This window comes from Variovorax sp. RTB1 (assembly GCF_035018765.1).
GTDB lineage: Bacteria > Pseudomonadota > Gammaproteobacteria > Burkholderiales > Burkholderiaceae_C > Variovorax.
In genome coordinates this window covers 1-42,584 of record NZ_JASJXG010000042.1, presented here as the reverse complement: position 1 = coordinate 42,584, position 42,584 = coordinate 1, and the positions used below count along the sequence as shown (strand labels likewise).

38 protein-coding genes and 1 pseudogene are annotated in these 42,584 nt (G+C 63.3%); 22 read left to right on the top strand and 17 right to left on the bottom strand.

The window, feature by feature from the left end; all coding sequences use genetic code 11:
* From QN397_RS20880 to QN397_RS20860, 5 genes are all read left to right on the top strand, one after another.
* The coding region (locus tag QN397_RS20880) for a hypothetical protein (protein ID WP_323501827.1) at window positions 1-685 on the top strand (685 nt) is incomplete at its 5' end.
* A 177-nt stretch (window positions 686-862) separates the two neighbouring features.
* The gene (locus QN397_RS20875; RefSeq protein ID WP_323496099.1) at window positions 863-2,131 is read left to right on the top strand and encodes an ABC transporter substrate-binding protein; all 1,269 of its coding nucleotides are present in this window, start codon (window positions 863-865) and stop codon (window positions 2,129-2,131) included.
* Between the two features lie 145 nt (window positions 2,132-2,276).
* Complete coding sequence (locus QN397_RS20870; RefSeq protein WP_323496100.1) at window positions 2,277-3,158, top strand: branched-chain amino acid ABC transporter permease; 882 nt, start codon at window positions 2,277-2,279, stop codon at window positions 3,156-3,158.
* Window positions 3,155-4,081, top strand: coding sequence for a branched-chain amino acid ABC transporter permease (locus tag QN397_RS20865; protein WP_409053809.1), 927 nt, complete (start codon window positions 3,155-3,157; stop codon window positions 4,079-4,081). The genes QN397_RS20870 and QN397_RS20865 overlap by 4 nt, the downstream gene beginning before the upstream one ends.
* The gene (locus QN397_RS20860) at window positions 4,078-5,568 is read left to right on the top strand and encodes an ATP-binding cassette domain-containing protein (protein WP_323501826.1); all 1,491 of its coding nucleotides are present in this window, start codon (window positions 4,078-4,080) and stop codon (window positions 5,566-5,568) included. Before QN397_RS20865 ends, QN397_RS20860 begins: the two co-directional genes overlap by 4 nt.
* A gap of 24 nt (window positions 5,569-5,592) precedes the next feature.
* Here the strand turns inward: QN397_RS20860 and QN397_RS20855 are convergent, their stop codons facing one another.
* From QN397_RS20855 to QN397_RS20830, 6 genes are all read right to left on the bottom strand, one after another.
* Complete coding sequence (locus QN397_RS20855) at window positions 5,593-6,651, bottom strand: tartrate dehydrogenase (RefSeq protein ID WP_323501825.1); 1,059 nt, start codon at window positions 6,649-6,651, stop codon at window positions 5,593-5,595.
* A 25-nt stretch (window positions 6,652-6,676) separates the two neighbouring features.
* Complete coding sequence (locus QN397_RS20850) at window positions 6,677-7,567, bottom strand: NAD(P)-dependent oxidoreductase (RefSeq protein ID WP_323496104.1); 891 nt, start codon at window positions 7,565-7,567, stop codon at window positions 6,677-6,679.
* A gap of 60 nt (window positions 7,568-7,627) precedes the next feature.
* Window positions 7,628-8,287, bottom strand: coding sequence for an aspartate/glutamate racemase family protein (locus QN397_RS20845; protein WP_323501824.1), 660 nt, complete (start codon window positions 8,285-8,287; stop codon window positions 7,628-7,630).
* A 34-nt stretch (window positions 8,288-8,321) separates the two neighbouring features.
* Window positions 8,322-9,827 carry a sugar ABC transporter ATP-binding protein gene (locus QN397_RS20840; RefSeq protein ID WP_323501823.1) on the bottom strand — a complete coding sequence of 502 codons (1,506 nt, stop codon included), beginning with the start codon at window positions 9,825-9,827 and terminating at the stop codon, window positions 8,322-8,324.
* Window positions 9,828-9,876: 49 nt separating this feature from the next.
* On the bottom strand, window positions 9,877-10,824 hold the full coding sequence (locus QN397_RS20835; protein ID WP_323496279.1) for a sugar-binding protein: 948 nt from the start codon (window positions 10,822-10,824) through the stop codon (window positions 9,877-9,879).
* 80 nt (window positions 10,825-10,904) lie between these two features.
* Window positions 10,905-11,819 carry an ABC transporter permease gene (locus QN397_RS20830; protein ID WP_323496107.1) on the bottom strand — a complete coding sequence of 305 codons (915 nt, stop codon included), beginning with the start codon at window positions 11,817-11,819 and terminating at the stop codon, window positions 10,905-10,907.
* Window positions 11,820-12,072: 253 nt separating this feature from the next.
* Here QN397_RS20830 and QN397_RS20825 point away from each other — a divergent pair, with 253 nt between their 5' ends.
* Window positions 12,073-12,984 (top strand): LysR family transcriptional regulator, encoded by a 912-nt coding sequence (locus QN397_RS20825; RefSeq protein ID WP_323496108.1) that lies wholly within the window; start codon window positions 12,073-12,075, stop codon window positions 12,982-12,984.
* A 39-nt stretch (window positions 12,985-13,023) separates the two neighbouring features.
* A complete protein-coding gene (locus tag QN397_RS20820) occupies window positions 13,024-13,878 on the top strand; it encodes an SDR family NAD(P)-dependent oxidoreductase (RefSeq protein ID WP_416352349.1) in 855 nt (284 codons plus the stop codon).
* A gap of 121 nt (window positions 13,879-13,999) precedes the next feature.
* On the opposite strand, the gene QN397_RS20815 is transcribed toward QN397_RS20820, so the two are convergent.
* The 9 genes from QN397_RS20815 to QN397_RS20775 are packed head-to-tail and all read right to left on the bottom strand — an operon-like array spanning window position 14,000 to window position 25,680.
* Window positions 14,000-16,105 (bottom strand): molybdopterin oxidoreductase family protein, encoded by a 2,106-nt coding sequence (locus QN397_RS20815; RefSeq protein WP_323501821.1) that lies wholly within the window; start codon window positions 16,103-16,105, stop codon window positions 14,000-14,002.
* Window positions 16,102-17,232 (bottom strand): iron-containing alcohol dehydrogenase, encoded by a 1,131-nt coding sequence (locus QN397_RS20810; protein WP_323501820.1) that lies wholly within the window; start codon window positions 17,230-17,232, stop codon window positions 16,102-16,104. Before QN397_RS20810 ends, QN397_RS20815 begins: the two co-directional genes overlap by 4 nt.
* A gap of 12 nt (window positions 17,233-17,244) precedes the next feature.
* Window positions 17,245-18,486, bottom strand: coding sequence for a Zn-dependent hydrolase (locus tag QN397_RS20805; RefSeq protein ID WP_323501819.1), 1,242 nt, complete (start codon window positions 18,484-18,486; stop codon window positions 17,245-17,247).
* 30 nt (window positions 18,487-18,516) lie between these two features.
* Window positions 18,517-20,202 (bottom strand): ABC transporter ATP-binding protein, encoded by a 1,686-nt coding sequence (locus QN397_RS20800; protein ID WP_323501818.1) that lies wholly within the window; start codon window positions 20,200-20,202, stop codon window positions 18,517-18,519.
* Entirely contained in the window at window positions 20,199-21,041 is an 843-nt protein-coding gene (locus QN397_RS20795) for an ABC transporter permease (RefSeq protein WP_323501817.1), read from the bottom strand. Before QN397_RS20795 ends, QN397_RS20800 begins: the two co-directional genes overlap by 4 nt.
* Window positions 21,038-22,015, bottom strand: coding sequence for an ABC transporter permease (locus QN397_RS20790; protein WP_323501816.1), 978 nt, complete (start codon window positions 22,013-22,015; stop codon window positions 21,038-21,040). The genes QN397_RS20795 and QN397_RS20790 overlap by 4 nt, the downstream gene beginning before the upstream one ends.
* Before the next feature lie 19 nt (window positions 22,016-22,034).
* Window positions 22,035-23,627 (bottom strand): ABC transporter substrate-binding protein, encoded by a 1,593-nt coding sequence (locus QN397_RS20785; RefSeq protein ID WP_187051435.1) that lies wholly within the window; start codon window positions 23,625-23,627, stop codon window positions 22,035-22,037.
* A complete protein-coding gene (locus QN397_RS20780; RefSeq protein ID WP_323501815.1) occupies window positions 23,624-24,640 on the bottom strand; it encodes a fatty acid desaturase in 1,017 nt (338 codons plus the stop codon). Before QN397_RS20780 ends, QN397_RS20785 begins: the two co-directional genes overlap by 4 nt.
* The gene (locus QN397_RS20775; protein ID WP_323501814.1) at window positions 24,637-25,680 is read right to left on the bottom strand and encodes an alpha/beta fold hydrolase; all 1,044 of its coding nucleotides are present in this window, start codon (window positions 25,678-25,680) and stop codon (window positions 24,637-24,639) included. The genes QN397_RS20780 and QN397_RS20775 overlap by 4 nt, the downstream gene beginning before the upstream one ends.
* A 237-nt stretch (window positions 25,681-25,917) precedes the next feature.
* Here QN397_RS20775 and QN397_RS20770 point away from each other — a divergent pair, with 237 nt between their 5' ends.
* Window positions 25,918-26,514, top strand: coding sequence for a TetR/AcrR family transcriptional regulator (locus QN397_RS20770; protein ID WP_323501813.1), 597 nt, complete (start codon window positions 25,918-25,920; stop codon window positions 26,512-26,514).
* A 12-nt stretch (window positions 26,515-26,526) separates the two neighbouring features.
* On the opposite strand, the gene QN397_RS20765 is transcribed toward QN397_RS20770, so the two are convergent.
* Window positions 26,527-27,915 carry an aspartate aminotransferase family protein gene (locus QN397_RS20765; protein ID WP_323501812.1) on the bottom strand — a complete coding sequence of 463 codons (1,389 nt, stop codon included), beginning with the start codon at window positions 27,913-27,915 and terminating at the stop codon, window positions 26,527-26,529.
* A gap of 105 nt (window positions 27,916-28,020) precedes the next feature.
* On the opposite strand from QN397_RS20765, the gene QN397_RS20760 reads away from it, so the two are divergent.
* The 14 genes and pseudogenes from QN397_RS20760 (at window position 28,021) to arsH (ending at window position 42,233) form a co-directional block, all read left to right on the top strand.
* Window positions 28,021-29,016 (top strand): LysR family transcriptional regulator, encoded by a 996-nt coding sequence (locus QN397_RS20760; RefSeq protein ID WP_323501811.1) that lies wholly within the window; start codon window positions 28,021-28,023, stop codon window positions 29,014-29,016.
* A complete protein-coding gene (locus QN397_RS20755; protein ID WP_323501810.1) occupies window positions 28,961-29,671 on the top strand; it encodes a hypothetical protein in 711 nt (236 codons plus the stop codon). Before QN397_RS20760 ends, QN397_RS20755 begins: the two co-directional genes overlap by 56 nt.
* Before the next feature lie 24 nt (window positions 29,672-29,695).
* Complete coding sequence (locus QN397_RS20750; protein WP_323501809.1) at window positions 29,696-30,286, top strand: hypothetical protein; 591 nt, start codon at window positions 29,696-29,698, stop codon at window positions 30,284-30,286.
* 274 nt (window positions 30,287-30,560) lie between these two features.
* On the top strand, window positions 30,561-32,543 hold the full coding sequence (locus tag QN397_RS20745; protein WP_323501808.1) for a hypothetical protein: 1,983 nt from the start codon (window positions 30,561-30,563) through the stop codon (window positions 32,541-32,543).
* Window positions 32,544-32,594: 51 nt separating this feature from the next.
* A pseudogene (locus tag QN397_RS20740) lies at window positions 32,595-32,759 on the top strand (IS5/IS1182 family transposase); the annotation flags it as partial.
* 2 nt (window positions 32,760-32,761) lie between these two features.
* On the top strand, window positions 32,762-33,196 hold the full coding sequence (locus QN397_RS20735) for a GNAT family N-acetyltransferase (protein ID WP_323501807.1): 435 nt from the start codon (window positions 32,762-32,764) through the stop codon (window positions 33,194-33,196).
* 355 nt (window positions 33,197-33,551) lie between these two features.
* Window positions 33,552-35,228: a ShlB/FhaC/HecB family hemolysin secretion/activation protein gene (locus QN397_RS20730; protein WP_323501806.1), complete on the top strand. Its 1,677-nt coding sequence runs from the start codon at window positions 33,552-33,554 to the stop codon at window positions 35,226-35,228.
* Window positions 35,229-35,243: 15 nt separating this feature from the next.
* On the top strand, window positions 35,244-38,504 hold the full coding sequence (locus QN397_RS20725; RefSeq protein WP_323501805.1) for a filamentous hemagglutinin N-terminal domain-containing protein: 3,261 nt from the start codon (window positions 35,244-35,246) through the stop codon (window positions 38,502-38,504).
* Window positions 38,505-38,588: 84 nt separating this feature from the next.
* A complete protein-coding gene (locus QN397_RS20720; RefSeq protein WP_323501804.1) occupies window positions 38,589-39,014 on the top strand; it encodes a hypothetical protein in 426 nt (141 codons plus the stop codon).
* A complete protein-coding gene (locus tag QN397_RS20715) occupies window positions 39,011-39,400 on the top strand; it encodes a hypothetical protein (RefSeq protein WP_323496132.1) in 390 nt (129 codons plus the stop codon). The genes QN397_RS20720 and QN397_RS20715 overlap by 4 nt, the downstream gene beginning before the upstream one ends.
* Window positions 39,401-39,470: 70 nt before the next feature.
* Window positions 39,471-39,794, top strand: a complete 324-nt coding sequence (locus QN397_RS20710) for a metalloregulator ArsR/SmtB family transcription factor (RefSeq protein ID WP_323501803.1) — start codon at window positions 39,471-39,473, stop codon at window positions 39,792-39,794.
* Window positions 39,788-41,068, top strand: coding sequence for an arsenic transporter (locus tag QN397_RS20705; RefSeq protein ID WP_323501802.1), 1,281 nt, complete (start codon window positions 39,788-39,790; stop codon window positions 41,066-41,068). The genes QN397_RS20710 and QN397_RS20705 overlap by 7 nt, the downstream gene beginning before the upstream one ends.
* 30 nt (window positions 41,069-41,098) lie before the next feature.
* The gene (gene arsC / locus QN397_RS20700; RefSeq protein ID WP_323501828.1) at window positions 41,099-41,530 is read left to right on the top strand and encodes an arsenate reductase (glutaredoxin); all 432 of its coding nucleotides are present in this window, start codon (window positions 41,099-41,101) and stop codon (window positions 41,528-41,530) included.
* Window positions 41,514-42,233 carry an arsenical resistance protein ArsH gene (arsH, locus tag QN397_RS20695; protein ID WP_323501801.1) on the top strand — a complete coding sequence of 240 codons (720 nt, stop codon included), beginning with the start codon at window positions 41,514-41,516 and terminating at the stop codon, window positions 42,231-42,233. The genes arsC and arsH overlap by 17 nt, the downstream gene beginning before the upstream one ends.
* Window positions 42,234-42,372: 139 nt before the next feature.
* On the opposite strand, the gene QN397_RS20690 is transcribed toward arsH, so the two are convergent.
* A partial coding sequence (locus QN397_RS20690; protein ID WP_323501800.1) for a hypothetical protein occupies window positions 42,373-42,584 on the bottom strand: 212 nt, incomplete at its 5' end.

Below are 42,584 nucleotides of genomic sequence, written 5' to 3'. Positions count from 1 at the left end.
CCGCAACGACGCACGACGCAAGCCGCAGGAAATGCTGGCTTTCATCGGCGTGTATCCCGGCATGGTGGCGCTGGACCTGAGCGCCGCCGGGGGCTACACGACCGAACTCATCGCGCGCGCAACGGGCCCGACCGGCCGTGTCTACGGACAGAGCCCGCCGCGTCCGCCGAGCAGTCGGCCCGCACAACCGGAAGGCGCTACCGGGCCCATGCCAGCAGCCGTTGCAGGCGCCGCGCCGCGGCCATCACCGATGGCGCTGGCCGAACGCGCAAAGAACCCGAATGCGTCCAACATCGTGGCGGTCGTCCGGCCGTTCGATGACCCCGTGCCACCGGAACTCGCATCGAACGGACTGGACCTGGTCACGCTGATGTTCAACTACCACGACTTCGGTCATATGGGCGTCGACCGCGCGGCGGTCAACCGCGCCGTCTTCGCTGCCCTGAAACCCGGCGGCGTCTACGTCATCGCCGACCACGCGGGGCGGCCGGGTACGGGCATTTCAGAAGCGGGCACGCTGCATCGCATCGAGGAGAGCTTCCTGCGCAACGAGGTCGAGCAGGCCGGATTCAGGTTGGCCGCCGAGGGCAACTTCATGCGCAATCCAGCCGACGCACGCGACAGCAACACGCCACCGCCGCCGCAATCCAAGGACGAGTTCGTGCTCAAGTTCGTCAAGCCCTGAAAGGTGCAGAGCCAAGGCGCCACAACGTCTCCTTTCAGAACCCTGTTCCAGGACGTTTCTGCGAGGCGCTAAGGCGACCCGCTCTAAGGGAAAGTCCTTGAGACCGTATGCGGGTAGCGTTGAACAATGGACCCGTTGACCTCGCCAACATCCAAAACAACATCGAAGGCACTTGACATGGCACGACGTACTGCTTTGCTTTATTCACGCGCATTGCGCAACCGCTGGCTTCCGGTCGCGCTCACGCTGTGCGCAACCGGCGGCGCCTCGACGCTGGCGGTGGCGGCCGACACCATCAAGATCGGCGTGATCGCCGAGGCGCAGGCCATTGCCGGCGCGTCCATCCCGCAGGCAGCGCAACTGGCCGCCGACGAGATCAACGCCAAAGGTGGCATCGACGGGCGAAAGATCGAACTCGTCACTTACGACGACCACAGTTCCTCCGCCGATGCGGTGCGTGCGTTCCAGCGCGCGGTGAGCGAAGACAAGGTGGTGGCCGTGATCGGCAGCTACATCAGCGAAGTGGTGCTGGCGCTCGAGCCCTGGGCGGCGCGCCTGAAGACGCCCTTCATCACGCCAGGCGCCGCCTCCAACGAGATCAGCCTGAGCGTGCACAAGGACTACGAGAAGAACAAGTACACCTTCCACGGCTACCTGACCTCGGATGCGCTGGCCAACTCGGTCTGCGATGCCGCCAAGGACGTGCTGGTCGATGGCATGCACATGAAGACGGCAGTGATCATGAGCGAAGACGCAGCGTGGACCAAGCCGCTCGATGTCGCCTACGAGGCCTGTCTGCCGAAGGTCGGGCTGAAGGTGCTCGACCACATCCGCTTCTCCCCGGACACCACCGACTTCACGCCGATCTTCAACAAGATCGAAGGCGTCAAACCGGACGTCATCATCACTGGCATCTCGCATGTGGGGGTTCAGCCGACGGTGCAATGGAAAACGCAGGAGGTGCCGATTCCGATGTTCGGGATCACCTCGCAGGCCTCCAGCAGCACGTTCTGGAACGATACCAACGGGGCGGCCGCGGGCGTTGTTTTGCAGGCGGTGTCGGCACCTGACGCACCGATGACGCCGAAGACGATTCCCTTCGCCGATGCCTTCAAGAAGCGCTTCGGCAACTTCCCTTCGTACGCCGGATACACCTCTTACGACGAGGTCTACTTCATTGCCGATGCCATTCATCGCGCCGGCTCGACCGATGCAGACAAGTTGGTCGCGGCACTCGAAAAAACCGATTGGGAGGGCACGATTGGTCGCGTCCAGTTCTACGGTCAGGCCGATACATTCACCCACTCCATCAAGTACGGCAAGGGCCTGATCACCGGACTGATGTCGCAATGGCAGGACGGCAAGCAGGTCACGGTGTGGCCGAAAGAGCTCGCGAAGGGCAAGCTCAAGTTCCCCGCTTTCGTCAAGCTGAACGCCAGCAACTAGCCGAGGCGATCCCGCCGCCGATGCCGATGCCCGTGCCGGTGCAAAGGCGGGCGGTTCGCAAGCTGGGCGTCACGCGCCTGATTGCACGGTTCGCTATTTTTTCCGCTCATTACCCAGACCAGCCGGTCACGGCGGTCCACGCTCCATGACTGCCCTTCAAATTCTGATAGATGGCTTTGCCATCAGTGCGCTCTATGCCCTAGGCGCGACCGGCTTCACCCTGATCTTCGGTGTCTCCGGCGTACTTAACCTGTCGCACGGCGCGATCATGGTGTCGGCGGCGGTGGCCGCATGGGCGGCCGGGAACGTGCTTCACCTCGACAGCTATGCGGGCGCGCTGGTCGGTCTGGCCACAGCGCTGCTGGCGGCTTTGGCGACCTACTTCCTAATCGTCAAGCCGATCCAGCGCTCCAAGCGGATTGCGACCGAAGAGAAAGAGATCTTCATCCTCACCGCCACCTTGCTGTGGGGAATCATGCTGCAGGAGCTGGTGGCGTATTTCTTCACCAACAACGCCAAGACCGTGATGCCGATCGTCGAAGGCGTGATCTCGATCCTGGGCGTGAGAACACCGAAGAACGAGATCTTCACCGCCATCGTCTGCTGGGGCGTGATCGGCATGCTCTGGCTCTTCGTCAACCGCACGAAGATGGGCAAGGTGGTGCTGGCGGCTTCGATGAATCCACGCGGTGTGACACTGCTGGGCCATGAACTGACGCAGGTGTACATCGTGGTCTGGGCCATCTACGGCCTGCTCGCGGGGATTGCCGGCGTGCTGCTCGGCATGTTCCTCGGCGTCAGCTCGTACAGCGTCGGGCCGCTCACCGCGAGCGCCTTTTCGATCGTGGTGTTGGGCGGCCTGGGCAGCGTGTCCGGCTCGCTCATCGCCGCCTACGTGGTCGGCTATCTCGAAACCATGACGGCCTACCTGATCTCGCCGGCTTACCGCACGGTGCCGGCGCTGCTGCTGCTGATCGTCGTGATGTACATCAAGCCGCAAGGTCTGCTAGGGCGGCGTGCGTCATGAGAGCGCTCGTGACATCGCGCTTCTTCTGGATCACGCTCGGGATCCTGGTGGTCGCCGCCACGTTGCCATGGTACGTGTCGGCCTACATCCTCGGCTTGCTGACGGTCGCCTACTATTTCGGCGTCTTCGCGATGAGCTGGGACCTGCTGTTCGGGTTTGCCGGCGAGGTCAATTTCGGCCCGACCTTTTTGATCGGCGTCGGTGCGTACACGGCCGGCATCCTCAACCACCAGTACGGCCTGTCGGTGTATCTCTGCATCGCTTGCGGTGCCGCCGCTTCCGTGCTGGCTGGCTTCGTGCTGGCGTTGCCGGCGCTGCGTTTGCGCGGGCCCTACTTCGGACTCACGACGCTGGTGGCGGTGCTGATCTTGCAGAACTTCGTGGTCGTCTTTGCCGACCTGACCGGTGGCGAGATCGGCCTCACGATCCCGGACGTGCTGACCATCGACGCCGGTGCCAACTACTGGATCGCGCTGGGCTTCATGGCCGTCAGCGGCGCCATCCTGTATGGGCTGGCGCAATCACCCGTCGGCCTGATCCTGCAGGCCAGCGGCCAAGACCCGGTGCAGGCCGGTGCGTTGGGCTTCAACATCGTCAAGCACAAGCTCGCCGCGTTCATCGTCAGCGCCTTTTTCTCCGGGCTGGCGGGCGCCTTGCTGGTGTTCTACATGGGCACGGCCTCGGTCAGCACGGTGGTCGACGTGGCTGTCGGTGTCCAGGTGATCGTGGCCGCGGTGCTGGGCGGACGCCGCACCGTGCTCGGTGCGGCGCTGGGTGCGGTGTTCCTGATCGTGGCCGGCGAGTTCCTCCGGCCGGCCGGCGAGTTGGCGACCTTCATCGTCTCGGCCGTCGCGCTGTTGGCCATCCTTTTCTTCCCGAACGGCTTCCTGGGTTCCGTGCTGTCGCGAGGCACCCGATCGTGACACGCACTGTGACCGCAGCGGCGCCGCAACCCCTCCTCCAGGTCCGCAAGCTGACCAAGCGCTTTGGCGGCCTGATCGCCGTCAAGGACCTGAGCTTCGACCTCGCGGCCGGCGAAATCCTCGGGCTGATCGGGCCGAACGGGTCGGGCAAATCGACCGCCATGAAAAGCATCATGGGGATCGAGCGCCCGACCGATGGCCAGGTGCTGTTCCATGGCGACAACCTTGCCGGTCTGCCGGCACACAAGATCGCGCGTCGCGGCTTCGGCATGGTGTTCCAGCACTCGCGGCCGCTGAACCGCCAGACCGTGCTCGAGAACATCATGGTGGCGCTGCTCCCCGACAGCCTGCTGAAGGTGTTTGCCGATCGCTCGCTGAAAGAGCGAGCCGAAAAAATCGCCGAGCGGGTCGGCCTCGGTGCCGTGGTCGACCGGCGCCCACCCACGCTGCCCTTCGCCGACCTGCGGCGCCTCGAACTGGCCAAAGCCATCGCGCGCGATCCGCAAGTCGTGCTGGTCGACGAACCGTTTGCCGGCCTGACGCTCGCCGAGGTCGGCGCCTTCTCCGACCTGATCCGCAGCTTTCGCGACGAAGGCCGCGCCGTGCTGCTGGTCGACCACAACGTCAAGAGCGTGTCTTCGCTGGTCGACCGCGTGCTGGCGATGTACCTGGGCGAAGAGATCGTCACCGGTCGTGCAGAGGAGGTGCTGCAGAACGAGACCGTGCGCCGCGTCTACCTCGGCGGCGCGATCGAGACATCGGCCCGCCCGGAGACCAACTTCGCGGACCAGAGGCCGCTGCTGCAGGTCGAGAATCTCAGTGTTTACTACGGCAAGGCGCAGGCACTCGACACCGTGTCAATCCATGTTCACCGGGGCGAATTCGTATCGGTCGTCGGCCTCAACGGTGCGGGCAAGACGACGCTGTTCAATGCGATCTCGGGCTTTGTGCCCTACGCCGGCGAGATCGTTCGCGACGGTGTCAAGCAGCGCGGCCTGACTCCGGCGCGCATCGCCCGCAGCGGCCTGGTGCAATGCCCCGAGACGCGCGAGCTGTTCGGCGAAATGAGCATCCGCGAGAACCTCGACCTCGGCGGCCAGCACCTGCCGGACGTTGAACGGGCTGCACAACTGGCGTGGCTGTTCGAGCTCTTTCCGATCCTGCAGTCGCGCCAGACGCAGATGGCACAAACCCTGAGCGGTGGGGAACAACAGATGCTGGCCATCGGCCGTGCCCTGATGATGAAGCCGGAAATCCTGATCCTCGACGAGCCCACGCTCGGCCTGGCGCCGGTGATCCTGGAGCAGTTGTCCAAGGCGCTCGAAAAACTGCGTCAGACCACACCGATCACCGTGCTGCTGGGTGAGCAGAACGTGACCTTTGCGTTGCCGCATGCCGACCGTGTCTATGTGCTGGAGCACGCGCGCATCGTCTGGGAGGGTGACCCCGCGCGCTTCGCCAAAGAGGCGGGGGCGAACTACCTGTAACGGGCTGCGCGGTCGGCCTGAAGCTCAGGCAGTCAGGGCACGGCACACGGCCGCCGTCACGCTGCGCGTTGTCGCTTGGCCGCCAAGGTCTGGCGTGTGCTCGCCGGTCGCAGTGGTCGCCTCGATGGCATGCATCAGCCGCTGTGCCGCCCTGGCTTCGCCGAGGTGCTCCAGCATCATGACGACCGACCAGAACGTCGCGATCGGATTGGCGATGCCCTTGCCTGTGATGTCGAATGCCGAGCCATGGATAGGTTCGAACATCGAAGGAAACTGTCGTGAAGGATTCAGGTTGGCGGTCGGCCCGATGCCCAGACTGCCCGACAACGCGGACGCCAGGTCCGACAGGATGTCGGCATGCAGGTTGGTGGCCACCATCACGTCGAGCGAGTCCGGCTTCAACACCATGCGGGTGGTCGCCGCGTCCACCAATTCCCGGTCGACCTTGACCGTCGGGTAGTCGCGCGCAACCTCAAAGAAGATCTCGTCCCACATCACCATGCCGAAGCGCTGCGCGTTCGACTTGGTGACCAGCGTCAGATGACGGCGCGGCCGCTGACTCGCCAGCTCGAAAGCGAAGCGGTGGATCCGCTCCACGCCGACGCGCGTGAACACGGCCGTCTCGGTTCCGACTTCGATCGGCAAGCCGCGGTGCGCCCGGCCGCCGTGCCCTGCGTACTCGCCTTCAGAGTTCTCGCGGACGATGACCCAGTCGATGTCGTCGCCTTTGTCCAACGGACTGCTGACGCCGGGCAACAGCCGCGCTGGCCGCACATTGGCGTACTGGTCGAAGGCCTGCACGATCGCAAGTCGCAAGCCCCACAGCGACACATCGTCGGGTACGCGCTGGCTGCCCACCGCACCGAAAAGGATGGCGTCGAAAGTCCGCAGTTGCTCCAGCCCGCCGTCGGGAATGTAGTGACCATGCAGCAGGTAGTTCTCGGAGTTCCAGTCGAAGGCCTGGATCGCCACGCCGAAGCCACCGTCGGTCGCGGCGCACACACGCAGTACCTCCAGGCCGGCCTCGATGACTTCGGGCCCGATACCATCGCCGGGAATAGCTGCCAATCTGTAGTCGTGCATGCAAGGCTCCGTATATCGTGCGAAGTCAGCTGACGTGGCTGCGCCAGTTGTGCTGCTGCTTGAAGCCGAGCAGGCGCTTGATCTTCTCGTTGCTCAAGAGCGTTTCGAACTCGCCCAACTCCTTCTTGAGTGGCACCGTCGGATAGAAACGTTTGAGCAACTCGGCGGTCGGCAGGTCGGAAGAGACATCGTCGGCAGCAACGTTCATTACCTGAAAACCCAGCCCGTCCGTGTCGACGGCCAGACGCGAAGCCGTTGCAAGGTCGCGCGCATCGATATAGCTCCAGGTAATCCGGCGTCGGAACCCGGGATCCTTGAAGTACTCGGGAAATTTTGCGTACTCGACCGGGTCGATCACGTTGCCGATGCGCAGGCAGTAGATGTCCGAGCCGGTGCGCGCATGGAACGCCTTGGCCGTTGCCTCATTGATGACTTTGGACATGGCGTAGCTGTCCATCGGATCAACCGGGTAGTCCTCGTCCAACGGCAGGTACTCGGGCATGCGGTAACTGTCCGCGAAGACAATGCCGTAGGTGGTCTCGCTCGACGCGATGATCACCTTCTTGATGCCGTACTTGGACGCTGCATCCAGCACGTTGTAGGTGCTCATCACATTGATGCGAAAAACCTCGTTGTCCGGGTGCGTCATGATCCGCGGGATCGCCGCGAAATGAATGATCGCATCGATCGGCTCAGGCTTGATCGAGGGGCTGAATTCGTGGCGCACCGTCGTGCTGCACAGCGCGTTGAAGACCTGGCCCGCGTCGGTCAGGTCGGTGATGACGGTGCGTGCCGCCGAGTCCTTGAGCACGGTGCGATCGAGGTTCATCACGCGGTGCCCGTGATCGAGCAGGTCCTTGACGACCCACTTGCCAGCCATGCCGCTGCCGCCTGTCACGATGATATTTTTTGACATGTCGATGCCTTCTTCAGAATGTTGTTGGTCGGTTAAAAAGTAACAAAAGCGGCAGTGGACTCAAACAAGCGTTTCGAGCAAGGCGCGCACCGCCTCCACGCCGCTGCGCGGAGACGACAGCACGGGCACTTTCAGGTCACCGAGCGAGCTGGTCAGTCGCGCCATGGAGGCCTGTGCCAGGACGATGACATCGACCTTGTCCACCAGCGACAGAATCGTCCGCCGTACGACTTCGTCGTGTGCCTCGGTCTTGCCTTCGAGCAAAGCCTGGAAGGCGCCCTCCGCCAACCCCTCGCTGATCTCGATCTGTTGGCCGGTCTCCTCGGCCTTAACCCGGATCAGCCGGATGGTCGGCTCCAGCGTCGTACGGACGGTTGCCACCACACCGATGCGGGGCCCCAGGGCAACGGCGCGTTCGGCCATCCTTTCGTCGATCTTGACGACCGGAATCGAAAGCCCCGCACGCGCAGCCGTGGCCGCTTCCCCTACCGATGAACAGGCATTGAGGATGGCGACTGCGCCCATCTTCTGCCCCTCCTGCATGTAGGTGAGGATGCGGCCGGCAACCGCCTCGGTCAGATGACCTGCTGCGATCACGTCGTTCAGCAGGCTGTCGTCGACGATATTGATCACACGCACGTCGGGCAACAGTTCCTGAAACTGCTGTTTGATCGGTTGCACGGTTGCGGGTCCGGTGTGGACGACTGCGACGGTTTTCATGGTTCAACTTTCAAATGGATTGCAAAGAAAATATTCAAGCTGCGGCGGCTTCCATCACCGAAGTTTGCGATGCGTTTTCACGACTCAACTCTGCGACGATGCGGCCTTCCCGCACGACGGTCACACGATCGCTGATCGCCAGTACTTCGGGCAAGTCGGAGGACACGACGATGATCGCCATCCCGCGGCTGGCGAGCTCCTGAAGGAGCTTGTGGACATCGGCTTTCGCGGCAATGTCGATGCCGCGCGTCGGTTCGTCGACGATGAGGACTTTGGGCGAGCGAGCAACCCATTTCGCGATCACGATTTTTTGCTGGTTACCTCCGCTGAGCTTGTCGGATCTCTGTTCGACGGTCGGAGTTTTTATGCCGAGCCGGCGCACGAAAGTCTGACAACCCAGCGCTTCGGCAAGACGATCGATAAAACTCAGCTTCGTATAGCTTTCCAGGTGGGTCAGGCTGAAGTTCTCGCGCACTGTCATACCGAGCACCAGTCCATCTTTTTTGCGGTCTTCGGTGACAAAGCCAATACCGTTGTCGATCGCGTCGCGTGGACTCCGGATAACCACAACCTGGCCCCCGATGGCCACCGAGCCGCGATGCGGACGAAGGCCGAAAACCATTTCCATCATCTCGGTGCGCCCTGCACCAATCAATCCGAAGAACCCCAGGATTTCGCCCTCATGAACCCGAAAGCTGTTGCCCCCGACCGCACCCGACTGGGTAAGCCGGTGATTCAGGTCCAGGCCTTTGACTTCGAGCGCCACTGTCCGAGTGGCATGACACTCGTACTCGCCGTAGAGGTCGCTGTGTTCGCGGTCGACCATCATTCGCACCAGTCGGGTGCGATCGATATCGCCGACGGCGAGGGTGCCGACACTTTGCCCGTCGCGCAGCACTGCAACGCGGTCTGCAATGTCGAAGATCTCTTCAAGCCGGTGCGTGATGTAGATGACGCCGATACCGTCGGCCTTGAGCTTTCGAATCGTCGCCTTCAGGGCCATGGCCTCATGGTGACTGAGGGAGGCGGTCGGCTCGTCCATGATGACTATCTTGGAGCGATTCGAAATCGCCTTGGCGATTTCCACCATTTGCTTCTGGCCGACGCTGAGTCGACCTACGCGGGTGGTGGGATCGAGCGTGATGCCCAGCGTATCGAGCAGGCCGCGTGCCGCCGCGTTCATGCTGCGCCTGTCGAGAAAACCAAGCCGGTTGGTTATTTCTTTGCTCAGGAAGATGTTCTCTGCAATCGTCAGGTTGTCGACGACGGACAGCTCCTGGTAAATGATGCACACGCCGAGGTCCCGGGCGTGAGCCGTGCCGGTGAGCTGCGGCACGCGCTTGCCGTCGATCCAGATCTCTCCGCCTTCGTCCGGCTGGTAGACGCCGGTCATGATCTTCATCAAGGTGCTTTTGCCAGCGCCGTTCTCGCCAGCGATAGCCAAGACCTCTCCACAGGCCACATCGAGGCTGACCTGACTCAAAGCCTTCACTCCCGTGAAGGTCTTCGATATATTTTTGACCTGCAGAAAAGATGCCACGCGCGACTCCGGAAGACAAAGGCCCGCGTCGGGCCCCTGTCGACGCTGGTTACTTGGTGTAAGACCCAAGGTTCTGACTCGTCACGACGTTGACGCCGGTGTCAACGTTGGACGAAGTCGTTTCCTTCCCGCTGATCTGATCGACCAGATGTTCGACCGACAGCTTGCCCATGGTGACCGGACGCTGGACCATGATTCCCTGGATGTAGCCCTCCTTCACACCCTTGATGGTGTCCGGCAGATCATCAAACGCAAAGACTTTGACCGTGTTCTTTTTGGCGGCGAACTCCTTGGTCGCCATGACTTTGGAGACTGCCGGACCACCGACCTGGCTGACACCGAAGATTCCCTTGAGCGCAGGATGGGCGCGCATGATCGATTCGGTCGTGGCGACAGCCTTTGCCAGATCGTCTTCGGTGCCTTCGGTGGCGACGATCTTGATCTTCGGATACTTGCCTAGCGCCGATTTGATTCCTGCAATGCGCTCGTTCAGGTTCACCGCACCGAGTTGACCCGTCACCACAGCGACTTCCCCTTCGCCATCGAGTGCCTTGGCCATCGACTCACCCATCGTCTCACCCGCTGCGGTATTGATGGTGCCGATATACATCGACCGTCCGCTGTTAGGAGAGTCCGAATCGAAGGTGACGACCTTGATGCCACTCGCAATGGCCTTCTTGATGGCAGCTTCGACCGACTTCGGCTCATTCACCGAGATGGCAATGCCATCGACCTTCTTGGCTATCAAATCTTCAAGGATTCGCACTTGGGTCGAGCCCTGCGTGTTTTGCGGCACTACCCACTGGTACTGAACACCCAGCGCTGCGGCCGCTGCCTTGGCGCCGGTATTGCAATCATCGAAGAAGGGTACCGCCACCTTGGGGATCACGGCGATCTGCAGATCCTTCAGGTCCTTTGCGAATGCGCTGGTCTGAGATGCCAGCGACAGGGGCAAGGCAAGAACGGCAACTTGAATTAGCGAAAGAATTTTTTTCATGATGTCTCGTAGTTTTTGAGTTTGAAGATTCGGGCTGGTTACCTTGCGGCCCAAAGTGGGCCTCTGTTTGATCGGCGGGGTTAGTTCTCCTTTGCTCCATGGCGCCAAACATCGATGCTCACGGCGATGAGGATGACCGCTCCAGTGATGGCCTGTTGCGCATAGGTATTGATGTTCATCAGCACTACGCCATTTGCAATGATTCCAGTGAGGGCGGCGCCAATGACGGTGCCCTGCACGCTGCCCACGCCGCCCGCGAGGCTGGCGCCGCCGATCGCAGCGGCGGCAATCACGTCGAGTTCGACGCCGAAGCCAGAGGCCGGCTCGGCCGACAGAAAGCGAGAGAACGCGACGATGCCAGCCAGGGAAGAGATGGCTCCGGACAGCGTGTACACGATGAGCTTGGTGCGGGCGGTGTTCACGCCGCTGATCCAGGCGGCATGCTCGTTGCCGCCGGTCGCATAAACGTGCCGGCCGAAGGTCGTATAGGACATGACCACGGAGAAAACGATCGCCAGCACGACCATGATCACCACAGGTGCCGGCACGCTGCCAAGGTAACCCTGTCCGATCTGGTTGAATATCTCCGGAGTCTCGGGCGTAACGGGAACACCCTTGGTGACGATGTACATCAGGCCGCGTCCGATACTCAACGTGCCCAGCGTCGCGATGAAGGGCGGCAAGCGCCCAACAGTCACCAGCAAGCCATTCGTCATTCCGAACGCCACTCCGACACCCAGCCCGCACGCCACACTGACGACAGTCGAAAAGCCGTGCTGAAAAGCCAGAGCGGTGACCAGACCCGCAAGTCCCATTACCGAGCCGACCGAAAGATCGATGCCCCCGGTGATGATGACCATCACCATGCCGATCGACATGATCGCGGTTGTCGAAAATGAGCGGAAGACGCCCATGAGGTTGTCGCTCGTCAGAAAGTACGGCGTCGCCATCGCAATGCCCGCACTGACCAGCACCAAGGCTATCAGCACGCTCATTTCACGGGCGCGTGTGAGACTCAGCAACGCCCGCCCTATCGCAGGCAGCGTCCACCGGCTCGGCGGGTTCAATCCAGCTTCCACTTTGTCTCCTGGCATTGCTCTTATGGCTGAAGGGACGGGCGGGGCTCCGCATCGTTCTCCTCCACTCGCAATGCAGATCGCGAGCAGTGCAATGTAGGGTCATCGGTACGGCGCTACGCTCCCGTGAAAGCAATCCTTTGTTAACTTCAAGTCAAGAATGCAGGCAACCATGCTGACGGATATCCAGCCCGGCGATCTGGGGTTTTTTTCGACTCTCGCCGCTTCGGGGAGCCTCACGGCAGCAGCGCGCGAGCTGGGAATTTCACCGCCGGCGGTGAGCAAACGACTTTCCCAGATGGAAGCTCGGCTCGGCGTGGCACTGGTCACCCGGACCACGCGGCGAATGAGCATGACTCCAGAGGGAGAAATTTACCTGGAGCACGCGCGCCGCATCCTCGGAGAAATCGATGAACTGAAGCAGTTGCTCGGTAGTGCCAAGGTGACGCCCAAGGGGCTGCTGCGCGTCAATGCGACCCTGGGCTTCGGTCGCTGCGAGGTGGCGCCGATCATTTCAAAATTTGCACGCAAGTACCCGTTGGTCGAGGTACAACTCCAGCTCTCGGTCAATCCACCGCTGATAACCGACGACGTCTTCGACGTGTGCGTGCGCTTTGGCGAGCCGCCCGACTCGCGCGTCATCGCCCGCCGCCTCGCCAACAACCGGCGCCTCCTGTGCGCAGCGCCCAGTTACATCGCGCGCCACGGACAACCCAAGACTCCACAGCAACTGACCACCCACAATTGCATCGGTATCCGGCAAGGCGATGAAGCCCATGGCGTCTGGCGACTCAGCAGTGGCCGAGGTGAAAGCCGTCGAACCGAGTCGATCAAAGTACGCGGAAACCTGGTGACCAATGACGGAGAGATTGCCGTTAATTGGGCGCTCGAGGGGCATGGCATCCTGATGCGCGCACAGTGGGACGTCGCCCGGCACCTGCGCAGTGGTCGCCTGGTGGAGATCCTGCCGACCTTCGAGACGCCGGACGCGGATATCTTTGCTGTGTATCCGCAACGGCATCAACATTCCCCGAGGGTGCTGGCCTTCGTGGAGTTTCTGGCCCAGTCGCTTTCTGCGCGCTGAGGTGCCTTTTTTCAACAAAACTGATCAATGGACTCATTCATGACACACCCAGCACTTACACCCGGTTCCGTCGCCGTGGTCACGGGCGCCGCCGCCGGCATTGGCTTTGCGGCCGCGCTACGTTTTGCCAAGTTGGGGCTCAATGTGTGCCTCGCGGACATTGACGTCGACCAACTTTCACGCGCTGCGGAACAAGTCGGCGCAGTGGCTTCCGGCGGTCGAAGCCAAGTCATTTATCAGCAAACCGACGTATCCAAAGTCGAAGACCTGCAGCGGCTGGAGCAAGTGGTGAGGGACCGCTTCGGCGGCACGGATGTCTTGATGAACAACGCCGGTATCCAGCCGGGCAGCACTGTCTTCGGGCCTGTCGAAAACTGGCACCGGGTGCTCGGCGTGAATCTGTGGGGTGTGGTTCATGGGGTGCAGACGTTCGTGCCTTCGATGATCCGGCGCGGCCGACCTGGTTGCGTGATCAACACCGGCTCCAAGCAAGGCATCACGACCCCGCCGGGCGACCCGGCATACAACGTGTCCAAGGTTGGCGTCAAAGCCTGCACTGAAGCGCTGCAGCACGAATTGAGAAATACGTCGAACTGCCAAATCAGCGCGCACTTGCTGATTCCGGGATTCGTGTTTACCCAACTCACTGCACAAGGTCGAGCCGAAAGGCCTGCCGCCGCATGGACACCCGAGCAGACTGTGGACTTCATGATGGAACGATTGGAAGCCGGAGACTTCTACATCCTGTGCCCGGACAATGACGTGCCGCGGTCGCTCGACGAGAAGCGCATCCTGTGGGCAGCCGGCGATATCGTCGAAAACAGGCCACCTTTGTCCCGTTGGCTTCCCGAGTACCAAGAGGCATTCCAAAGCTTCCGTCGCGCATTGGAGTGAGCCGGCTCCGGTTCAACCGGCCCTATGGGCTCTACCGGCTCCAGACTTCGCTCCCATGCCGCCAGCGTGAAGCCGGCCGCCAAGCCGTCGGACTTTGTACTGGTTGGGAGCCCGATGGTCGCTAGTGGAAATGCAGTGCTATCTCCACCGCAGTGTCGTAATAGGTAGCGCCGCGGCCGATATCGGTCAGCCCGTCGGAGGTCACGGCGTTCGAGTTTTCCCCGTCCGCCGACTTTTTCTGCCACCAGATCGAAGGTGCCACAAGAACACCGGGGCGCACTTTGGTGTTAACTCGCGCATTCACGGTGAAGGCGCCACGCTGGTTGAAAACTCGCACACGGGCGCCATCCGAAATTCCTCGTGCGGCAGCATCGTCCGCATGAATCTCCACCCACGGATCACCCACCTCTTTCACCAGCGACTTGATCGACGAGAAGCTTGAGTTCAAATAATGCCGTGCAGGCGGTGTGAGCAACATCAACGGAAATTGCTTTGCAAGCTCGGGGTTTCCCAATGACGACTCTCGCGGCGGAATGAACTCCGGCACGGCGCTCCATCCCTGTTTCGCCGCGGAGGCACTCTCGAACTCGCACTTGCCCGAAGGCGTCGGGAAGTTGCCGTTAGCAAACGGCGCATAGCGCTCCGCCACGTCCAGCCGCTGCCAGCCATTGCGCTTCAGCGCATCGAAATCCAGCGTCGCATTGACGGGCGCTGTCATGTCGTGAGCCTGTCGCGCGACCTCTTCATCGCTTTGCTTGAAGCAGTCGTCGTCGTAGCCCATGCGCACGGCCAGCCGACGAAACAGCTCGGCATTGGAGCAAGCCTCGCCCAGCGGCGCGATGGCCTGCTGGTTGAGCATGGTGTAGAGCGTGCCGTAAGGCCGATGCACATCGAACTGCTCCAGCTGCGTCGTGGCGGGCAGCACGATGTCGGCGTAGTCGCAGGTGTCGGTCAAAAAGATTTCGTGCACGACGGTGAACAGGTCGTGCCGCAGGAAGCCCTGGCGCAGCAGCGTGTTGTTGGGCGCGACCGCCATCGGGTTCGAGGCGTAGACGAACATCGCCTGGATCGGCGGGTCATTCAACTCGTTGAGGGCGCGGCCTATCTGCGCCATGTTGACGCTGCGTGGCGGATGCGCCGGGTCGGGCAACAAGTGCCGGCCATCGAGCGCAGCCAGGTCGATCGCGTGCGCCCCTGCGTTGTCGAGCAACACGCCGCCGGCGGCTTCGCGCCAAGCGCCGGTGAGCGCCGGCAGGCAGGCAATGGCGCGCACCGCGTTGCCGCCGCCGGCATGGCGTTGCAGGCCGAAGTTGACGCGGATGGCGCTGGCCCGCTCGGCGCCGTATGCGCGCGCCAATTGCTCGATGTCATCGGCACTCAGGCCGGTGATGCCGGCAACCACCTCGGGCGTGAACGTGCCTGCACGTTGTGCCAGCGCCTCGAAGCCGAGCGTGAAGCTGTCGATGTAGTCGCGGTCGATCAGCCCGTCGCGAATCAGCACATGCATGATGCCAAAGGCCAGAGCGCCGTCAGTGCCGGGCAGCGGCGCCAGGTGCCAGTCGGCCTTTTCCGCCGACTGCGAGCGGTAAGGATCGATCGCGATCACGCGCGCACCCTTGCGGCGGGCTTCCGAGATGCGCGTCCACAGATGCAGGTTCGACGTGATCGGGTTGGTGCCCCACAGGATGATCAGTCGCGACTCGGCGAAGTGCGTGATGTCGGTGCCAATCTGCGCACCGATCACGGTGTTGTAGCCCATGCGGCCCGCGGTTGCGCACAGCACGCGCTCGGGTTGCGAAGCGCCCAGCTTGTGGAAGAAACGCCGCGGCATGCCGAAGTTGTGCACCAGCCCGAGCGTGCCCGAATACGCGTACGGCATGACGCCCTGCGCGTCGACTGCGGCGATCGCTTTCAGCTTTGCCGAAACGATGTCGAGCGCCTCGTCCCAGCCGATGCGCTCGAAGCTGCCCTGCCCCGGCCCCTTGCCGCCGACGCGGCGCATCGGGTGCAGCACGCGGTCGGGGCTGTAGGTGCGCTCGAGGTATCGCGCGACCTTGGTGCACAGCACGCCTTGCGTGGTCGGGTGATCCGGATCGCCCCGCACCTTGGTCGCAACGCCATCCTTCACCGTGATCAGCATGGCGCAGGTGTCCGGGCAATCGTGCGGGCAGGTGCCATGGACGATGCGTTCGGCAACCGTGTCGGCAGCCGCGATGTCGGTGCTCATTGGTAGGCTTCCGTGAACAGGGTCGCCAGGTTTTCGCGCGTCAGCGGACGCGGGTTGGTCGGTGTCGAATGGTCGGCCAGTGCACCGTCGACGATGTGTTCGAGCACATCGGGCGGCACGCCCATGGCGCGCAGGCTCGTCGGCAGTCCGAGTCGCAGGTTGAGCGCCTGCACCGCATCGGCCAGATCGACACCTTCGTCAAGCCCGAAGGCCGTGCGCAACCGTGCGTACTTGTCGCCCACGTGGTCCACGTTGAAGCGCAACACGGCCGGCAGGATGACCGCATTGACGGTGCCGTGGTGCAACGACGGCGAGGTCAGCGCGCCCAGCGGGTGCGCCAGCGCATGCACCGCGCCCAGACCCTTTTGAAAGGCCAGTCCGCCCTGGATGCCGGCCATCATCATCTCCCAGCGCGCCTGCCGGTCGTCCGGGTGCGTCACGGCACGTTCGATCCAGCGCCAGGCGCGTGCCGCGCCGTCGAGCGCGATGGCCTCGGCGGGCGGATTGATGCGGGGCGAAAGAAAGGTCTCGATGCAGTGCGTGAAGGCGTCCATGCCGGTGCCCGCCGTCAGCGCAGCCGGCATGCCGAGCGTCAGGTCCGGATCGCACAGCGCGCGCCGGGGCAACAGATGCGGGCTGACGAACACCAGCTTGCGGCCGTCGCGCAGCCGGATCAGCGCACCTCGGCCGACCTCACTGCCGGTGCCGGCGGTCGTGGGCACGGCGACGATCGAGGCAGCTTGCGCGCCTATCAGCGGCATCGCCGCCATGCCGGCATAACGCGCGAACGGCCCTTCGTGCGTTGCCATCAATGCCACGCCCTTGGCCAGGTCGATCGGCGAGCCGCCGCCGATGGCGACCAACCCGTCGCAGCGCTGCGCGCGGTACTGCACGGTAGCCGCTTCCACCGCCTCTTCGGTGGGATTGGGCGGCGTTCCGGTGAACACCGAGACGCCATCTGGCGACGGCAGCAGCGCAAGGATGCGCGCGACGATGCCGGTCTGCACGATGCCCACATCGGTGACCAGCAGGGGTCGACTGATGCCGAGTTCAGCGAGCACGCCGGGCAGCAGCGCAACCGCGCCGGCCTCGAACTCGAGATGCGTCAGATAGTGAATGGCGGCCATGGGTCGTGCGGCTCAGGCAGCCGCGTGCAGCATGGCGTCGAGCAGCACGTTGCAACCGGCAGTCAGGTGCTCGGGCTTGGCGTCCTCGATCTCGTTGTGCGAGATGCCGTCCTTGCACGGCACGAAGATCATCGCCACCGGCAGCTGGCTGGCGACGTACACCGCGTCGTGGCCGGCGCCGCTCACTACGTCCATGCAGCTGTAACCGCGCGTCTGCGCGCCCTGGCGCACGCCTTCGACCAGATGCGGTGCGAAGGCGGTCGGCGGGAAGTACACGACCTGTTCGATGTCGACCTGGGTCCGGGTCGCGGCAGCCACTTCGGCACAGGCTGCGCGGATCTCGGCGTCCATCTTGGACAGCGTTTCGTCGTCGATGTTGCGCAGGTCGGCAGTGAACTTCACGCGGCCCGGAATCACGTTGCGCGAGCTCGGGAACACGTCGACCGTGCCGACCGTGCCGCGACCGTGCGGCGCGTGGCGCAGCGCGACGGCTACGGTCTCCTGCATCAGCCGGGTAGCGGCCTGCAGCGCGTCGCGGCGCAACGCCATCGGCGTCGGGCCGGCGTGCGCCTCCTGGCCGGTCACCGTGATGTCGTACCAGCGCTGGCCGAGCGCACCGGTCACGGCGCCGATCACGATGGCGGCGTCTTCCAGCACCGGGCCCTGTTCGATGTGCGCTTCGAAATACGCCGCGAAGAGCGGTGCGCCGGCCGAGACGGCGGCTGCCGTGTCGCCTGCGTAGCCGATGGCCTTGAGCGCGGTCTCGACGCTGATGCCCTCGCGGTCGACCGCAGCCAGCGCGGTGGCGAGCGTGAAGGCGCCGGCATACACGCCCGAGCCCATCATCACGGGCACGAAGCGCGAGCCTTCCTCGTTGGTCCAGATCGCCATCTCGAGCGGGAGGCGCGTCTGGATGTCGTGGTCGTTCAGCGTGCGGAACACTTCCAGCACAGCCAGCACACCGTAGTTGCCGTCGAACTTGCCGCCGGTCGGCTGCGTGTCGATGTGGCTGCCCGAGGCCACCGCCGGTGCGTCGTTCTCGCGACCGAAACGGCGCGCGAAGATGTTGCCGATCTGGTCGATGCGAATGGTGCAGCCGGCCTCACGAGCCCAGCCGATGACCTTGTCGCGGCCTTGCCTGTCCAGGTCGGTGAGGGCCACGCGACAGACGCCGCCGGCCGGTGTGGCGCCGATGGCGGCCAGTTCCATCAGGCTGGCCCAGAGGCGGTCGCCGTTGATCGATAGCGTGCTCATGTGGTTCAGTTCCTTGTACGTGATGGCCGCTCAGGCGGCCTGGGAAAGGATCGCAGCGCCAGGCGCCTGCGTCGGGTTCCACTGCTGGCCCGGCACGGCGGCGATCAGACGCTGCGTGTAGGCGTGCTGCGGGTCGTCGAAAATCTGCTGCGGACTGCCGCGCTCGACGATACGGCCGCGGTTCATCACCAGCACCGTGTCGCAGACCTGTGCCGCCACGCGCAGGTCGTGCGTGATGAAGACCAGCGCGATCTGCAGCTTTTGCTGCAGCTGATGCAGCAACGCCAGCACCTGCGCCTGAACCGACACGTCGAGGGCAGAAACCGATTCGTCGGCCACCAGCACCTGCGGGTCGAGCGCCAACGCGCGTGCGATGCCGATGCGCTGTCGCTGGCCACCGGAAAACTCGTTCGGATAGCGGTCGAACGATGAATCTTCCAGCCCGACCAGTGTCAGCAGTTCGCGCGCCCTGGCCTCGGCCTGGGCCCGCGTCTTGCCGCTCGCGACCGGGCCGTCGCTGACGATGCGGCCCACCGTCTGGCGTGGATTGAGCGAGGCGAACGGGTCCTGAAAGATCATCTGGATGTCCTTGCGCAGCGGGCGAAAAGCATGAGCCGACAACGAGGCGATGTCGATGCCGTTGAACAGCATCTGCCCGCCATCGACCGCCACCAGCTTCAGCAGGCACTTGCCGATGGTCGACTTGCCCGAGCCCGATTCGCCGACGATGCCGAGCGTCTCGCCACGGCGCACGGTGAAGCTGACGTCGTCGACAGCCTGCACCACGCGCCTGGTGGCAAACCAGCCGCCGCCGGTGGCGTAAGTCTTCTTCAGGTTGCGCACGTCGAGCACCGGCGCGCTGTCGGCCACCGCGTCGCGCAGGTCGGTGCGCCGACGCGGCACGGCCGCAATCAGACGCTGCGTGTAGGGATGCTGCGGCGCGTTGAGCACCTGCGTCGCCGTGCCGACCTCGACCAGCACGCCTTTCTCCATCACCGCCACGCGATCGGCGATCTCGGCGACCACACCGAAGTCGTGGGTGATGAACATCACGCCCATGCCACTGGCGCTGCCATCGCTGCCGCCTCGCTTGCTGCGCTGGATCGACTGGATCAGCGCGAGGATCTGTGCCTGCGTGGTCACGTCCAGCGCGGTGGTCGGTTCGTCGGCGATCAGCACCGCGGGTTCGAGCGCCAGCGCCATCGCGATCATCACGCGCTGACGCTGGCCACCCGACAACCGGAACGGGTACGAATGCCGGATCACGTCGGGATCTGGCAGGCCGACGAAGGCGATCAGCTCGCGCACGCGCTTCGCAACTTGCGCCGTATCGCGCACGCCATGCACCTCGAGCACTTCGGCAATTTGATCGCCCACGCGCATCACCGGGTTCAGCGCCGACAACGGCTCCTGGAAGATCATGCCGATGGCGCTGCCGCGCAGTTTGCGCAGTGCGGTTTCCGGCAGGCGCAGCAGATCCTGCCCCTGAAACAGGATGCGGCCGGCCGAAGGCTGCATGTACGAAGGCAGCAGGCCCATCACGGCATTGGCGCTCATCGACTTGCCCGAGCCGGACTCGCCCACCACGCACAGGATCTCACCCGCATACAGCGTGAGATGGATGTCCTGCACGGCGAAGGCGCGGTCGCCGCCGCCCGGGATCGGGATCGACAGTCCCTCGATCTGCAACAAGGGCGAGCCTGGGCTGCCGCTCATCGCTCGCCCCGGTTGCGCAGATGCGGGTTCAGCGCGTCGTTCAGACCTTCGCCAATCAGGTTGACGGCCAGCACCGTCAGCAGGATCGCCAGGCCGGGCAGAAAACTCATCCACCAGGCTTCGCGGATCATGGTGCGGGCAGCGCCGATCATGAAGCCCCAGCTCATCAGGTTGCGGTCGCCCAGGCCGAGAAAGGACAGCGCCGATTCGGTCAGGATGGCCGTCGCGATCATCAACGAGGCGGTCACGATGATGGGCGACATGGTGTTAGGCAGGATCTGCGTGAAGATGATGCGCGGCGCGCTCTGGCCGATGACAACGGCCGCCTGCACGAAGTCGCGCGAGCGCAGCGACATGAACTCGCCGCGCACCAGCCGCGCCACCGGCGGCCACGACACCACGGCGATGGCGGTGATGATCGACGTCAGGCTGGGCTGGAAGATGGCGACCAGCACCACGGCCATCGCCAGCGTCGGGATGGTCTGGAAGAACTCGGTCAGGCGCATCAGGACGTCGTCGATGCGGCCGCCGTAGTAGCCGGCGACGGCCCCGATCGAGATGCCGATGAAGGTCGCCACCGCCGTACTAACCAAGCCGACCAGCAACGACACGCGCGCGCCGTAGGCCAGCCCGGATGCGATGTCGCGGCCCAGCATGTCGGTGCCGAGCGGATAGGCCGCATCGGTCAAAGGATCGAGCAAAGGTTCGCCGACGGCGTTCCAGGGGCTGCCGGGGAACACCAGGCCGGCGAACAGCGCCACCAGAATCACCACGCCGACGATGACGAGGCCGACCACGGCGCCCTTGTTGCGCGCAAAGCGTCTGAAGAAATGATTCATGAGCTGGCCTCGATGCGCGGGTCGATGAAGCGGTAGAACACGTCGGTCAGCAGGTTCACCAGCACCACCAGCACGGAGGTCACCAGAAACACGCCGAGCAACACCGGATAGTCGCGCTGGATCAACGCGTCGAACATCAGGCGGCCGATGCCGGGCCAGGCGAACACGGTCTCTGTCAGCACCGCGCCACCGAGAATCTGGCCGGCCTGGATGCCGGCGAAGGTGAAGACCGGCAGCATCGCGTTGCGCAGTACGTGGCGGCGCGTGATCTGCCCGGCTGGCACGCCCTTGGCGCGCGCCGTCTTGACGAAATCGAGCGAGCCGACTTCGAGCATGGAGGCACGCGTCAGGCGCGTGTAGATGGCAGTGAAAAACAGGCCGAGCGTCACGACCGGCAACACCATGTGCTGCATCACGTCCCAGGCGCGAGCTGCACCGGTGAGGCCGCCGCCGATGGTCTCCATGCCAAACGGCGGCAACCAGTCGAGGCGAATGGAGAACACCAGCATCGCCATCAGCGAGACCCAGAACAGCGGCGTGGCATAGAACAGCAACGCGCCCGACATGATGAGCGAATCGGCCAGCTTGCCGCGCCGCACCGCCGCCATCACGCCGAGCAGGATGCCCAGCAACAACGAAAAAACGAAGGCCGATGCGCTCAACAGCAGCGTGGCCGGCAACCGGTCGAGGATGAGCTCACTCACCGGCAGGTTGTTGCGGTAAGAGAAGCCCATGTTGAAGGTCAACACGCCCTTGAAGTACAGCCACAGCTGCACGTACAGAGGCTGATCGAGCCCGAACTGCTGGCGCAACTGCGCCAGGAACTGCGCGTCGCCGGCGCCCGACTCGCCGGCGATGACGGTCGCCGGATCGCCCGGCGCCAGGTGGATCAGCAGGAAGTTGAACACCACCACGCCCAGCACCACGAACGCCGCCTTCAGCAGCCGCTTGAAAAGAAACTCGAGCGAGTTCATTCCGACCTGCAGGCGAGCGTTACTTCGAAATCCAGACGTTGTCGAGCGACTCGTTCAGGCCGATGCCGGTCGTCACCAGGTTATGCACCTTGTTGCGGTAGAGCGTGGCGTACTGCATTTCGATCAGGTAGCCCACCGCCACGTCGTCGACCAGGATGCGTTGCGCTTCCGAGTACATGCGCTGGCGGGCGTCGGCACTCTTGAGCAGGGGCGCAGCGCCCAACAGGCGGTCGACTTCGGGGTTGTTGTAGCCGTGGTTGTTGCCGAAGGGCGTGCCCTTGATGATGTTGGTGCTGACGTAGTTGCGCGTCACGCCGATGGCCGGGTCGGCGTACTGGTAGAGGAAGTTCATCGTCAGGTCGAAGTCGAAGTCCGACACCTTCTTCGACCAACCGGCCGGGTCGGTCGCCTCGATGCTGACCTTGAAGCCGAGCTGCTCCAGTTGCTGCTTGGTGTATTCACCCAGCCGGTCCCAGACCGAGCCGTAGGGAATGGGCAGCACCTTGATGGTGTAGTCACCCGGCTTCACGCCCGCGTCGGCCAGCATCTTTTTGGCCTTGGCCATGTCGTAGTTGTAGCTCGGGACGTTCTTGTCGTAGTAGAGCGTGGTCGACGCGATCGGGCCGGTCGCGACCTTGCCGACGTTGAAGAAGATGTTCTTCAGAACGAAGTTGCGGTCCATTGCATACATGATGGCCTGGCGCACTTCCTTCTTGTCGAACGGCGGCTTGCGCAGGTTCATCTGCAGCCACAGGTTGGGCGAGAACATTTCCCAGCCGGCGGTTGTCACACCGACATCGGGCAGCTTCTGCAAGCGTCGCACTTCGAAGTTTTCGACGTCGCCGCCACGCAGCACGTCGACCGTGCCGCGCTCGAAGGCCACCGCACGCGAGGCCGCGTCGGGGATCACGCGCAGGTAGATCTCGTCGAGGTAAGGCAGGCCGGGCTTGTAGTAGTCGGGGTTCTTGACCAGGTGGATGTACGAGCCGCGCTTCCACTCCTTCAGCTTGAAGGGGCCGGTGCCGATGGGCGTGTTGTTGGCCGGGTTGGTGCGGTAGTCGGTGCCGTCGTAGATGTGCTTGGGCACGATCGGCATCGTCGACACCTCGAAGGCATAGATAAACGGGTTGAACGGTTCCTTGAGCCTGAACACCACCTTGTCGTCGCCATCGGCCTTGACCGATTCCACGCGCTGGTTCATCAGCGCGCGCAGGCGCGGGTGCGTCTCACGCAGGAACTTGTCGGCGGAGAACACCACGTCGGCGGAGCTGAAAGGCTTGCCGTCGTGCCATTTGACGTTCTTCTGCAGCACGAAGGTGTAGGTCAAATTGTCGGGCGAGATGGTCCACGAGGTGGCGAGCGAAGGCAGCGGCTTCAGGTCGGGCCCGTACGTCAGCAGGGATTGGTAGATCTTGCTGGCCGCGAATTGCGTCGGGCCGAGTTGGTTGAGGCCCAGCATCAGCGACGGCGGTTCGGGCTGCACCAGCATGTTGAGCGTTCCGCCCGACACCGGCTTGTCTTGCGCCAGGGCCACCCCCGGCAGCTGCGTGAGAAAGATGCTTGCGCCGGCAAGGAGCAGCCGCACGAGCAGGCCTCTTTTGTGTGCATTCATGGAAGTTTTCTTTCGGGGGTTGATGGAGACGAGGCGGGAAGCGAACGGAGATGGCGCAGCACGTCGACAGTGGCCGCAGGGTAGCCATCGACAGTGTGAGTGATGTGCGCGGCCAGCAGCGCATTGAGCCGGGGCAGCGCATGAAAAGGCACGGCGGGGTAGGCGTGGTGCTCGACATGGAACGGCATGTTCCAGGCAAAGAAATGCACGAAGCGGTTGGTATAGGTGGTGCGCGTGTTCTCCAGCATGTCGGGCGAATGCGCGCAGCCGGTGTGCTCGGCCAGCAGGTAGGGGCGCAGGAACAACTGGCCGACCGCCAGCGGAACGATCCACAACCAGAGCGCGGCCAGCGATCCGGCCGCCAGAGAGACGGCAATCACCACTGCGTAGCCTGCGAGGTAGCAACGCGCCTCGCGCACGATCAACGGTCGCTTGTCCTCGGGCACCCACGGTACGCTGACCTTGCCCAACACGCCATGGACGAACAGCAGTCGGGCCCGGCCGATCCAAATCGGCATGCCGGTCCACAGCCATGCGATGCCAGGACGGGTGTGCGGCAACGGCGTCGCGAGTTCGGGGTCCAGCGCCGGGTCTTGCGTGTGACGGTGGTGCACCCAGTGGTAGGCGCGGTAGTACTCGTAGGGCAGGAAGATCGCGAAGCCGGCAAAGTGCCCGAGCAGGTAGTTGCCGGTGCGTGTCTTGAAAGCAGTCTGATGCGCAGTTTCATGGACCGCCGTGAACAGGAAGGCGATGAAGTAGCCCTGCAGCAGCGTGAGCGGGACGGCCCATACGGTGCCGAGCGCATGCCACAGCGCGAAGCCGCCGAGCGCGATGGCGCCCAGGTGGCCGGCGGCGCGGCGCACGGCGGCAGCGTCGGAACGCACAGCCAGCGCCTTCAGCTCTTTCGCGCTGACGCGGAAAGTGGCGGGCTTGCGAGCGGTGCGAGGTTCGGCGGTGTTCGTGGCCTGGTCGGGAGCGGCGGTGTCGAGATCGATGTGGATGGAAGAGGTCATGTCGCAAGCAGCGTCTTGACGCGGGTTTCGATGAAAGCCCGGTCCTCCGGCTGGTTCACCGGGTTGCCTGCGCGATGGCCCCACACCGACGGAATCGGTGCGAGCTCGGCATTGCGCAGGTGCGCCATCTCGGCGCGGTTGTCGTCGACCTGGAAGTACAGGTCGTGGTCGCCGGGCATCAGCAGCACGCGGGCGCGGATGGCGCCGAGCGCCTTCTTCAAATCACCGCCATACAGGTCGTTGGCGCTGATGTCGCCGCTTTGCCAGGTGCGGAACTGCGCCAGCAGATCGGCCGGGTCGCGGCGCGCGAAGGTGCTCTCCCACGACGTGACCAGATAGTCTTCGAGCGACGAGGCGCCCAGCCCGCGCCACATCTCTTCGCGGTAGAAGGTCTGCGACAGTGCCCAGCCGGCGTAGACCCGGCCCATGGCGCGAAAGCCGCGCACCGGCCGCTCGGTGAATACGCCGTCTCGGTAAGCCGGGTCGGCCATCAGCGCGTGCATCGCGCCTTCGATAAACACCTTGTTGTGCGGTGCGCAGCGGGCCGATCCGCAGACCACCGCGATGCGCTCGACCGCGTCCGGGAACAACGCGGCCCAGTGATACGCCTGCATCGCGCCCATCGACCAGCCATACACCAGCGCCACCTTGTCGATGCCCCAGAGCTCGGCGAGCATGCGCCGTTGCACGTGCACCGCGTCGAAGTACGTCACATCGGGATAGCGCGTGCCGACGTCCGGCCAGGGCGTGTTCGAGGGTGAGCTCGACAGGCCGTTGCCGAACAGGTTGGGGATCACGATGAAGTATTTCGACGGATCGAGTGCACCGCCCTCGCTCACCATGAACTGCGTGTCGTGGTGCTGCGCGCTGTACGACGTCGGGTAGACGATCACGTTCGAGCGGTCGGCGTTCAGCGTGCCGAAGGTCTTGTAGACGATCGCCATGTTGCGGAAGGTGCGGCCGGACTGCAGTACGACGTTGCCGGCCTGAAAGACTTCGCTGTCGCTCGCGACAGCTGCCGATGCAAAGTCTTTTTTCATGTTTATCCGATTGGTTTGGGCGACTCGTGCATTGCACAGATCGCATTAACTATACGCGTCGTACAGTAACTATCTACGCAACAAACATGCCGGATTTAGGCGGACTTTGAGAGCCGTCGCGAGCGGCTTTGGTGCATTCCCCGCCGACATCGACGACGACGCAGCCGATAACATCGGGTCGCTATTCCAAGCGCTGCATGAACGGCGCTGCATCCACCGACGCTTCAGGACGCCCGCATGCCCCAACCCCTTGCCAAGCCTCGCGGTAGACCCCGTTCTGAACTCGCCGCCACGGCGGTGCTCGAAGCTGCGTACCGGCTGTGTGCATCGGGCGGCCTGCGCGGCGCGACCATCCAGGCGATCTGCGCTGAATCCGGCGTCTCGAAGATGACCGTTTACAAGTGGTGGGACGGCCGGCTGCAACTGCTCATCGATGCCTACATGCGTCAGGCAACGCTGCTACTCCCCCTGTCGGAAACAGAGCCACCGGCCAAGGCCATCAGGGCGCATGCGCAGAGTTATGTCACCGCCTTGCAAGGCGATTTGGGCCGCGTGCAGATGGCGGTGCTGGCCGAATGCATGGCGGAAAACGGGAACTCTGCCGTGTTCGTCGAACGGTATCTGAGCATCCGGCGCAAGCTGGGTGTCAGCGTGATCCGGCGCGGCCAAGCCGATGGCAGCATCTTGTCTCCGCGCCCGGCCGAGGCGTTATACGACCAGATCTACGGCACGATCTGGTACCGCTTCCAGTTTGGCCTCAGGGCATTGAGCAAAGCCTTCGTCGACTCGCTGATCGACGCCGTCTTTGCGGACGGCGCCGAAAATCAACTTTGAAAAGACGGTCTGTCAAGCCGTCTCGGCCAGCGCATCACCCAGCGCGTTGACCATGCGGTCGATCTCCGCCGGCTCGGCAACAAACGCCGGCGCCAATTGAATCGTGTCGCCGCCGTAGCGCACGTAGAAGCCCTTTTTCCAGCACGCCATGGCCACTTCATACGGCCGCCGCGCCGGCTCGCCGGGCAATGCCGCCAGCGTGAAGCCGGCCGCCAAGCCGTAGTTGCGGATGTCCACCACATGCTTGCTGCCCTTCAGGCTGTGCACCGCGTTCTCGAAGTACGGCGCGAGTGCCTGCACGCGCCCGACCATGTCTTCGGACACCAAAACGTCCAGCGCGGCGATGCCGGCAGCGCACGCCACGGGATGCGCCGAGTAGGTGTAGCCGTGCGGGAACTCGATCATGTACTCGAGCCCACCGGCGTCCATGAAGGTGTCGTATATCTCGGTCTTGGCGATGACGGCGCCCATCGGTTGCGCGCCGTTGGTGACCTGCTTGGCGATGTTCATGATGTCCGGCACGACGCCGAAAGCCTCGGCACCGGTCATCGCACCGCAGCGGCCGAAGCCGGTGATGACCTCGTCGAATATCAGCAGGATGTCGTGCGCCGTGCAGATGCCGCGCAGGCGCTGCAGGTAGCCCTGCGGCGGCACCACGACGCCGGCAGAGCCCGACATCGGCTCGACGATCACGGCGGCAATGTTCGACGCGTCGTGCAGCGTGATGAGGTCGAGCAGGCGGTCGGCCAGCTCGGCGCCTTGCGTCGGCATGCCGCGGCTGAAGGCATTGGAAGCCAGTTGCGTGTGCGGCAGGTGGTCGGCCTCTATGCCCTGTCCGAACAGCTTGCGATTGGCGCCGATGCCGCCGACCGAAATACCACCGTAGTTGACGCCGTGATAGCCCTTCTCGCGGCCGATCAGGCGTGTCTTGCTGGCCTTGCCCTTGGTGCGCCAGTAGGCGCGCGCCATCTTGAGCGAGGTGTCGGCCGCGTCCGATCCCGAGTTGGTGAAGAACACGCGATCGAGGCCAGCGGGCATCAGGTCCTTGATCTTGTTCGCCAGCTCGAAGGCCAGCGGATGCCCGAACTGGAACGGCGGCGCGTAATCGAGCTTGGCGATCTGGCGGCTCACCGCTTCGGTGATTTCCGGACGGCCGTGGCCGAGCCCGGTGCACCAAAGGCCGGACAACCCGTCGAACACCTTGCGCCCGTCGCCATCGGTGAAGTAGCAGCCCCTGGCCTCCACGATCATGCGCGGATCGGCCTTGAAGTTGCGGTTGCCGGTGTACGGCATCCACCAGGCGTCGAGCGAGGTCGCGTCGGAATGCGTCCTGCTCTCGACCGCTGCGACAGCCGCAGTCGGAACATGTGAAATCACGGGGATGGCGGTGGATGCGGGCATTGGCAACTCCGCGCACGGCGCGGCCTCGGTGGATGGAGATGGCGCATTGTTCGGCCAGCCGTTAGTCTTGCAAATGGCCCGATATCACTGTTCACTTGGCAATTCATGAAAGTAAAGCAACCGACCGGCACTTCCGGCAAATTCCGCGCGGTGCTCGGCCAGCTGAGCGACATCGACCTGCGGCTGCTCAAGGTGTTCAAGAGCGTGGTCGAGTGCGGCGGCATGGCGGCGGCGGAGCTGGAGCTCAACATCGGCACCTCGACGGTGAGCCGCCACGTCAAGGATCTTGAAACCCGGCTGGCAATGGTCCTGTGCCGGCGTGGCCGGGCCGGCTTCGCGCTCACGCCTGACGGCCAGCGCGTCTACGACGAAACGCTGCGGCTGCTGGCATCGGTCGACGCCTTCCGCGACAGCATCGACGACATCCACCACCGCATGGGCGGCCAGCTCGAAGTGGCGATCTTCGACAAGACTGCGAGCAACCCGCAAGCGCACATCGGTGCGGCCATCGCGCTCTTCTCCGCCAAGGCACCGGACGTGGGTTTGAACATGCATGTCGCGAACATCAACGCCATCGAGCGCGGCATCATCGACGGGCGCTTTCACATCGGGGTCATCCCTTCGCACCGCAGCTCAGGCAGCCTGGCGTACGCGGACCTCTTCGGTGAAACGATGCTGCTGTATTGCGGCGCCGACCACGCGCTCTTCGGCGCGTCGCATGTCGGCCTCACCTGGGACAAGCTGCGCGCCCACGCTTTCGCCGGCCTGGGCTACCACTCGCCCAACATGGAACTGAGCCACCGTGCGCGGCTGCCGCGCAAGGCCACCGGCTTCGACCAGGAAGCGATCGCGACGCTCATCCTGTCAGGGCAGTACCTCGGCTTTTTACCGGACCACTACGCGGAGGCATTCGTGCAACGCGGGCAGATGCAGGCAGTGGCGCCGAAGCGCTTTCACTACGCGTGCCGTTTCGTCAGTCTGTTGCGCCGGTCGCCGACGCCGTCCCGGGCGACGCAGCTGTTCGCGGAGTGCCTGGTGGTGGCGCATGCTGGCAAGGCGCTGCGCGGTGAAGATGCGGTGCGTCGGGTCGGGCGTTCCTGAACGCAAGGCAGTTGGGCGCAGTCACTACCCCTATTGCATCCAGCGCACTACACTCCGCGGCATAACGATTTCCGGGGAGGAAACAATGAAGACATTGCGTTTACATTGCGGGGCGATCTGCGCCCTTGCGATTTTCGCGACGGGGTGTGCGCAACTGAAAGCACCACCGTACGCAGCTGACTACGAAGCGCTTGACCGCCTTCATGCCAGCAAGCCCGGCACTGTTGCGGTAGCGACGACGCAGCCGACAGACCCCACCCAGGCCGTCAACAAGCTGTCACTGCGCGGCGCTGCGCTGCTGTCACCGAGTGGCAGCTTCGCCAAGTATTTCGAAGATGCGCTCATACGCGACCTCAAGGAGGTTTCGTCCTTCGACTCAAGCGCTGCTACACGCCTGGACTCGCGCATCCTGAAAAATGAAATCAGCGTTGGCGGCTTTGTGACCGGCACCGGCGTCATGGAGGTCGAGTTGACCGTGACGCGCAACGCACAGCAACGGCTGCACAAGATCTACCAGGTCAACACCACCTTCGACTCCAGCTTCGCGGGCATCGTCGCGATTCCTGCAGGTCAAGCGGCCTACCCTGATCTCGTTAGAACCATGTTGCGCGCGATCTATTCGGACCCGCTCTTCATCGCCGCTGTTGGCAAGTAATAACTCATAGCAAGAAACAACATCATGTCCATCATTCGAATTGGCCGCATCGTCGCCGCACTCGCATTCGTCGCAGTTCTGGCCGGCTGCGCGCACCCTATCGTCATGAACACCGACGGTGCTCCTGAGCGGATCGAGTCAAAGCTGCTTCAGAAGAAGGTGGCCTACGCCATGAACGACGCGGACCGAGCCAAGCAGGTCATCACGCCGGGTGGCGGAGGCGATCGTGTGAGCTACTACCCCTATCGTGATCTTGAAAAGTCGATCCGCGATGCACTGCGTTCCGTCTACCAAGACGTCGTCGTAGTCAAGACCGCGACCGATGCCAAGGCGATTGCAGACTCAGGTGCCGTCCTGGTGTTCACGCCTGAAATCAAGACCACCTCGAGTTCGCCGTCACCTTTCACATGGCCACCCACTGTCTTCTCGACCGAAATCTCGTGCCTGGTCACCGATGCCGCCGGTGTCGAAGTGACGCGCGTAAAGGCAACAGGAAATGGCATTGCCGAGTTCAGCGAATTCAAGGGCAACTTCGGTCTTTCCGCCAAGCGTGCTGCCGCGGATGTCACCGACAAGCTGGGTACTGCGATTTGGAAGAACGACAAGCTGCGGTGATCGGACGGCTTTAGGTCGAATGCGTTGAAAAAATCACTGGCGGCATCAGGGTTTTCTTTGAAAGAGACTCGAACTCTTCCTGCATCACGATCGTCGGTTCTGGAGCAATCAGCGGAGTCGATTTTTCTCAAGACCAATCAAGCGCAGCAATGCAAGATCTCCCAAGAGAATCGGTCTAAGGCCGTTGCAGAGGTCTTTTCGAGTACAAGTCCAACGCAAGAGTGCATGCCTTGCCTCGCCGCCAATTAATCAACATCCGCTCCAAAACCCATCTATGTTTAAGCGAATTTTTTCGGCTCTTTCCGGAAAGAGCGGCAAGACGTCTGTCAGTACCATTGCCAGCCCTGCAGAGTCGAAAGCGTCGCGGTCGACTGGGAATAGAGAACTGATTAGCGCGTATGACGCCTATGGTCGCGAGGTCAAGATTGCACCCAAGGAATGGCGCGACAAGATTTTCCTACCGAATCTGCAGCAGAAGTGGAACGACGCAAACGAGCTTTATGGCCTGATCCTTTCGGGACTCAATGATGGGTTTGCGACCGACCTTCGGGCTGCCGCCGAACGCCTGGTGGAGATCGACTCAATCCCTGAACGCAGCCACTCTGTTCTGGGCATTGTTCTTATGAAGAACGGTCAATTGGATGCCGCGGAGGCAACGCTTCGTGCCGGTATCGCGAAGGCCGGAGCGACCGGTACGCTGCTGACGAATTTGGCCAAGGTTTTCGCCGAACGGGGAGAACAGGCACAGGCGGATAAAACGCTTTGGCAAGCGGTTCAAGCCGATCCCAATCAGCGAAATGGTCTTGGGTGGTGGGCGGTGATCCAGAAGGAACGCGATGGCGAAGCTGGTTACCTGCGGGCTCTGTCTACAGCCGCCGCTCTTCCGGGAAGCTGGCTGGCTCAACTTTGGCTTGCGCGCCACCATTTGGAGCACACCAACTTCGTGGCCGCACGCGCTTTGTACGTCCAAGTGCTGGAGGGAGGTCTGTTCGACAGCGATGCATTGATGATGGTCTCTGGCGACCTGGGAAATAACGGCCAGCCTTCACTGATTTTTGAACTGATCGGCCCGGTCTTCGACGAACACAAGCACCACCCGATGACCGGCCTGAATATGCTGCGCGCCTGCCAGGATCTCAGTAAAGTCGATGAAGGCGAGGCGTTACTCGCCCGGATGTACGCGCTTGGTATCCCGCCCATCAAGCATCACCTCGATGAGTTCGCTCAGGCTTTCCAAGAGATGCGAAAGCAGGCGGCAACGGGTAGTCCGGTCGACCAGCGCACTCTGGAAATCACAACCATCACCTTGGACCGGCCCATCTGGCATTACGGGTTGCGAGATGCCGAATGGCTCTTCACCCAGAAGGCCGGCGGCTCGCCAGAGGTCGGATTCTTCGCGTTTTCAAAGATCACGGACGGCACCCAACACGCTGAGTCACAACGTGAAGATGATCTAGGACGCCTTTCTCGCGCCATTCCGCTCTATTTGGCTGAAGCCGCGCACTATTGGAGCGACTATGCCGCGCGCGGCTATTTTCTAATCGTGGAAGGCGGTGGTCCAGTCCTAGCAGGAGGCAAGTCCGATGGCGACGCCCTCTTCGACATCGTGCCGAGCGGTATGGAGTTTTTCGTCACGGGGGAGATCGGTTGCACGGGCGAAAGCGCAGACGGCCAATGGAAGATAACCTTGAGTCTTTGGAATTGCCGCACGCGAACCGAACAGGCAAGCGAAGACGGGAATGCGTCCCAGGAGGACCTTGGGGCCCTTGTGCTCGCACTGGAAGCGCGGCTGTTGAACAGCATTGGTTTGAAGCGCGAGCAGCCTCTGGATACTTTCTATCCGCGTCCTACGGCCGACGTCATTCCGGTGTATCTGGCGGAACTTGGCCAAGCCTTCATGCTGACGATGGTTGCCGATAATCACGCGCCGCAATCTGGGTTGTGGGGCGAACGTGCCATGCTTGACTACCCGCTCAACATGGCCCTGCGCTGGCCCGAGAGTGACGTGCCGAAGCTCATGTATGTCTCCGGTCTTGGTAAGGCATTCGACTACCGGTCGCAGGTGCTGCCTGAGTACAAGGAACGTAGTCTTCAGCTGCTCCGTGAGGTCATCCAGGCAAACAGCGTGGCCACCTCCTTGGCCCCGCTCATATGGAGAGCTTTCAGCATGACGAGTGAACTTCAGGCGCACATGCAAAACCAGTCTGCTAACGCACACCCTGCGTACAAGGCGTGGCTTGAGAGAGTCGCGAGTTAAGGCAACGCTGATCAAGTCCGGAGTTGGCACGCTGCCTGCATCACGCATTGCATGAAGCAGCAGACTCTCGCCATGGCCGGTGACCAGAACGCGCAGTACGAACAGTACCGTCGACTTACGCACCGCGACGCGTTCCTTTCCACGATGGAACGCATCGTTCCCTGGGAGCGTCTGTGCAGCGTGATCGAGACGCACTACCCGAAACCCGGCAATGGCATTTGCGCGCGATCTTCGATGCCCACATGGAAGCTTTGCATGGACACTGGGGCGTCGCACCGCCAAAGCCAGGCGACTTTGAGCGCTGGACCACGCTGCCGACTTTCCAGCCGCACCTGTGGCAAGTGGCATGGCACGTTGAGAGCGGGCGGGTGGCCGGACAGGTCAAGCCCTTTATCAATGAAGAGCAGAACCTGACACAGAACCGTCGGCGCGGTGAAACTGAATTTATCAGTGTCGGCGCACCATGGCGTCGGCGTGGCTTGGCGCGCGCCCTTATCGCCAAGGCACTCCATGCACAACGCGATGCTGGCATGAGCGAGTCCGTGTTGGGCGTAGACGCCGACAACGCACACAACGCCGCACGACTCTATGAAAGCTGTGGCTTTCGCGTGACCCGGCGCAACATGGTCTTGCGCAAACCTTTGGTTGGATAACAAGGGGATCACGATCTCCCCAGGCTCTCTCAGCCCCATCAAATACCGGGCGACTTCCGGACACGAGTGAGAACAGTGGCCTGCATGAGCCACTGCACAGCTTTCACCGCCCAGAACCAAGCGCCCGCGTGTTACCGTTGGTTACTAGCGTCAGATGCGCTGGTTGGCGCTGAAAACGGGTTTCGCACGTTCTCCTATCGAGCAAGGAAAGACGCCGACGGCTGGGGCCGGTTCTTTGAACGTGTCAGAAGGCGGGAGGCAAGGGTCGCGGCTCATGGTTGCTCCAGCGTTGGCTTTTGTGCGACTTCAACAATCACGGCGGCCGTCGTTCACGCCGCCATCCGTAAAAGATGCGATGAATTCATGCAGTTTCCCGTTGGCGTCGCGACTGACGACGCTGGCCTTTTGCGCGCTTGCCTGTTCTGCGGTCCAAGCGGCCGACCCGGCGCCTTCCGCTGCGGTACCAAGATTCGAGATCTCGCGCTATCTGGTCGAGGGCAACACGCTGGTCTCCAGCGAGTCAATCGCTCTCGCGCTGGCGCCCCTGACCGGCGCGCAACGTGAATTCAGCGACGTGCAGCGTGCCGTGGACGCCATCGAGGGCGTGTACATCCAGGCCGGCTACACCGCCGTGAAGGTGACTGTCCCCGAGCAGGAACTCGTCGGCGGAACCATCAGGATCAGCGTCGTCGAGGCCGTGGTGACCTCGGTCACCGTCGTCGGCAACGAGCACTTCACGACCGAAAACATCCGCGCGAGCATGAAGCTGAAGACCGGCGCGCCGCCGCGCCTGGGCGAGCTCTCGGAATCGATCCAGTTGGCCAACGACAACCCGGCCAAGCAGATCTCGGTGTCGATGGCGGAAGGCGCGTTGCCCGGCACGATCGACGCGAAGGTGTCCGTGGTCGACTACAACCAGCTGCGCATCATCGCCACGGTGGACAACACGGGCACGGCCAGCAGCGGCCAGTGGCGCACCGGCGTCGCGATCCAGCATGCCAACCTGTTTGGCCTCGACCATGTGGGCACGCTGGCCTACACGACTTCGCCCGACAGCCCGTCCGGCCAGAAACTGGGCGTGTATTCGGTGGGCTACCGGATCCCGCTGTACAACCTGGGCGACAGCCTGGACCTGGTTTACGGCCGGTCGAGCGTCAATTCGCCATCGAGCTCGCCCACGCTCGGCGGCGTGCTGGGCCTCACCGGAAAGGGCGAGACCGTCGGCATCCGCTACAACCATTTTCTCGGGCGCACCGGAGAAAGCACCGCCAAGATCGTCTTCGGCTTCGACCGCAGGAGCATCGACTCGCGCTGCGACGTCAACGGCCAGCCCATCAGCATCACCGGTCCGACGCCGCCGGTGGCCTCGTGCGTGCCGTACACGACGACACCGCTCAGCGTCACGTACATCTCTCAGCGCGAGGGCGTGGACCAGTCGATCAACTACAACATCGGCCTGTCGCGCAACATGGCCAGCGGCCAGCGCTTCACCAACCTGGACGGCCGCACCGACCGCTACTCGTACCTGACGCCGGGCAACCGCGACACGCGCGACGGCTTCGTGGTCGCGCACGGCGCCGTCAACTTCCTGCAGGCCTTGCCGGGCGGGTGGCAAGTGCGTCTGGCCGGCAACGCCCAGCTGACCGACACGCCGCTGGTGGCCAGCGAACAATTCGGCCTCACCGGCGCGAACGCGGTGCGGGGCTTCGACGAGCGCGCGGTGGTTGCCGACAGTGGCCTGGTGCTCAGCGCCGAGCTCTACACACCCGAACTGAGCCCTCGACTTGGCCTGCCAGGCAACCTCCGCGGCCTGGCGTTCGTGGATGCCGGGTACGGCGCCAACCACAAGGCCGCGGGCACCTATTTGCCGAGCAGCACGAACGTGGCCAGCGCCGGCGTAGGCACGCGCTACAGCCTGAGTCGCGACTTCAGCGTCCGGCTGGACGTGGCCCGCGTGCTTGAGTCGGGCAGTTCGTTCATCGAGAAGCGCGGCGACTGGCGCACCCATCTGAGTGCGATGTTCGCGTTCTGAAAAGGAAGACAGCCAATGAATACCGAATCCTTCAAGCTCCGCTTCCTGCCGCTGGTGGTCGCGGCCATCTGTGCCGGCGGGGCCGGCGGCGCGCTGGCCCAGATCGCAGCGGGCGCACTGCCCACGGGCGGCACCGTCGTTGGCGGCCAAGCCTCCATCGTGCAGAACGGCACGACGCTCAACATCAACCAGACGACCAACCAGGCGCTGGTCAATTTCTCGACCTTCAACGTCGGCTCGGGCGCGCTGGTCGACATTCGCCAGCCGGGCGCCGCAGCAGCGCTGCTGGCGCGAGTGACCGGCGGTGACCCGTCGCAGATCTACGGGCAGATCCGGGCGAATGGCGCGATCTGGCTGATCAACCCGTCGGGCATCCTGGTGGGGCAAGGCGCGCGCATCGACGTAGGCAGCTTCATTGCCAGCACGCTGGGCGTGAGCGACACGGATTTCCTGGCCGGACGCCTCAACTTCACGTCGCCAGCAAATGGTGGCGGTGCCGGCGCAGTGCGCAACGCCGGCACCATCAACGCCGCCAGCGGCGGCAGCATCTACCTGGTCGCGCCAAAGGTAGAGAACAGCGGCATGCTGAACGCGCCCAAGGGGGAAGTGATCCTCGCGGCCGCGCAGAACGTGCAGCTGATCGACACCGGCCATCCCGGTGTCACCGTGGAACTCACCGGCGCCAAGGGCGATGTGAAAAACCTCGGACGCATCGTCGCCGACGCCGGCCGCATCGGCCTGGCCGCGGGACTGGTGACCAACGCAGGCACGGTCAGCGCGAGCAGCGCCGAAAGCGTGGGCGGCCGCGTGTTCCTGCGCGCCACCGACCTGAAGACAACCTCGACGTCGGACATCAGCGCCAACGGAACCTCCGGGGGCAACGTGGTCCTGTCCGCGGACAACACCAACATCGACGGGCGCATCTCGGCCACGGGCAGCAACGGTCCCGGTGGATTTGTGGACACGTCTGGGCACCTCAGCCTGAACGTCAGGCACGCGCCGATCGTGGGCAAGGGCGGCGAATGGCTGATCGACCCTAGCAACCTGGTGGTGGTGGCCGGCGGCGGTGGGGCGGACCTGAACAACGGTGGTGTCGTCACGTCGACCGAGACGGGCACGACGGTCGGGGCCGACGTGATCACGGCGCAACTGAACCAGGGCACGAGCGTGTCGCTGGTAACCGGTGCCGGTGGCGCGGGCGTGGGCAACATCGTGGTCAACGCCGCTATCGCCAAGACCGCGGGCGACTACGCCCGGTTGACGCTGAGGGCGCACAACGACGTCACCGTCAACGCGCCCATCACCAGCACTTCGGGCGCGCTCGACCTCGACCTGAAGAACAATTTTTTCGGCGGCGCCAGCGAGGGCGGCCACGTGGCCACAGTCAACGCCAATGTGAACCTGAATGGTGGTCGCCTCGACGTCTCGCAAGGCGAGGCCCTGGGCAACGGCACGCTGAACATCACCGGCGGCACCACGACGCTGGGCGCGGGTTCGTCCATCAACGCCGCGTCGGTGAATGTGCAAACGGGTGGCCGCGTGTCGATCGATTCCGAGCAGACGCTCAAGGGCCCCTGGAACAATGCCGGTCAGATTGACATCGTGAACAACGGCTCAATCAACCTGGTCAATCCGATGGAGCCGGCCACGAGCCTCACGAACACCGGCCGCATCACCCTGTCGGGCAGCAACGGTTTCGCATTGACCGGCGCCACCGATGGGGGGAGCCTGATCAACAACGGCGACATCGTCAAAACGTCGACCGGCGCCCAGCAGATCACGGGGTTGACCAACGGCCCGACAGGCCGCCTCATCGTCGACGCCGGCAAGCTCACTCTTGACCAAAGCACCCTGGGTGGCCACGCCACCGTGGCGCCGTCCTCCACGCTGGTGCTGAGCGACTCGAATGTGGCCGGCGGTGTCGACATCATTGGCGCGGGCGCCATGGTGTGGTCGGGCAACGTGACCCTGCTGGGCGACGTGACGCTGGGCGCGACCGCGCCGACGTTGAGCGACGACCCCGATCGCTTTTTCACGTTCATCCGGGGCTCGGGCTACAAGCTCACGACGTACGGCCTGGTGAACGTCGTCAAGAACCTGGTGCTCGACAGTGGCGCGACCTGGGAAAACTTTGGCACGGTCAACGTCGGCCCAGCTTCGCCAAGCGTGCTGGCCTTCAATCTGAGCGCGGTCTTCAACAACAAGTCGGGCGGCGTCGTGGACGTGCGGGACGGCTCGCGCCTCGAGCTCGCAACCACGACGGTGATCAACAACGAAGCCGGCGCGCTGCTGAAAGTCGACTCTACCGGCACCAGTGCGTTCAGCGGTGGAAACCAAGGCCAGTTGCTCAACGCGGGCACGCTCATCAAGACCGGCAGCGGCACGACGCCGGCGCCGCTCACGAACCTCGCCGGCGGCGTGCTGAAGATCGAAGGCGGCTCTTTCGGCGTCGCGTTCACTCAAGCCAACGCCAACGCCGGCACCGTCGAGATCGCCTCGAGCGCGACGCTGCTCAGCACAAATGGCGTGGACCTCTACAACGCAGGAACGATCCGCGGCACCGGCACGATCAACATCAACGACGAAGGCGGCAAGCTGGTCAACAACGGCGTCGTTGCGCCTGGCGGTTCCGACCAGATCGGCACGCTGACCCTCAACGGCCAATACACGCAGGGTCCGATGGGTGCGTTGAACATCCGCCTGGCCGACGCCACGTCCGATCAATTCAATGTGAACGGTGCTGTGCAACTCGCGGGCGCGGTGAATGTCTCGACCCTGCGTGGCGGCATGCCGACCAACGGCGCTGTGGCCGACTTCCTGGTCGCCAGCTCAGGCCGCACCGGCACGTTTTCGCAAGTCAACACGATACCGGTAGTCACCCCGGAGACGACCGGCACGCTGTCGGTGATCTACCCCGCATCCGGAAGTACGGTGGCGCAGGTGAAGGCGACGACAGCACCGACAACGCCGGTGGTCACAACGCCGGTGGTCACGACACCTGTGACGCCAGTTGTTGAACAGCCGGTCAGCATCTGTTCGATCGCGCCTGATTCGGCGCTCTGCATCGTGCTGTCGCCGCCGTCGCCGTCAAAGCCGGTCGTGCCGGTCCTGCAGGTCATGAACGAGGTGATCAGGACCGTCGCATCGAACGCTTACGCCAACCTCGAGCCACAAACCGCCCAGGGCATTTCCACAAGCGTCGCCCAGGAAGTTGCAGCCGCAAACGACAAAACCGGCACGAAAAACGAGCCCGTCAAAAAGATGTACTGCAACTGAAGCCCTATGAAAAACACCGCCAAATTTTTCGCTGCGCGCTTGACAGCCATGTCTATCCTGGCCGCGGTCTGCTCGCAAGCGAGCATGGCCCAACCGTCCCAAGCCCAGTCCGTTCAAACCGCCGACAGCGCGCCGATCGTCGCCAGCATCACCACGCTGTCCGGTCTGGTGGTCGCGCGCGGCTCCCAGGGCTCGACCAAGATGCTGGCCGTTGGCTCGACGGTGCGCGAGGGCGACACCCTCACGACGGAATCCAAGGGGTACGCGCTGGTGAAGTTCACCGACGGCGCCGAGATCCTGATGAAGCCGGACACCGTGATCTCGCTCAACCGCTTCGCCTACGACCCGGCGCAGCCGCAGCTGGACCGCTCGATCGTCGAACTGGTGCAGGGCGGCTTTATCAGCACGCCAGGGGCACTGGGCAAACGCAGCCCCGGCTCGACGGTGATCAAAACTTCCAAGGGCGACCTGCAAGGCGCCGGAACCCTCAACCTGATCCTGCAGCCATGAAAAAATCTCTCATCCTGATGGCACTGCTGTCGACCTTGGGTGCCGCTGCGCCGGCCATGGCCACTACGTTCGTAGGCCAGTACGCGCCACCCACGGCCACAGGCAGAACTACGGCTCCGTCACCAGCAGCGACGGGCGCTGCCATTCTTACGCCCGGTCTTTATCTCCAAGTGTTGGACGGACTCATCCATGTGACGAACCCTGCCGGTTCGCAGTCATTTTCCGCAGGGCAGTTCGGCTACACATCGAGCTTCCAGCAACCACCAGTCGTTCTCCCCCGCAATCCCGGCATGCAGTTCACGCCGCCACCGGCGTTCAATAGTTCTACGGGGCCCTCGACCCCCGCCGCTGTAAGAAGCAGCAGTGTCGATTGCGAAGTCCGTTGAATTTGAGCGGGCTCGCGCCGCGTCGCATAACCTTCATAAAACGATTCAATGGTTCAACTATCATTGAATAATGAATTCTGAAGCCGTTGTTCGCTCTCTTGCCGCCTTGGCCCAACCCGTGCGGTTGCAAGTTTTCCGTTGCCTGGTCGTCGCTGGTCCCGGAGGATTGACGCCGGGGGCGCTCGTAGAGGCCATCGGAGTTCCGGCAACCGGCCTGTCGTTTCACCTCAAGGAGCTGACGCATGCCGGGCTGGTTTCCCAAGAACGTCAGGGCCGCAACCTGATCTACCGCGCGGCCTTCGATCAGATGAGCGCACTGCTCGGCTACCTGACCGATAACTGCTGTAAAGGCGAACCCTGCCTTCCATCGAGCACGGCTGTCTGCGCATGCTGACAGCGGTTCTTCTGTTCGTTTGCACTCTCACCCTGGTCATCTGGCAGCCGAGGGGCTTGGGCATTGGTTGGAGCGCTTCGCTCGGGGCTGTGATCGCCCTGGTTCTGGGTGTTGTTCACCTCAACGACATCGCCGTCGTATGGAGCATCGTCTGGAACGCCACCGCCACCTTCGTGGCTGTGATCATCATCAGCCTGCTACTCGACGAAGCCGGCTTCTTCGAATGGGCGGCGTTGCACGTCGCGCGCTGGGGAGGCGGCCGAGGGCGCCTTCTCTTCGCCTTGATCGTCTTGCTCGGCGCGGCGGTGTCGGCACTGTTCGCCAACGACGGCGCCGCGCTGATCCTGACGCCGATCGTCATGGCCATGCTCATCGCCCTCGGCTTCACGCCGGCCGCGACGCTTGCCTTCGTGATGGCCGCAGGCTTCATCGCCGACACCGCCAGCCTGCCGCTGATCGTCTCGAACTTGGTGAACATCGTCTCGGCCGATTTCTTCAAGATCGGCTTTGACGAATACGCTGCGGTGATGGTCCCGGTCAACGTGGCCTCGGTGCTGGCCAGCCTGGTCGTGCTGCTGCTGTACTTCCGCGGTGACATCCCCGCGACCTACGACGTGGTGCAGCTCAAGACGCCCTCCGCCGCGATCAAGGACCGGGCAACTATCGGCGCTGGCTGGGTCGTGCTCGTCCTCCTGCTGGTCGGGTTTTTTGCCCTGGAGCCGCTGGGTGTGCCGGTGAGCGCAGTCGCCTCCGTCGCTGCTGCGCTGCTGCTTGCCGTGGCTGCGCGCGGTCACGTGATCAGCACGCGCAAAGTCCTGCGCAACGCGCCCTGGCAGATCGTGGTCTTCTCGCTGGGCATGTACCTGGTGGTCTACGGCCTGCGCAACGCGGGCCTGACCGACCGCATCGCCGGCCTGCTGAACATCTTTGGGCAAGGCGGCATCTGGGGCGCGGCAATCGGCACCGGCTTCCTCACGGCGCTGCTGTCCTCGGTGATGAACAACATGCCAACCGTGCTGATTGGTGCCCTGTCGATCGAGGCCTCCACCGCTACCGGGGTGGTGAAAGAAGCCATGGTCTATGCCAACGTCATCGGCTGCGACCTCGGCCCGAAGATCACGCCCATCGGCAGCCTGGCGACGCTGCTCTGGTTGCATGTGCTGGCCAAGAAGGGGACGACCCTCTCCTGGGGCTACTACTTCAAGGTCGGCCTCGTGCTGACCGTGCCGGTGCTCTTTGTGACTTTGGCCGCACTCGCTCTGCGCCTGAGCTGAGCAATGCGCCCATCTTTTGCTCCCGACCCAATGATTCACATCACGATCTATCACAACCCCGATTGCGGTACTTCCCGCAACGTGCTCGCGCTCATCCGCAACTCCGGCGAGGAGCCAGAGGTGATCGAGTACCTCACGAATCCACCTGATCGAGCGACGCTTGATCAATTGTTGGCGGCGATGGACATGCCAGTGCGCGACGTGCTGCGGCAGGAGGGCACGCCCTACGACGACCTCGGCCTGGGTGATTCGAAGTGGACTGATGCGCAGCTCGTCGGCTTCATGCTGCAGCACCCGATCCTTATCAACCGTCCCATCGTGGTCACGCCACTCGGCACCCGGCTGTGCCGTCCTTCGGAAGCGGTGCTCGCCATCCTGCCGCAGCCGCAGCAGGCAGCGTTTGCCAAGGAAGACGGCGCCGCGGTGATCGACGCGAAGGGGCAGCGTGTCGACAAGCCATGACCTCCCGAACATCGATGCCGATTTTTTCCACAGAGCAGATCTGCAGCAGCTGCATCCGACCGAGCGCTCCACGCACGCACCGCGCATCCTTCTGCTCTACGGATCGCTGCGCGAGCGCTCCTACAGCCGGCTGCTGACCGAGGAAGCTGCACGTTTGCTGCGGGCCCTCGGCGCGGAAGCACGCATCTTCGACCCGCGGGGCTTGCCAATGCCGGACGACGCGCCAGAAGACCATCCGAAGGTGCAGGAGCTGCGCGACCTGGCGCAATGGTCCGAAGGCATGGTTTGGACCTCGCCCGAGCGACACGGTGCCATGACCGGCATCATGAAAGCACAGATCGACTGGATTCCTCTGGCCATCGGCGCGGTCCGGCCCACGCAAGGCAAGACGCTCGCGGTGATGGAGGTATCGGGCGGATCACAGTCCTTCAATGCCGTCAACCAGCTGCGGGTGCTAGGGCGCTGGATGCGCATGGTCACCATCCCGAACCAGTCGTCAGTCGCGAAGGCGTTCATGGAGTTTGACGATGCGGGCCGCATGAAGCCCTCTTCGTACTACGAGCGAGTCGTCGACGTAATGGAAGAATTGGTGAAGTTCACCTTGCTCACGCGCGACTCGGCTGCCTATCTGGTGGACCGCTACAGCGAACGAAGGGAGAGCGCCGAGCAACTTTCCAAGCGGGTCAACCAGCGATCGATCTGATGCCTCTGTCCAGCGGCTCTTCCGTCGCTGTTGCTTGCTCAGCTAAACACCATATGCCACCGTGGAGCGATCCCGGCCCTTGATGACGGCGAGGAACACAGCTTGCGCAAGCGGCGATGGCAGACGCCTCGAAGAAGCGTCAACGCCCTGCCCCGCTCCCACCCGTCTGCGAATACAACGCCGGCCGTGGCAACCAGACCTCGATCGTCCCCGGCGCGCCATTCAGCCGACTCGGCAACGCTGCCACGCGCCACTTGCCCAACCGCGGCTTGGCGGTTTGCGCCAACGCATCGGCACACGCGCGCAGACTGGCGTCGTGATACAGGATGGTCGGGACAGGATGGCCTTCGG

Excerpts from the sequence above, each read along its gene's own strand:
- QN397_RS20875 (WP_323496099.1), top strand. The coding sequence starts at position 863 with ATGGCACGACGTACTGCTTTGCTTTATTCACGCGCATTGCGCAACCGC.
- QN397_RS20870 (WP_323496100.1), top strand. The coding sequence starts at position 2,277 with ATGACTGCCCTTCAAATTCTGATAGATGGCTTTGCCATCAGTGCGCTC.
- QN397_RS20865 (WP_409053809.1), top strand. The coding sequence starts at position 3,155 with ATGAGAGCGCTCGTGACATCGCGCTTCTTCTGGATCACGCTCGGGATC.
- QN397_RS20855 (WP_323501825.1), bottom strand. The coding sequence starts at position 6,651 with ATGCACGACTACAGATTGGCAGCTATTCCCGGCGATGGTATCGGGCCC.
- QN397_RS20850 (WP_323496104.1), bottom strand. The coding sequence starts at position 7,567 with ATGTCAAAAAATATCATCGTGACAGGCGGCAGCGGCATGGCTGGCAAG.
- QN397_RS20845 (WP_323501824.1), bottom strand. The coding sequence starts at position 8,287 with ATGAAAACCGTCGCAGTCGTCCACACCGGACCCGCAACCGTGCAACCG.
- QN397_RS20835 (WP_323496279.1), bottom strand. The coding sequence starts at position 10,824 with ATGAAAAAAATTCTTTCGCTAATTCAAGTTGCCGTTCTTGCCTTGCCC.
- QN397_RS20830 (WP_323496107.1), bottom strand. The coding sequence starts at position 11,819 with ATGAGCGTGCTGATAGCCTTGGTGCTGGTCAGTGCGGGCATTGCGATG.
- QN397_RS20825 (WP_323496108.1), top strand. The coding sequence starts at position 12,073 with ATGCTGACGGATATCCAGCCCGGCGATCTGGGGTTTTTTTCGACTCTC.
- QN397_RS20820 (WP_416352349.1), top strand. The coding sequence starts at position 13,024 with ATGACACACCCAGCACTTACACCCGGTTCCGTCGCCGTGGTCACGGGC.
- QN397_RS20815 (WP_323501821.1), bottom strand. The coding sequence starts at position 16,105 with ATGAGCACCGACATCGCGGCTGCCGACACGGTTGCCGAACGCATCGTC.
- QN397_RS20810 (WP_323501820.1), bottom strand. The coding sequence starts at position 17,232 with ATGGCCGCCATTCACTATCTGACGCATCTCGAGTTCGAGGCCGGCGCG.
- QN397_RS20805 (WP_323501819.1), bottom strand. The coding sequence starts at position 18,486 with ATGAGCACGCTATCGATCAACGGCGACCGCCTCTGGGCCAGCCTGATG.
- QN397_RS20800 (WP_323501818.1), bottom strand. The coding sequence starts at position 20,202 with ATGAGCGGCAGCCCAGGCTCGCCCTTGTTGCAGATCGAGGGACTGTCG.
- QN397_RS20795 (WP_323501817.1), bottom strand. The coding sequence starts at position 21,041 with ATGAATCATTTCTTCAGACGCTTTGCGCGCAACAAGGGCGCCGTGGTC.
- QN397_RS20790 (WP_323501816.1), bottom strand. The coding sequence starts at position 22,015 with ATGAACTCGCTCGAGTTTCTTTTCAAGCGGCTGCTGAAGGCGGCGTTC.
- QN397_RS20785 (WP_187051435.1), bottom strand. The coding sequence starts at position 23,627 with ATGAATGCACACAAAAGAGGCCTGCTCGTGCGGCTGCTCCTTGCCGGC.
- QN397_RS20780 (WP_323501815.1), bottom strand. The coding sequence starts at position 24,640 with ATGACCTCTTCCATCCACATCGATCTCGACACCGCCGCTCCCGACCAG.
- QN397_RS20775 (WP_323501814.1), bottom strand. The coding sequence starts at position 25,680 with ATGAAAAAAGACTTTGCATCGGCAGCTGTCGCGAGCGACAGCGAAGTC.
- QN397_RS20770 (WP_323501813.1), top strand. The coding sequence starts at position 25,918 with ATGCCCCAACCCCTTGCCAAGCCTCGCGGTAGACCCCGTTCTGAACTC.
- QN397_RS20765 (WP_323501812.1), bottom strand. The coding sequence starts at position 27,915 with ATGCCCGCATCCACCGCCATCCCCGTGATTTCACATGTTCCGACTGCG.
- QN397_RS20760 (WP_323501811.1), top strand. The coding sequence starts at position 28,021 with ATGAAAGTAAAGCAACCGACCGGCACTTCCGGCAAATTCCGCGCGGTG.
- QN397_RS20755 (WP_323501810.1), top strand. The coding sequence starts at position 28,961 with ATGCTGGCAAGGCGCTGCGCGGTGAAGATGCGGTGCGTCGGGTCGGGC.
- QN397_RS20750 (WP_323501809.1), top strand. The coding sequence starts at position 29,696 with ATGTCCATCATTCGAATTGGCCGCATCGTCGCCGCACTCGCATTCGTC.
- QN397_RS20745 (WP_323501808.1), top strand. The coding sequence starts at position 30,561 with ATGTTTAAGCGAATTTTTTCGGCTCTTTCCGGAAAGAGCGGCAAGACG.
- QN397_RS20730 (WP_323501806.1), top strand. The coding sequence starts at position 33,552 with ATGAATTCATGCAGTTTCCCGTTGGCGTCGCGACTGACGACGCTGGCC.
- QN397_RS20725 (WP_323501805.1), top strand. The coding sequence starts at position 35,244 with ATGAATACCGAATCCTTCAAGCTCCGCTTCCTGCCGCTGGTGGTCGCG.
- QN397_RS20720 (WP_323501804.1), top strand. The coding sequence starts at position 38,589 with ATGGCCCAACCGTCCCAAGCCCAGTCCGTTCAAACCGCCGACAGCGCG.
- QN397_RS20715 (WP_323496132.1), top strand. The coding sequence starts at position 39,011 with ATGAAAAAATCTCTCATCCTGATGGCACTGCTGTCGACCTTGGGTGCC.
- QN397_RS20710 (WP_323501803.1), top strand. The coding sequence starts at position 39,471 with ATGAATTCTGAAGCCGTTGTTCGCTCTCTTGCCGCCTTGGCCCAACCC.
- QN397_RS20705 (WP_323501802.1), top strand. The coding sequence starts at position 39,788 with ATGCTGACAGCGGTTCTTCTGTTCGTTTGCACTCTCACCCTGGTCATC.
- arsC (WP_323501828.1), top strand. The coding sequence starts at position 41,099 with ATGATTCACATCACGATCTATCACAACCCCGATTGCGGTACTTCCCGC.